Here is a 57,352-nt window from a genome sequence, read left to right on the forward strand (position 1 = left end):
GCGGGCCACCCTTGGTTGACGCCACACCGTCCTGCGGCACGGCCTTTGCAGGGCCCGCGGCGTCCAAGACCCGAGAGAACGGCCCCCGGGAGTCCGCCTTTTGCACCTCCTCACCCTGATCGCGACACGCCTCGTCAAAGCGGTGATCGTGCTCATTCTGATCGTGATCGCGAACTTCCTCCTGATCCACGCGGCCCCCGGCGACCCGGCGGCGGTGATGGCCGGCGAGGCGGGCGCGGCGGACGAGGTCTTCATCGCCCAGCTGCGCGAGCGGTTCGGCCTCGACCAGCCCTTCATCGTGCAATTGTGGACCTATCTTCAGGGCGTCCTGCAGCTCGATCTCGGCTATTCCTACCGCCAGCAGGCGCCGGTTCTCACGCTGATCCTCGACCGCCTGCCCGCGACGCTCCTCCTCACGATGACCGCCTTCGCCATCTCGCTGACGCTCGGTGTCGCGCTCGGCGTGATCGCAGCGGCGCGGCAGGGGACGTGGGCCGACAGCGCGGTCACCTCGCTCTCCCTCCTCTTCTACGCGACGCCCCTCTACTGGGTCGCGCTGATGGCGGTGCTGCTCTTCTCGGTCCAGCTCGGATGGCTGCCCGGATATGGCTACGAGACGGTCGGGGCGGGCTATACGGGCCTTGCCCACGTCCTCGACGTCGCCGCCCATCTCGTCCTTCCGGCGCTGACGCTCGGCCTCTTCTTCACCGCCGTCTACATGCGCATGACCCGCGCCTCGATGCTGGAGGTGGCGCAGATGGACTTCGTGAAGACGGCGCGCGCGAAGGGCCTGTCGGCCGGCCGCGTCCAGCGCCGCCACATCCTGCGCAACGCGCTCCTCCCGGTGGTGACGCTCGCGGGCCTCCAGGCCGGCCAGCTCGTCGGGGGCGCGGTGCTGACGGAGACGGTGTTCGCCTGGCCCGGCATCGGTCGGCTGATGTTCGAGGCCCTCGCCCAGCGCGACTACAACCTCCTCCTCGGCATCCTCCTCATCTCGGCGGCCGTGGTGATCGTCTTCAACATCATCACCGACGTGATCTACACCCTCATCGACCCCCGCATCGGAGGCGCGCGATGAGCCTTGCGGCCGACGCCCCCCGCGCGCGCCATCCGGCGTGGGATTTCTGGATCCGCTTCGCCCGCAATCGCGGCGCGGTGATCGGGCTCCTCATCCTCCTCCTGGTGATCGCCGTCGCGATCTTCGCCCCGGTCCTCTTCCCGCAAAGCCCGTGGAAGATGGTCCAGCGCCCGTTCCTGCCGCCCTTCCAGATGGAGGGGCTCTGGCTCGGCACCGACACGCTCGGCCGCAACGTCGCGGCGGGCCTTGCCTACGGGGCGCGCGTCTCGCTCATCGTCGGATTGATCTCCACCCTCTTCTCGCTCGCGATCGGCGTCCCCCTCGGCGCGGCGGCCGGCTATTATGGCGGCCTCGTCGACGACGTGCTGATGCGCATCACCGAGTTCTTCCAGACGATCCCGAGCTTCGCGCTCGCGATCGTCCTCGTCGCGATCTTCCAGCCCTCCCTCACCTCGATCGTCGCGGCGATCGCGGTCGTCTCGTGGCCGCCGGTCGCGCGCCTCGTGCGCGCGGAGGTGATGAGCCTCAAGAGCCGCGAGTTCGTGGAGGCGGCGCGCCTCTCCGGCCTCTCCCACTTCACGATCCTGACGCGGCAGATCCTGCCCAACGCCATGAGCCCCATCATCGTGATGGCCTCGCTGATGGTGGCGACCGCGATCCTCCTGGAGAGTTCGCTCTCCTTCCTCGGCCTCGGCGATCCCAACATCATGAGCTGGGGCTACATGATCGGCGCGGCGCGCACCGTGATCCGCACCGCCTGGTGGCTCTCCTTCTTCCCCGGCGTCGCGATCCTCGTCACCGTGCTCGCCCTCAACCTCATCGGCGAAGGCCTCAACGACGCCCTCAACCCGCGGCTGGCGCGCAAACGCGGATGAGCATCCTTTCCGTCGAAGACCTCTCCATCGCGCTGCCCAAGGGGGCGGACCGCGCCCTCGCGGTGAAGGGCGTCTCCTTCACCATCGAGGCGGGCGAGATCCTCTGCGTCGTCGGCGAATCGGGCTCCGGCAAGTCGATGGCGGCGAACGCCATCATGGGCCTCCTGCCCGACATGGTGCGCGTCACCGGCGGGCGCGCGGTGTTCGAGGGCGTCGACCTCCTCACGCTCCCGGAGGCCAAGCGCCAGGCGCTGCGGGGCGACCGCATCGCGATGATCTTCCAGGAGCCGATGACGGCGCTGAACCCCTTGATGCGGATCGGCGACCAGATCGCGGAGGTGTTCGACGCGCACGGCAAGCTCGGCCCCCGCGCCCGGCGCGAGCGTGCCGTGGCGCTCGCCACCGAGGTGGGGCTGCCGGACCCCGAAGCGATCGTGCGCGCCTACCCGTTCCAGCTCTCCGGCGGCCAGCGCCAGCGCGCGATGATCGCGATGGCGCTCGCCCTGGAGCCCACCCTCCTCATCGCCGACGAGCCGACCACCGCGCTCGACGTCACCACACAGGCGCAGATCCTCGACCTCGTCCGCGAGCTTCAGCGCCGCCACGGCATGGCGGTGATGTTCATCACCCACGATTTCGGCGTGGTGGCCGAGATCGCGACGCGCGTCGTCGTGATGCGCCATGGCGAGATCGTGGAGGCGGGTTCGGCGCGCGAGATCCTCGACCACCCGACGCACCCCTACACCAAGGAACTGCTCGCGGCAGTCCCGTCCGACGTGGTGCCCCCGCCGGGCGCGGCGCGTGCGAGCCCGCTCCTCGAGGTGAAGGGGCTCACGAAGACCTATGGCGGCGGCGGCTTCCTGAAGCGCAAGCGCGTGGTGAAGGCCGTCGACGACGTCTCCTTCAACATCGGCAAGGGCGAGATTCTCGGCCTCGTCGGCGAATCGGGGTCGGGCAAGTCGACCGTCGGCCGCGTGATCGTGCGCCTCGTCGAGCCGGACGGCGGCAGCGTCGCGATCGGCGGCGAGGAGATGACGAGCCTCGACGCGAACGGGCTGCGCCAGGCGCGGCGGCGCGCCCAGATGGTCTTCCAGGACCCCTACGCCTCGCTCAATCCGCGCACGCGGATCGGCATGGCGATCGCGCAGGGGCCCGTCGCGATGGGGACGCCGAAGAAGAAGGCGCTCGACGACGCGCGCCACCTCCTCCAGACGGTCGGCCTCGATCCCGGCGCGGTCGACCGCTACCCGCACGAATTCTCCGGCGGTCAGCGCCAGCGCATCGGCATCGCCCGCGCGCTCGCGATGCGACCCGAGCTCATCATCGCGGACGAGGCGGTGTCGGCGCTCGACGTCTCGATCCAGGCGCAGATCCTCGACCTCCTGCGCTCGCTGCGGGACGAGTTCGGCCTCTCGATGCTCTTCATCACCCATGATCTGCGCGTCGCGGCACAGCTTTGCGACCGGATCGCCGTGATGCAGGGCGGCGGGATCGTGGAGACCGGGCCGGTCGCCAAGGTCTTCCTCGACCCGCAGGACGACTACACCAAGCGCCTCCTTGCGGCGGTTCCGGGCGCGGCCTGGAGCGGCGCCGCCCCAGAGACAGCGGATCACGCATGAGACCCACGGACGATGCCATCCTCGCCGCCGTCGCGGCAGGCTTCGAGGACCAGGTGGGCTTCCTCCAGCGCCTCGTCGCGATCCCCTCCCAGCGCGGAGAGGAGGCCGGCGCGCAGGACCTCTTCGCCCGCGAATGCCGGCAGCGCGGCTACAACACCGAGATCTTCCCGATCGATCTCGACCTCATCCGCCACCATCCCGGCTTCTCGCCGACCACGATCCCCTACGACAACGTCTTCAACGTCGTCGCGACGCACCGTCCGCGCCGGGAAACCGGCCGCTCGCTGATCCTCAACGGCCACATGGACGTCGTGCCGACCGGCCCCGCCGCGATGTGGACCGGCTCACCCTATAGCGGGCGGCGCGAGGGGGACTGGGTCTATGGCCGCGGCGCGGGCGACATGAAGGCCGGGATCGGCGCGAACCTTGCCGCGCTCGACGCGCTGCGCCGGCTCGGCCTGCAGCCGGCGGCGACCGTCCACCTCCAATCGGTGAGCGAGGAGGAGTGCACCGGGAACGGCGCGCTCGCCTGCATGGCGCGCGGCTTCACCGCCGAGGCCGCCATCATCCCCGAGCCGGAGGACGACCGCCTCGTGCGCGCGAACACGGGCGTGCTGTGGTTCCGCGTCGAGTTGTCGGGCGTGCCGGTCCATGTGCGCGAGGCGGGCAGCGGCGCCAACGCGATCGAGGCGACCTACCGCATCATCGCCGCGCTGCGCCGCCTCGAGGCGGCGTGGAACGAGCGCAAGGACGACCACCCCTATTTCGACACGATCGACCACCCCATCAATCTGAATATCGGCAAGATCGAGGGGGGCGACTGGGCCTCGTCCGTCCCCGCCTGGTGCGCGATCGACTGCCGCATCGCGATCTTTCCGGGCGTCTCGGCCGCCGACGCCGCGGCCGAGATCGAGGCGACAATCGCCGCCGCCGCGCGCGAGGACCGCTTCCTCGCCAACGCGCCACCGACGGTCACCTGGAACGGCTTCTTCGCCGAAGGCTACGTCCTCGAAGAGGGGTCCGAGGCGGAGGCGACGCTCGCCCGCGCGCACCTTGCCGCCTACCGCAGCCCCCTCCAGTCCTTCGTCTCGCCCTCCTATCTCGACGGGCGCGTGTTCGTGATCTACCAGGGCATCCCGTGCCTCGTGTACGGGCCGCTCTCCGAGAACGTCCACGGGTTCGACGAGCGGGTCAGCCTCTCCTCGCTCCAGCGCGTCACCGGCGCCATCGCGCTCTTCATCGCGGACTGGTGCGGGGTCGAGCCGATCGAGGCCTGAGCGCGGCCGCCCGTCACGCTGCGCCGGACGCGGGCAAGGCCTATATTGCGCGCGGGAAGGAACCGAACCGCCATGCTCTCGCTCGCCCTGCGCCTTGCTGCCGTCGCCGCCATCATGGTGGCCGTCATCGTGTTTCTGGTGAAGCCGTGGGAGCTCGCGCCCGACGCGCCGGTCGCGACCATCATCACCGACGCGGACGGCAACCCGATCCCCGATGACGGGACCTTCCAGCCCGTCCCCGACTTCAACAACGCCGCCCCGCACGAGCTCGTGCGCTACGACATGCCCGCCGCCAAGGAGACGCCGCCGCTCCAGTCGGGCGCGGTCGAGATGTCGTGGCAGGATCTGTGGAAGTCCGGCGCCTTCTCGCTGAAGGACGAGAATGGCGAGCGCATCGGCACGCCCGACAAGTCGCTCTTTCCGGAGGGAAGCACCGCGGAAGACGTGACGCTCTTCTTCCTCGACATGCAGGACATGCGCTCCCTCCAGCCGCTCGAAGGGGCGATCCGGCCCGAGCTCGACGGCAAGCGCGTGCGCATCGCCGGCTACACCACCCCCGTCGGCTTCGAGGAGGAGGCGACCTCCTTCCTCCTCGTCCCCGTGCTCGGCGCGTGCATCCACGTCCCGCCGCCGCCGCCGAACCAGATCGTCTATGTCGACAAGGCCGCGACGACGCCGGAGATGTTCGCCCCCGTGTGGATCACCGGGACGCTGCGCGCCGATCCCGTGGCGACGATCCTCGCCGATGTCGGCTACCGCATGGAAGACGTGACGGCCGAGCCCTACCACTGAGGCTCATCGCGCCCGCGCCACTGCGGGCCGCACGCCCCGCAAGGCCCGCACCAGCACCTTGCCCTTCCTTCTGAACGCACGACCAGCGCGTGCCGCGACAGGAAGGGCCTGATGTTCATTGTCTCGAAGCTCCCCCTCTGGCTGAAGCTCGCCCTGCTGACGACGGGGTTCATGCTCGTCATGGGCGCGCTCCTCACCTACATGGCGCTGCGCGAGATCGATTCGGTCGTCGTCGGCGAGGTGCTGGGAGAGCAGAAGCAAAGCCTGCGAATCGCGGCCGAGATCCTGAGCGAACGGACCGACGGCGTCGCCATCGAGCGGGATGCCGAGGGTGACGTGCGCCGTGTGAGCGTCACAGAATGGCCGGCTTTCGCGGGAGCGGAAGGGGCGGACCACACCTTCATCGATCGCGTCGGCGACTTCACCCAGCAGACCGCGACGATCTTCGCCTACGACCCCGCCCGCAACGATTTCGTCCGCCGCACCACCAACATCATCAAGCCGGACGCCACGCGCGCCGTCGGCACGTTCCTCGGCGAGGCGAGCGCGGCCTATGGCCCGATCATGCGGGGCGAGGCCTTTCTCGGTACCGCGACCATCCTCGGCACGGCCTACCAGACGCTCTACATGCCGATCTTCTCGTCGAGCCCGGACGTGCCGCGCTCGGCCTCGGGCGTCGCCGGGATCCTCTATGTCGGCGTGAAGGGCGAGGCGCTGGTGGCGCAGACCCGCGCGCTCCGGTTCGAGCTGATCCTCGCCAATGCCGCCCTCCTCCTCGTCGCGACCATCGGCGGCGCGGCGCTCTGCTACGGGCTCCTGCGCCCGATGCGCCGCGCGGTGCAGCAGATCGAGACGCTGGCGCGCGGCGAGATCCCGGAGGTCCGCGTCACAAGGCGCGACGAGATCGGCACGATGCAGCGCGCGCTGAAGGCGCTCGCCGAATCGGCCGAGGCGGCGTTCAAGCAGGCCCAGACCCTCAAGCAGTCGGACCTCGCGGTGGTGACCGCGGACACCGGCAACGGGCTGCGCATCGACTATGCGAACGACGCCGCGGTGGCGATGATCGGGGGATTGCGGCGCTTCGAGCCGCGCCTGCCGGAGGCGCTGGAGGGCGCCCCCCTCGCCACCCTCCTCCCCGAGAGCGCCGCGTTCGCGCAGGCCGTCACCGACCCCGCGCGCCTGCCGGTCTCGCAGACCGTGCGCATCGGCGACGAGACGGTGATCTTCCGCGCGACCGCCCTCAAGAGCCTCGACGGCTCCTATGCCGGCCCGCGCGTCTCCATCGTCTCCGCCACGCAGCAGGAGCGGACCGCGACCCAGTTCGAGACCGACGTCTCCTCCCTCCTCCACATCGTGGAAGATTCGCTGAAGACGCTGAAGGAGCGCACCGGGATCCTGGAGGAAGCGGCCTCCACCGGCACGCTGAACAGCGGCGAGGCGGCGAGCGTCGCGATGGAGGCCTCCGAGGCGATCGAGACGGTCGCGGCGGCGGTGGAGGAGCTGAACGGCTCGTTCGCCGACGTCGCCGAGCGAATCGCCGCGAACGCCCGCGTCGCACGCGAGGCGACCTCCACCACGGAGGGCGCGTCGAGCTCGGCGAAGGCGCTTGAGGATGCGGGACACCGAATCTCCGAGGTGGTCGGCCTCATCGCCGACGTCGCGGAGCAGACGAATCTGTTGGCCCTTAACGCCACCATCGAGGCGAGCCGGGCGGGCGAGGCCGGGCGCGGCTTCGCGGTGGTGGCGAGCGAGGTGAAGAGCCTCGCCGAGCGCGCGGCGACCGCGACCTCCGAGATCTCGGCGGAGGTGACGCGGGTGAACTCGGCCGGCCTCGCCCTCGTCCAGGCGGTGGAGAAGGTCGGCACCGCGATCCGCAATGTCGACGAGATGAGCACGTCCGTCGCCGCCTCGATCAGCGAGCAGCAGCTCACCACCGGCGAGATCGCCCGCACGATCCACGGCGTCGCGAACCGCGCCGGTCGGGTGCGCGAGCTCTCCGAGAGCGTGAACGTGTCATCGGGCCGCACTGGCGAGGCGGCGAACGAGGTGAGCCGCGTGACCACCGACCTCGACGCGACCGCCCGTCAGCTCGGCGAGCGGGCGAAGAACTTCCTCGCCTTCATCCGCAAGGCCGCCTGACCCGCGCCCCGCCCCGCCCCGGTCGGCGCAAAAGAAAAAGGCCGCCCGCTCTCGCGGACGGCCTTTTTTACGTGGGGCTCCGCCCCCGTCAGATGACGTAGGACTGGAGCGGCGGGAAGCCGTTGAAGGCGACCGAGGCATAGGTCGTCGTGTAGGCGCCCGTGCCGGCGATCAGGATCTCGTCACCGATCTCGAGGTTGATCGGCAGCGGATACGGCTTCTTCTCGTACATCACGTCCACCGAGTCGCAGGTCGGGCCGGCGAGCACGCACGGCACTTCCACGCCCTGACGCGGGGTCATGACCGGGTAGCGGATCGCCTCGTCCATCGTCTCGGCGAGGCCGTTGAACTTGCCGACGTCGAGATAGACCCAGCGGATGTCACCCTCGGACTTCTGCGAAATCAGGATGACTTCCGACTTGATCACGCCCGCATTGCCGACCATGCCGCGGCCCGGCTCGATGATCGTCTCGGGGATCCGGTTGCCGAAATGGGCGCGGATGCACTCGTTGATCGCGTTGCCGTAGTCGCCCTCGCCCGGAATGTCCTCGAGGTAGCGGGTCGCGAAGCCACCGCCGAGGTTCACCATCTTCAGCTCGACGCCGCGGTCCGACATGATGCGGAAGATCTCGGCGGCCGACTGAAGGGCGCTGTCCCACGCCTGGGTGTTCTTCTGCTGCGAACCGACATGGAAGCTGACGCCGTAGGCGACGAGGCCCGAGCGATGGGCATGGTCGAGAACGTCGACCGCCATCGAAGGCTCGCAACCGAACTTGCGCGACAGTGCCCACTCGGCGCCCTCGCCGTCGCACAGGATGCGGCAGAACACGCGCGCACCCGGCGCCTGGCGGGCGACCTTGTCGACCTCGGCGATGCAGTCCACCGCGAAGAGGCGCACACCGCGCTCGAAGGCAGCGGCGACGTCGCGCTCCTTCTTGATGGTGTTGCCGAAGGAAATGCGGTCCGGCGTGGCGCCAGCGGCGCGCGCCATGTCGATCTCCTGCACCGAGGCGCAGTCGAAGTTTGAGCCGAGGCTGGCGAGCAGCGACAGGATCTCGGGCGCGGGATTGGCCTTAACCGCGTAGAAGATCCGGCTGTCCGGCATCGCCTTCTCGAAGCGAAGATAGTTGTCGCGCACGACGTCGAGGTCGACGACGAGGCAAGGGCCTTCCGGACGGGTACGTCGGAGGAAATCAAGGATGCGGTCAGTCATCGCGGTAACCCCAAGTTCCAAGTTACAGCGTCGGCGCGGCATTCGGCGGACTCGCGTTGGAGGCGAGCACCGTCGTCGTCCGAACCGAAGGCCCCCGCAACTCTCGGCGGGGACGCGTCGCGTCACACGTTCCGCGCGAACGGCAAAGACCGATCGGCGGGGCGATTGGACGAAGGTGGCGCGGGTATGGGTCCCGCGGTCTTCATCCCGTGATGCTAGCGCTTTGGATTGGGAGAGGCCCCGCACCGCACGCCTGGCAAAGATGTAGTCGCCTCTTCAGTGACCCCGGCCTTTGGACGGCCGGAAGAGACCAAGGAAGCCCTCTACGTCGTTGCTTCAAGTCGCGCTGCGTCAGGCCAACCAGCGGCTCCTCGCCGCCAACCACCTCACGCAGGGTCCGGTTCAATCCGGAAGACCGGTCATGCCCCGCATCGGTCGGCCCAGACGAAAACCTGGCACCACCCTTTGCGTGACCGGCACGCGACCACAGGCACGTGCGAAATTGGGCAAGGGGTATATGCTGGAATGATCCGCCCTTTGCAAGGGCATTGGGGCAATTCTCCGAGCGAATTTTCGTCCCACGCATGGACCCTGGCGGGACCGCGCTATTTGCGGCAAATCAGCATCATGTCGCTTCCGCTCGTGCTGATCGCCGTCGCCATTCTGTTCGTCTTCATCGCTCTGGTGGAGGCTGCGGTGTCGCGTCTGGCTCTGCCGCAATCCATCATGCTGGCGGGCCTCGGCATCCTCACCGGCACGTTCGCGCTGTTCGGCTCGGAAGGGGGCACGTTCGCCCCGCTCGCGATTCTCTTCCGCGACCTCCCCCTCTCGGCCGAGACGCTGACGCTCCTGCTCCTCCCCCCGCTCCTCTTCGACGCGGCCTTCCGCATCGACGCGCGGCGCATGCTCGACGACGCGGCCCCGATCTTCCTCCTCGCCGTCGTCGCCGTGTGCGTGTCGACCTTCGCGATCGGCTTCGCCCTCGCCCCGCTCGGGATGCAGCCGCTCGTCATCTGCCTGCTTCTGGGCGCGATCGTCTCCACCACCGACCCGCTCGCGGTCCTGTCGATCTTCCGCGATGTCGGCGCCCCGGCCCGCCTCGTGCGCATCGTCGAGGGGGAGAGCCTGTGGAACGACGCCGCCGCGATCGCCCTCTTCACGATCCTCCTCACCGCCGCCTCCACCGGCGCGGGTTCCTTCCAAGAAGGGCTCGTCGTCTTCTTCGTGTCGGGCGTCGGCGGGCTCGTCGTCGGCGCGGCGATGGGCTTCGGCGCGTCGAGCGTCATCGCCCTCACCCGCCATCACCCCGCGGCGCTGACGAGCGTCACGGTCGCCCTCGCCTACCTCTCTTATATCGTGTGCGAATCGCTCCTCGGCATCTCGGGCGCCATGGCCGTCGTCGCGGCCGGCCTCGTGACCGCCGGGCGCGCTCAATCGGGCCGCGGCCCCGCCGCCTGGCGCCATGTGAGCGGCATCTGGGACCAGCTCGCCTTCTGGTCCAACTCGCTCGTTTTCGTCTTCTCCGCCTTCATGGTGCCGACGCTCCTGTCGCGCTTCGATTCATCCGTCGGCATCGCGGTGGTGGTCCTCGTCATCGCCGCGTTCGGGGCGCGCGCCCTCGTCCTGTGGGGCTTCCTGCCGATCCTGCAGAAGGCGGCGCTCGCCCAGCACATCGGCCATCGCGCCAAGACGCTCCTGTGGTGGGGGGGCCTGCGCGGTGCGCTGACCCTCGTCCTCGCCCTCTCGGTGAAGGAGCACGCGAGCATCTCACCCTCCGCGCAGGAATTCGTCGCCGTCCTCGCGACCGCCTTCACCCTCTTCACCATCCTCGTGAACGGCCTCACGCTGCGCCCGCTGACGCGCCTCCTCGGCCTTCACCGCCTCAGCCCGTTCGACCGCAGCCTCGGCGTCGGCGCCCGCGCGCTCGCGACCAACACCGCGCGCAACATGCTGACCGAGACCGCGACGCGCTACGGCATCGCCGCCGAGGTCACCAACGCCGCCCTCACCGCCTATGACGAGAGCGCGCACGTCGACGGCGCGGTCCCCGTGTCGGCGCGCGCCCGGCTCGACCTCGCCCTCGTGGTGCTCGCCCAGGCCGAGCGCTCGATGCTGACGCGGCACGGCGAGAACGCGGTCATCAGCCCGCGAATCGCCGAGCTGCTGAACCGCGAGACCCAGCGCATCCGCGAGGCGGCGCGCGCGAGCGGGCGCGTCGGCTACAACCAGTCCGCGCTGCGCGTCGTGCGCTTCCCCTTCTCCTTCCGCATGGCCCTCCTCGCCCAGCGCTGGTTCGGCGTGCGCGGCCCCCTCTCATCCGCGCTCGCGGAGCGGTTCGAGAGGCTCCTCGTGCGCCGCATCGTCCTCAACGAGCTGCCTGAATTCTGCGACGAGCGCATCGCCCCCGTTCTCGGCGTGCGTGTCGCCTCGGTGTGCCGGCGCATCCTCACCCAGCGCGCCCGCGTGGTGAAGGCGGCGCTCGACGCGCTCGCACTCCAATATCCGCACTATGCCGCCGCCATCGAGCAGCGCTTCCTGGAGCGGATCGCCCTCCAGGAGGAGGAGCGCCAATACCGGATGCTGCGCGAGGAGGGCCTCATCGGCGCCGAGATCTCGAGCCAGCTGAACGAGGAGATCGCCGCCGCGAACCGCCGCTTCGCCGGCGCCCTCCGCCTCGACCTCAGCGTCGACAAGCGCGCCCTCGTCGCGAGCCAGCCCCTCTTCGCGACGCTCCCCGACGAGACGCTCCTCGACATCGCGCGCGTCCTGCGCACGCGCTTCGTGGTGCCGGGGGAGCGCATCATCACGCGCGGCGAGCGGGGCGACACGGTCTTCTTCATCGCGTCCGGCGCGGTGGAGGTGGACACGGGGACGGCGCGCATCCCGCTCGGGCGCGGCACGTGCGTCGGCGAGCTCGCCGCCTTCACCGGCGCGCCGCGGACCGCGCACGTGACGATGCTCGGCTTCGGCGAGCTCCTCGTCCTCCAGGGCCGCGCCTTCCGCACCCTCATCGACAAGAACGAGACGCTGCGCCGCCAGATCGAGGCGATCGCGGCGGAACGGCGCAAGACCTCGCGCGAGAACGCCGAGACCGCGCCCCCCGCCGGCGGCGAGGACACACGTGAGACCGCCCCGCCCCCCGCCGCATTCGGCTGAAGGCGGGCCGTTTTCGCGCCGCGACGGCGCTGAAGCGGGCCCGAAGCCGCCTCATCTTCGCCGCGACAATCCACAGCCCGCGCCGGGTCCGATTTGAGGCTTCCCATCGCGAAAAACCGCTGCTAAGAGAGTGGCCGTCGCGGCCGACGGCCCATGGCTTCGCCCGCACAAACCCGTTCGTGCCTTCGGCAGGGACGGTTTCGGCGAACGCCTCGGCGGTCGCCGGCAGGCCGCAAGGCCAGCGCCCAGGTAGCTCAGTTGGTAGAGCATGCGACTGAAAATCGCAGTGTCGGTGGTTCGATCCCGCCCCTGGGCACCATTCTTCCTGGAATGGCCCACTTTTCCTGATCGATAGGGTTTCCGCGGAGTTTTTGGGGACTACCTGCTACACACAGGTACCCACACATGCCCCTCCGCATGCCGTCACCCATGAAGCGACCGCAGTCCTCCGTCTTCCAGTTCCGCCGACGAATCCCTCGCGACATCGTCGAGAAGGCGCGTGGGCAGACGATCTCCGTTCTCGTAGGGGATCGGACGGTCCAGAAGGTCATCGGCGCCAAGGCAACCGAGATCGGCTTTTCCCTCGACACGCGTGACCCTAGGGAGGCGAAGGCCCGAGAAGCGGCCGCCCTCGCCCACCTCGACAAGACGTGGGAGGCGATGCGCCAAGGGCCGAAGCGCCTGACCAGACGCGAGGCCGTGGCACTCTCCGGCGAACTCTACCGCGAGTGGATGGACATCTCGGGTGATGACCCAGGAGACGCCGAGTTGTGGCAGCGGATCAGCGAGGTGAACGCAAGCGCGCGGGCGGGTGAGATCGGCGCGGCCGAGTTCATGATCGGCGAAGATACCAAGCGGCGCCGTTCCATGGAGGATCGCTTCGGAGAGTGGGCAGACCTTCTCCTCGCTCGCCACGGTCTCATAGTGGATGAAGCCTCGCGACAGCTCCTCATAGCCGACGTGGCGAAGGCCATGGAGCAATTCGGGGAACAGCTCCAGCGGCATGCCGAGGGCAACTTCAGGCCCGATCCTGACGCAGACCGCTTCCCCACCCTTCCAGCGAGACAGGAACCGCCAGAGAAGCGGCAAACCACGGCCGCGAACGCAACCTTCAGCGCGCTGGTGGACGGTCGGTGGATCGAAGCCAAAGCTGCAGGAGGATCTCTGAGCACCCTCAGCGCCTGGCAGACATCCTTCAAGCACCTCGCGTCCTTTCTTGGCCATGAGGACGCAACCAAGGTGACCCGAGCGGACGTGATCGCCTTCAAGGATCACCGGCTGGCGCAGGGGATCTCCGTCAAGACGGTACGCGACAACGACCTGGCCGCACTCAAGTCGGTGTTCGGCTGGGCCGTCTCCAACGACCGCCTTCCTACGAACCCTGCTGAGGGTATCTCCCTTCGAGGTGGGCGCGGCCTTCAGAAAGATCAGACCCGCAGCAAAGGCTTCACCGAGCCCGAGGTACGGGCGATCCTTTCCAACGCGGACGCGCACACGCCCTCAGGGACGGAGAAGCCCAAGACGACAGCCGCCCGACGTTGGGTCCCATGGCTGCTCGCCTTCACCGGCGCCCGCGTTGGGGAGGTTGCTCAGCTCCGCAAGGAGGACGTGTTCCAGCAATCCGGGAGGTGGGTCCTCCGGATCACCCCAGACGCAGGCGCGGTGAAGTCGGGACAGACCCGGCTCGTCCCCCTCCATCAGCAGATCGTCGATCGCGGCTTCATCGAGTTCGTGAACGCGGCCGGCGAAGGCCATCTCTTCACCACCCCAGACCCCTCGGACCCCCATGGCGCCCTCAAGGGCCTCACGAACCGCCTGAGACGGATCATGCGGGAGGTCGTACCGGACGAGAACGTCCAGCCGTTCCACGCCTGGCGCCATCGCTTCACGACGCTCGCACGCGAGCTTGGCTGTGATGATGCCATGGTTCGGGCAGTCGTCGGCCATGCAGGACGCGACGTTCACGACCGCTATGGCGACCACACCATCGCAGCAATGGCTCGGGTGATCGACGCTATGCCGCCAATCAAACTCAACTAGGCGGCTGCAGGATCGACAGCTCAATCGGTTGAAAAATCGATCCCGTACTCATCTCGGAGCCAGAGCATGCCTGGTTCCGACTGCTGCCGAATGTGGTCTTCAGTCTCCTTTGGGAAGCGGAAAACATCCCCCGGGATTTTGAAGAGATCCCGGCCGTCCACGTGAGGTTGGAAGCCTGGGTCCTCATTCTTCCGCGCGCTGATTGCGAGAGCAGCTTGCAGGGAAATGCCGTCGTTTCGCCGCTTGCGATTTAGGCCGATGCTACTCGCGTCCCTGCCCATGCAATGAAGAATATCGTCGACGACGTCACCCCTGAGAAGCGCGCCCTTCGAGAAGGGGCGGACTCGAATGCTCTCCCTGCCGAAGACGTGCGTCCACTTCTCCACAGCCTCCTTGTAGTCGTACAGAGGCGGATCGGCAGATAGACCAGCGTATGTCCCAATACCCCTCTTGATCATCTGCTGGCCGCGAGAAGTTGAGAGACTTACAGCCTCACGTACATACAGCAGAACTGTGACGTCGCTGAATGTGCCACCAAAAATATCGGGCAGATCGCGAATGCGCCGACGGGTAACGTAGTCAAACCGCTCGGTACTCAGGATAACTTCACCGACGCTCGTATTCTGGCGTATCGCGTCGATATGAGGCTGAAGCTCACCACGTCCCAGCGCCTGCGCAATGTAGTGGTGCCCGATCCGATGCCGAATCTTATAGTGTATATCCAGATAGTTCTCCGGATAGCTAAGGCCCAGATCGAGAAGCTCGCGACGCGATTTATCGAACGTGGCCTGTATGCTTGTTGTCCCGGTCTTGTGTGAGCCAACATGGAGCCAGAGATGCACCATGCCCCTACCGATCCCGCCTGTCGGAGTTCTCGGCTACAAGCCTACGCAGGGCGCGCAGGTCGCCCATCGTGATTTCGGTCATCGCCTGGCCTACGCCCTTCTCGACCTGAACCGAGATGATCGCCAGATCATCGGGAAGGGCCTGCGGAGGTCCATCGCTCCGAGGGACATGCACCACGACCTCTGTCTCGTAGTTGTCCAGTTCGCTTCCGAGCCAAGTACCGTTTTTTCCTTGACGTTCCAGCTGAGCGCAGAAGGTCGCGAACGGCCGGAGCGTTTCCAGCATTGGCTTCGTCAGCGTCATCGCACCGAAGCACCTGGGTGACCGACGAGAATGTCAGCCGCAATGCGCACCAAAGGCGCCACCTCGAACATTCGAAGATCCACTTAGAAATACATTAACATTGACCGATTGTGAGTTCGCCCGGAATCACTGGTCAAGCTCTTTCTAAGATCTATTCCAAACTAACCGTTGATCTAAGTTAACTTTCTGACACGATGCCGAAGATCATTTCTAGAAAATCGATTGCCGATAACTGATCGAAATCAATAGTAATACTCTGCACATAGACCGATACCGAAGACCATATTTTCGCCTTACATAGGGCGTTTCCGAGGTCAGAGATGGGGCCGTCTCTCATTCTGGTCCGTAGGCTCCCGCCAGGCTCCCAACGCCCCTCCAGCACTCCCCTCGACACCTTAGCGGCCCCTCAGGGGACTATCGGTGGTTTTGCGCCACGAATCTGAGTGGGTATCTAGATACCATTCGCACCTAAATTTCCCCCGTGGGGCCATCTACTTGAATATATCCACACATGCATTGCGATGCATCGGTGTATATTCTTGATAAGAAAACGACATTGCGTCTCTATACTTGAGTATCTAGATAGATCTCTCGTCACCATCAGCCTGACGAGGTCACCCATTATGCTTCTCACCATTGGCCGCGGACATCATCGAGTTGAGATCGAGCTTCAGCCGTACTCGCTCTTTCTCCGCATCCCTTTCGTGGGGGAGTTGGCCAGCAACTACATCGATCCCTGGTGCTTCGCCCCTTGGCGTGACGTGCCGCGTCGGGGAGCAAACGCTGCCATGCACCACCCCTCAGCGACCGATAGGGCATAGGCCAACGGTCGTTCAGCCAGACAGCACCAACGCGTCCGTGAGGGTCGATATCGCCCTTTCGGACGCCTCAGCACCCGGACATCACCTCTACGGACACCGCCATGACCAAGACGATCCTCTACGCCCGCGTCTCGACCACCGAGCAGACCTTGGAGCACCAACAGGCCCAAGCGGAGGCCTCAGGGTTCGCCTTCGACTACGTGATCGCCGACCATGGCCTCTCGGGCGTGTCGGTGCCCATCAAGGAGAGGCCGGAGGGTCGACGCCTGTTCGATCTCCTTCGCGAGGGCGACACGCTCGTCGTGCGCTGGCTCGATAGGCTCGGGCGCAACTATGTCGACGTCACCGCGACCGTGCGGGAGCTTCTGGATCGTGGGGTCACCATCAGGACCGTGATCAACGGCATGTCCTTCGATGGCTCGGCCAAGGACCCGATGTCGAAGGCTGTCCGTGACGCGCTCCTGGGGTTCATGGCCGCGATGGCGGAGGCCCAGGCCGAGACGATGAAGGAGGCCCAGGCGGCCGGTATCGCGCTGGCGAGGTCGAAGGGGGCGTATCGGGGTCGGAAGCCCAGCTTCAGCAGGGAGCAGCTCGACCAGGTCGTCGCACTCCTTGGGGAGGGCCGAGGACCCGCAGAGGTCGCGAGGGCGGCCAAAGTGTCGCGGCAGACCGTCTATCGGATCAAGGAGAACCCGGGGGCTGCAGGGCGGGCTTTGGCCGCTTGGGCGTGAGGGCGTTCGTGTGTGTCTCTCGCCCTTAGCGGTATCATGATACCGTTTCCATGATCGGCGCCCTCAAGCCTCGCTTTCTTGCCCTCGGACCCACGGGTCTCCCACGCACCCCACGGGTATCCTGAGGATTCGCCTGCCGGGGGGACGGGGTGCGCAATTGCCCTACCAAGGACAATACCACCAAGTCGTCGCCCCACCCCCGACATCACAGAGAAGAAAGGAGGCCAAGCCCATGCTTGCGCCTAAGCCATGCCGTGTGCGCGGTTGCCCCGGCTCCGCTCACGGCTACGGCGTCATGTGCGACCGGCACCGCCACGCCGACCGGAAGCACGGACATCCCCTGCAGACGCCCATCTTCAAGAAGGACCTCAAGCCCTACCTCGCCATCGTCGCCGCGAAGCACGCGAACACGCCGTCCAACGAAGCGTGGAACATCATGCGGCGCCGTTGGGCCGAGACCGTGGATCACGCGATGATCTGCGAGCGAAAGGCCCGGTCCCGCCCCTACAACCGATACGAACTCACGGCCGCCCAGGAGATCATCAAGCTCCACAGTGAGCAGCGCTGGGAGGACGTCATGTACACGGCCGCAGCCGTGGTCATCCTCCAGGAGTTCGACCCCAGGCGCTTTGCGTCGGATCGCGCCTTCACCTTCCAGCTCGCCCGCATGGTGCGGCAGCTGGGGGATGTCTCGGAAGGTCGCTACCACGCGGCTGACGGGACCTTCCAGCGCCGGTACCCCTACTTCGCACCGAAGGCCATGGCGGTCCTCGGCCAATGGCTCGCCGAGACGTTCGGCGTCCTTGGGATGCGCCTCGCCCAGCTTGAACTCAAGAAGCACGAGCTGGCGGAGGCCGAGAGTGCCGCTCTCGCGTCCGGCCTCGATCTCTTGCGATGACGCGCGAGCCCATCGAGCAGGAACCGCTGGTCCTGCGCGCCTTCCTCTCCGAGCGCATGCACGAGACAGGCAGGCCTATCCACATCACCGAGTGTTCGGGCGTTCGTGTGGAGGCGAGCCGCAACTCAATCTCCAAGCTTTGCCGTGAGCTGATCCGCACCGGCTATCCGCCTGAGACGCTGATCGAGTTCGTCCGCCAGGAAGGCGAGCGGACAGTGATCTGCTTCAACGCCGCTCCTCTCAACCGATGGGCCGAGCGGTCTCTCTCCGAGGGAGCGAAGGGCTTCAAGGTCGAGCGCTACCGACCTCGCCCCGACGCGGCCGAGTAGCCCCACCACACTTCTACATCCACGCGCGTGCGTGAGGCAGGTCCGCCAGACTCCTCACTACCGATGATAGGTGTACCTGACGAACGCGCCTGAAGAATCGTATTCGAAGGTCATCCCGCGGCCACAGTATGGACGATCATCCATCAAAACGTACATCTTCCCTCCGTCGACGTGCACAGGATACTGCCTAAGCGACACCAGAAATGAGATTAGAACGGAGCCGTCTGATCTCTTATCCGCAGTCAAATCATAACATTCACCGTTACTCCTCAGCTCGGCGAATCTCTTCTCGGCATCCCTAATCAATCTCCTCAGTCCGTGACTGATGAAGATGCTCTCATCATCATCATCATCATCATCATCATCTAAATGGATTACGGGAGCATCCTGGCCCTTCTCTGTCGCAATCGCGGGTACCCCGATCGAAACAGCGAGCAGGCTCCCCAAGAGAGCAATCGTCCTCAGATCATGCATCGGCGCACCTCCTCAAAAAGAGCGGGAGGATCTGCCCCCCCAAAGCCTCTCACCTGGCGGCGACATCCTGAACACACACCGCACCAGGCCGAGCCAACGGAATCTACAGCAGCCTTCCGCCGTCCGCCGCAGGAGACGCGTGAGCACCTCCCGGCACCCGAGGGCCCCAAAGTCCCCCAACGCCAATCCTACCCCGCTCTCGGCACCCTGCCGACGATCCATCGCGGGACCAGGATCGACCACCGCCAACAGCCAATCGGCAGGTGCTCCCACCGAGTGCTCGCGCGGTATCCCAATACCACCACATCCAACTTCAACAAGGAGGCCCATCTCAGATGGCCAAGACAACGACGGCGCGCGCCCAGCGCCAGGACACCGACACCAACGTCGAGAACGCCGAACCGACCGTGACGCTCCCCAGCATCAAGCTCGGGCTCGCCCAGGGCATCTGGGTCGGCATCCAGGAGGCCCCGGAGGAATTGAAGGGCACCGGCAAGGTCCCTGATCGGATCGCCCTGCGCCTCAACACCGACTGCCAACCGATCGCCCGCAAGAAGGCTGAGGAGCTGCTCGGCCCGTACCGCAGACAGTACCTCCAGGTCGCCGAAGGAACCCTGCGGAGCTTCAAGGGTCCCGATGAGTTCAACCAGGCGCCCACCCCGCTGCAGGAGGTGTGGCGTGCAGCCTTCCGAAGCAGCCAAATGCTCTCCGTCCCCGAGCTGATCCACAACTACCGGATCAGTCAGGAAGACGCCCTCAACATGATCCGCGTCTACAACATGCTCCTCGCCGTGGATCGTGACCCGCTATCCACGCGTCCCTCGTTCGACAGGAGCAAATGGACCGAGGCGGAGCGCTGGTACCTGAACTTCCAGGAGCAGATTGCTGCCCAAGGTCGCCTCAATGGGATGCGCGTTCGTGGGGTCACGCCGCCCGAGCCTGATGCATCGACGTCAGAGGGAGGCGCCCAATGAGCATGAGCCGTTCCGACGAAGAGATGCGCGCTGCTGCCAAGGCGGCGGAGAAGGACCGCGACCGCGAGGCGTTCTTCAGCCGCGTGGGCGGCCGAGAGGTCTGGACGAGCATGGATGCGTTCGCCAGGTCCAACTGGTCCGACGACAAGTTCGAGCGCTTCAACGCGGCGATGGCCTCCGGCGACCGCAACCAAGTCGACCAGGCCATGGACGAGCTGCGGACCGACTACTCCCGCACGATGTTCAGCAGCGAGGGGCAGAGATGACGCCCCAGCAGGCCCGCATGACGGAGGCCTGGCAGCGGATCACCCAAGATCATGGCTCCAGGCGAGAGGTCGCCCGGGTAACTGGCGTGAGCCTCGGTGGGATCACGACCATGCGAAGAACCAGAGGGTTCCTCGCGCGCGCCGGTATCGCTCCTGACACCATCGAGACCTGGGACAAGGCCAGGCGAACCGCTCAGCTCGTCCTGTCCCTCCAGCAGATCTTCAAGGATCGCTGGGTGGAAGCCGCGGCTGAGCTAGCCGCCCACATCAGATCCCGACGCGAGCACTCAACACCGACTCGCGAGCACCCATCGCAGACTTACCAGCATTCGGCGCCGCCTTTTGGAGAGATGGCCGCGCCGGCCTGAGGGGAGCCTACGCATCTCCCCTCAACAACCCCGAGCCCCGGACGAACAGAACCGGGGCCACCATCCTTCTATGCATCAACTAGGGCCGCGCTCGTCGCGGCTCTTTTTTTGCCCCCCATCACCCCCAACAGGACATGACACCATGACCCAGCTCATCGCGCCCCAGGCGCATGAGGCGGTGAACGCTTGGCCAACCGCCAGCGCCCCTTCACTCGCCTCCGAGACCCTACGCACCCTCCAGGACACCTTCGACGCCTACGGGCACTACCCGACACCCGATATGTGGCGAGCACTCGATGCCACCCTGACCACGCTCGCCGCGATGGCTGAGGAGCGGTGTGATCCGGAGATCTACGTCTCGAGCCTCGATCCCGGTGTGGGGAAGACGCAGACCGTCATCCACTTCCTCCGTGCGATGCTCGCCAGCCATGAGCACGCCAATGCCTCGGCCATCGTCTGCGTGAACCGGAAGGATCAGATCCGCGAGTTCATCAAGGCGGGGAAGTTCACCCAGGATGCCTTTGCCATCTTCACCGCTGACGATGAGCTGAATGCCCTGGGTCGGCAGGATCGGGACAACGCCCGCATCCTCCTCACGACACATCAGATGGTCATGTCGCGGTGTGACGGCAGCTCGTTCGAGGCTCGCCCGGAGTTCACCTTCTGGGGCCGAGCGCGTGACGTGCGGATCTGGGACGAAGCCATGATGCCCGGCGAGGCCCTTACGCTCCCTCGGGACAAGATTGCAGGGCTGATCGACCACCTGCGGGCCCCTTTCCCCAAGCTCGCGGACGACATCGAGACCCTCTACTTCGATCTGCGAGGCGTGGACGACGGCTCACAATTCCTCTTCCCGAACCTCGCAGAGAAGCACCGGGTGGAGGTCGAAGCCGTTCTCGACCGCATCAAAGGCAACGACACTGTGGCTCGCCAGTACGCCGACACCATGTGGCAGCTGATGGGTCGCACAGTCTCAGTGCGCCGGGATGGCGTGAACGCTGGGACGATCCTCGACTACGTGGAGACGCTCCCACCCGACATCGGCCCCGTGCTCATCCTCGATGCCTCGGCCCGGGTGAGGGAGACCTATTCTCTCTGGGAGAAGGATCGCGGCGGGCTGCAGCCATTGCCGACCGCCCCCAAGCGCTATGACCGGCTGACCGTTCACGTGTGGGAGCATGCGAGCGGAAAGACGAGCATCGATCGCAACAAAGAGAAGATGACGAGCGCCATCGCCTCGACGATTGACAAGAAGCCCGATGAGGAATGGCTCGTCGTCCACCACAAGAAGGCCTTCCATGGTGAGTTCGTGAAGGAGATCCTCCGACACGTTCGCTGCCCGGAGAACGTCCGCTTCCTCCACTGGGGCGTCCATGATGCCGTGAACGACTTCGCGGACGTTCCCAACGTGATCCTCGCGGGAACCCTCTTCTACCGAGAGTCCGACTACGAGGCCCTCGGTCGCCTGGCGTCAGCCTTCCCAGCCTCTAAAGGCGCCTTCTCGGATGACAAACGGGCCCGGATGAAGCTGGGGGAACACCAGCACCACATCCTGCAAGCGCTCTGCCGCGCTGCGGTTCGACGATGCGAGGGCGATGGAGGATGCCCGGCAACGGACGCCTACGTCATCGCCGGGAGGCAGACGGGGATCAAGGAAGCCTTGGCGACCGTCTTCCCCGGCGTTCACCTCCGAGGTTGGGTCCCGCATCTGCAGGCGTTGTCGGGAAAGCGGAAGCGAGCCCTGGCCTATGTCGCTCGGAGGCTCTTCGAGGAGAGCGCCGACGAAGTGACGTTCTCCGAGGCGATGGAGGTCCTAGGCATGACGAGCGCCTCAAATTTTAGGCGGGACGTTCGTCAACATAAGATCTTCCGCCTCCACCTGGAGGAGGTGGGTATTGTCGAGCACAAGGATGGCCAACGTTATCGATCGTTTCGACGGCTCGTGGATACCCTCGGATTCACTGATGAGACCTAGTGGTCGGTTTCCGTAACCGTCCCCTCTCTATACGAAACCTGACCACTACCCTCTCAAGATCCGGCGCTTAGGTCAGATCCTCGCGCCTGCGAGCCACCCTCGCCCCCTACTACACCGAAGACGGCAGTCTCGTGATCCCGGCGGACCTGATCATCCTCCTGGGCATCCCCTTGCTGACCTTCAACGCCTGAGGGGGACCCAACACACCCCCTGTAATCCCATCAGAAGGAGTATCCCCATGACCGCATCCGCACAGGTCATCGTCCTCAACGACGAGCAGATCATCCGAGCCGGTCAGCGTGCCTGGACGGAGGAGAAGCTCAACCAGCAGCGCGCTCTCCACCGCTGGCATGAGATCGGGAAGGCCCTTCTGGTGGGCCGAGGGTCCGGTGAGAGCCAGAAGAAGACGAAGGCCTTCGGCGTTTGGTGCAAGGAGCACGGCTTCGACGACATCAAGTCCACAGTCCGATCCGATGCCATCTGGCTCGCTGAGAACTGGGATGAAGTCCGCCGATTGTTACACGGCGTGCAACAAACGCACCCCACTCACATCCGGTCTGCATACCGCAAGGCCAAGGCCGGGCCCGCCATCGACACCTCGAAGCTCACGGACATCGAGGCGGACACGATCCGCAAGCTGGACCGCCTCGCCACCCACCCGGACACCCCGGCCGCTGAGGCTGCAATCGCTGCCGCCAAGCGGGACGAAATGCTCGACCGGTTCAACGTCGACATCGACGAGATGCGTGAGAGCGCCGAGGCCAACGAGGCCGAGGACAACGATAGGGCGGACATTCGGAACCGCCTGGAAAGCATTGCCATCCGCCTAGAGCAGAAGCCTGCCAAATGGCTGGTCGATCGCCTGCTCGCAGCCGCAGTCAAGGACTGGGACCTCTTGGTCTCCCTCCAGAAGGAACTCTGAACCATGACGAAGTATGACGCCAACATCTCCGCCCTCATCCAACAGGCCATGGCGAACCCCGAGAAGCGGGAAGCCATCAAGCGGGCTCTTCTTGAAGATTTCTCCGAGAGCCTGGGCCGCAAGATCCTCGCGATCTTCTCGGGCCGCCAGAAGGACATCATCCGTAAGAACCCGATAACCGGGAGGGACGCAGTCCCCTTCTTCGATGTCCTGGAAGCCCTCGGCTCCCCGGTGCCCTCTGGCCGCTGTAAGAACCACTGGTTCCACCTGCGCGACTTTGTCGAGCGCTCGCACCAGATGTTCCTGGTCTACGGCCTGAACCGGAACGGCAACTCCACGCCGTACATCGACCTCGACGCGATCGAGATGTTGACTGGGTGTTAGCTACCTGCGGGTGTGGACGAATCCAGTAGCCGCCCGATTTCTCGCCAAGGCGCGCCTCAGGGTCCGCCCAGGGCGTCCGAGGAAGGACCTCCCGGCCGACGAGCTGACGTGGCCCGCCTTCCTGGTTCGCTACTGCCCCATCGGTCGCCGCCGCGCTGACGAGATCATCATGATCGCGGATGGGCGGAAGACCGTGGAGGAAATGCGGGAGGAACAGCGCCAGAAGAACCACCGCTTCTATGACCGGCAGAAATCAGGCGTTTCAAACGCCGAGTTTCCCGAGGACCCTGAAGAGGACCCGAGGAGGACGAAGAGGACACCTCGGAGCCCGTCGAGCCCACGGAACCCAAGGCGATCACCCGCCAGTCCAATAAGGGTGACCATAAGGAAAAGAAGGCTACCAAGGATGCCCGGACGGAAGCAGAGAAGGAGCGGGCTCAGAAGCTCCGCCGCATCACCACCATCCTCAAGCAGCTCCCGGGTGAGGTCATCGACGAGTACCTCGCCAAGCTCGAAGCCGAACTCTAGTCCAACCTACCCGTGGCTCACCGGACGGGCTGGAGCTTATTGTCCTTGTTCGGTGAGGCGGGCCGCGAGTTCCTCGTCGAGCTCGGGAAGGAGGACGATCCCGTCCTGGTCGCTCCCGGACGAGTGGACCACGATCCAGGTGCATCGCCTGCCGCTCTCGTTGCGCGGGGCGTGCGGCACGCTGGCGGCGACAAAGCACTGCTCGCCCTCGCGGACGCGAACCATCTTCTCCAGATGATCGCCATAATAGACCGCGCACTCGCCCTCCAGCATGTACGCGATCGTCTCGATCCCCTCGTGGTAATGCGCCTTGGCGACGACCCCCGGCGGCATCGGCAGAATATTCATGCACACCTTCAGGGCACCGACCGTCTCCATCGACGCACCCGCGCCATAGGTGAAACCCTGCTTCCCGACATAGGTCTCTCCCGGCCTTATGACCGCGACCCCGTCATGCTCTTGCATGGCCATATCGGCTTCTCTCCCGACTCCTTGACCAAGGTGCCTCAGCTCGATCCGCTGATAGTCTTCCGACATAGGGGAGTTTTCAAGGATATCGCTGAGGACACCAGCTTACGCCAGCTAGCCGCTCGGGAGAGGTGGATGGTTCAGAGAGAGACTGAAATGACCAACACCACCAACAACACCTTCGAGTTCGCCTTCCGTGGCCTGCAGCTCCGCGCCTTCGACCTCAACGGTCAGGCGTGGTTCGTCGCCAAGGACGTGTGCGACATGCTCGGACTGGCAGACGCCTTCATGTCGCTGAAGTCGATGCCCGCCGACGAGAAAGCCAAATCCGATTTGGTTTTCCCCGGCAGCCGAGGCCGCAAGCCGCTGATCATCAACCGCGCGGGCTTCTTCCGTCTCGTCATGCGCTCGAACAAGCCCGAAGCGAAGGAGATCCAGAACTGGGTCGTCCGCGAGGTGCTCCCGGCGATCGAGAGCGACGGTATGTACGTGAACGGTGAGGAGAAGGTCCGCACGGGCGAGATGTCCGAGGACGAGCTGATCCTCAAGGCGATGACGGCCCTCCAGGGCAAGGTCTCCCGCCTGGAGCGGGAGAAGGCCGAGCAGGACGTCGTGATCGAGCGCCGCGTAAACTACTGGAGTGCCTATCACCAACGAGAGACGCAGATCCGCGCCAATCCAATCACATACAAGCCCTCGGAAGCACGTGCAATCCATCAAAATCGTCGGGAAGTGAAAAGCTCAAGGATGAAGCGGAGTTGTTTGCGTATCGGCTAGACCAATCCTCAAATTGAAACTCCTTACGTACCACCAACTCAGACAGTGAATCGGAGAATTCAAAGCGAAGATCGCCACTCACACCACCGTCAGGTCGCGGGGTAAATTTTTCTGATATCAGCTTCACGCTACTGCCATCCGCCAATGAGATATTGTCAAAAAGATTCCAACGCGCGTGCCCGTCGATGTCATATGCACCAGACCAGTCAATATGCGCCAGAAGTTGCATCTGATTCCGTCGACAGTATAGTTCGAGTTTAAACTTCCCCTCGCTTCGCTGGTAGATAATCTCAGTTACGGCGACACCGTTTCGATACCCCTTGAGAGACACTTCCAGGGCCGTGTAGTTATCCATCCGCGTGCTACGAAGCTCTTCCTCTGTCAGGTAATGAATACTCCTCGGATCAACACTGGTTGAAAGTTGAAGCAATTCAGCCGATACGCCCATCGCAGACAAAAATTCAAGAAGAGCTGATACAATCTTCTGATCGCCAATCCTGTCTTCTGTGGTAAAGATGGGCGCTGACGGATCGGAAAGGGAAACGGGATTATAGAACTGGTGCACACCGAGGCGGCCCACCCGCTGAAACCCGATTGCAGTCTTCGGCGTTGCTGTCGAGGCGAAACGGCTGACACCTCCGGCAAACGCAAAAACGCAGGCGGAACTACACTCGGCATTGGCGGTCGGAGTGTCCCCTGCCACCCGCCATCCATCGTCGTAGACGCGCTCCACAAATGTGCCAGACACTACAGTGTTTGCACGTTGCTCCCGTATGGCAAGTCCAAGCCGAACACCGCCAACAAGGCTGCCACCAGGTGAGTTCAGGTGGATGTTCAGCCCTCGCGCCGGAAGCAAGTCCTCAGTTTCCAGGAAGCGCAGAAGTTCCTCCGCCGAATCATCCTTGATAGCCCCCTCGGCCACGATCCAGTTGCAGGTCTCGCAATTCCCTCCACTTGTCGCTTTGAAGAAGGTCATTGGATCATCAAACCCAGCCGCAACTTGGGAAACTGTAGTTAAATATAGCAACGTCACGAGTGCTATAATAAAATGACGCACAGTCTAAGACCCCTCACACAGATGACAATCACAGCCGGGCCACGCACATACATCACCGAGCGATGCAAGTGCACCCGATTGCGAGCATAAGACATCATCGTCTCGAATCGCGATTGCCGCTGGTAGCGGCTCTCCGACAGCCCCCGACAGCCGGACACACCCCAAAAATTCACCAGCCTCAATGGAGCAAGCGCCCCAGCTTGATCGCTCGCCGCCCCTGAATCCTATCGGTAGTGCGATCCAATGTGCTAGAATCAAGCTTGGTTTAGACTGTAGTAAGACATGGCGATCAATCAACACCTTGAGGCTTTCCTGCACGCCACAGCCACCTTGGCTCCTGCCTACGCGGAAAGCGACGTCCGCTATGTAGCGGCGAGAGTAGACGGAGGCCTACGTTTACTCAAAGGTTTCCTGTATCTCCGGAATACTCCGCTTGATCTCCCGCCTCGGTTTGACTCGCATCGTTTTGTCGGCGGGGCATTCAAACTCGAGAAAGTCGGACTAGACCTGAAAGGTTTTGTGCAGCAGATAATGGAGGGAAGCCTGCCCACCCCCGAGGGGCAAATACTAATGCCGGCGAATGAACAGGGTCTCCGGCCCACCACCCTCACTCCGTTTCACGCCGCGGGACTTCACAATCAAAGTCGGCTTGCGCTCCTGTCAATCCAAGGCGGCACGTTACGAGAATTTGTTCGATATCCGGAGGCGGACTGGGACGTAATGGCCTCCGAGACCCCATTCTCCAGCTTTCAAGAGCTTCTCAGCTTTTACGAACTGGGGTATTTCATGGACGATAGATGCGTATTCGAGGTAGCAGCTCTCCAAGCGGTGGCAGTTGACAAACTCTCAGGCATCAACGGAACTGGCGCTGAGCTAGCAATCCTGATCGGAGACAAACTCGATACTGAGAAAGCGTCATTGGGTTACCGAATACTGAGTAATGGAGAAGTTGTAAATCGCGGAAGAGTTATTGGAAAAGAACTAAATTGGTCCGAATCTGAAATTCCTGGTGTTCTTCGTGGCAGATACCAGACAACCGTACCATCTGCTGCTGTAGTGCAATGCTTTGCAAACTACGCAGAAGAAACATAGCACTATTGGTGGCTTAACGACTCGGCAATGTGGCAAAATCCGCGGCGCGCAATATATGAGATTGCGGACGATGGCCTATTAACGCTGCAAAATTTTCTAAGTAAATCATCCGGAAAAGGCAATGCACGCGATCTTGAGTTTGGCGTTGCGTGGCTCCTATGGATGCTCGGCTTTAGCGTAGCTCACCTCGGTGGGACATCCTTGACGCAAGATGCGGTCGACATCGTTGCTGCGGCTCCGTCGGGGAATTTGGCAATCATCGAATGCACCACCGGACTACTGAAGGCCGAAAACAAATTAGCAAATCTCGTTGCTCGATGCACAAAATGCAAGGAACAGGTCGCAAGAACGGGCCAGAGCTTTCTGAGAGTGTTGCCCGTGATCGTGACATCTCGCACACAAGATGAAATTGTGGCGGATATCGAGTCGGCAGAACGACTTGGTGTTCTGGTGATATCGCAAGAGGATTTACTTGAAGCAGTCACACGGACGCTGCAGTTTCCTGACCCTGAACGCATCTTTTTAGAGGGTGAACGTCAAGTATCCGTTGCTCTAGAAAAATATAGAACAGCTGAATGAATCTCAGTTAACCAATACATAATTTACCCAACAGATTTTGGAAGTCCAAGACCGCTATAGAACCCTCTCGCCTCCCACGCTCGCTCCGTGCGACGCGCTTGGATCACCTGAGTAGAGCCCAACTTCGTGACTATCTCCGGTACCTTACCAGAGCCACCATGATGCCTTGATTTTACCCCGCTTGCTCGGCCTCTGCGTGATATAGCCTCTCCTACCGTCTGATCGCGGCCGTCCGGTCCTGCCACCCTCGAAGCGGCAAGTTGCGGCCCACTACTCCACATGCTCTAACCCAGGCATCGGCCCTGGCCATAGTACAGAGCAAACCATACCCATTCAGCCTCTCGCGCTAGGACCGCGCAATATATCGAAGGACTATTCCCTTGGAACGCATTGTTACATATCAAGCTCCGCACACAACCTCAGACAGAGATTACATCGTTTATCGAGGAGAAGACGACCTTCGGGGTGTTTTTCTGAAAGCGGGCCGAGATTTATTCGTTATGAATACATCCGCCGAAACGTTCATTTCCGGAGACGGTAACAACGACACCCTGTTCGGAGGAGCTGGGAATGATACCCTCTCTGGTGGCTACGCCGGCCGAGAAGGAAACGTCAACAACGACATCTTGAAGGGCCGTGGGGGTGATGACCTTCTCATGGCAGATGAGGGCCGAGACATACTGTTTGGCGGAGAGGGCAACGATATTTTTGAGGTGACCTTCTTTTCAAATCCTCGCACTGAGCGCCCAGCAACCGCGATCATCAGGGACTTCAACCCGTCTGAGGATACGTTGGCGATCAACACCGGCTACTCGGAAATCAGGTGGGAGATTCAGGATTTCGAGATTCGAGAGCACAGGGGCAGCACCTTCATCATTCTCGACGACGACAATGCAATCGTCCTGAAGGACTTCGTTGGCGACTTTGATATCAGTTTTGACATGTGGTGGCTTTGATCGCTGCGAACCTCATGTTTCGGCTCTGATCAGGTGGGGCATGTCGAACGGCCCTGCCCCTCAGGAACAGCCCCGCGTTGCGTCCAAAGAGCTTCTGAGACGATTGCGCGATCTCCACACAACTGCTACACACACCCCTGTCCCGAACCCTCAGAACCCCGCAGAAACCCTAGAGATTCCGCGAAATCCCAGCTAGCCCGCCCCTGGGCACCATTCTTCCCGGAAAGCCGAACAGCCCGCGCCGCCCCCAGGCTACGCCGCTGAATCCGCCCAGCGCCGGAAGAGACACTCCCCTCCCCACCGCCCCTCAAAGCCCGTCCTTGTAGACCACGCCCCCCTTCATGATCAGGTCGAAGTTCGCGCCGGGGTCGGCGACGAGGTCGATGTCGGCGAGCGGGTTGCCGTCGACCAGGATGAGGTCGGCGTAGGCCCCTGCCGCGATCACGCCGAGGGGGCCCGCCTGGTAGGGGTGGCGCGGGCCGGCGAGCATCAGGAGCTCGGCGTTGGTCGAGGTCGCCATCTTCAGGATCTCGTAGGGCGTGTACCAGCGCTTCAGCTTGGCGAGGAAGGCGCCCTGCCGCTCGGCAAGCGCGGGGTCGAACAGGATGTCGGTGCCGAAGGCGACCTTGACGCCGACCTCCTTCGCCAGGTTGTAGGTGGCGTCGGTCCCGTTCGTCACCTCGATCCATTTGCGCTGGCTGCCGGGGTCGTCGAAGTGGAAGCCGTCCTCGTCGTCGAGGAGCGGCTGGACCGACAGCCACACGCCGTTGTCGCGCATCAGCTCCATCGTCTCGCGGCTGAGCAGGAAGCCGTGCTCGATGGTCTTCACCCCGGCCTCGACGGCGATCCGGGCGGCCTCGTCGGTGAAGATGTGGGAGGCGACGTAGGTGTTGTAGGTGTCGGCGACCTCCACGAATGCCCGCACCTCGTCCATCGTGTATTGGCGCACGTCGAGCGGGTCGTAGACCGAGGAGACGCCGCCGCCGCCCGAGATCTTGAGCTGAGAGGCCCCCATCCGCATCACCTCGCGCGCCCGCTTGGTGACCTCCGGCACGCCGTCCGCCATCGCCATCAGCCCGACGCTGTACCAGTACCATTGCGAGTCCGCCGGGTTGGTCGGGACGGCCTGGTAGGGGCGGTAGTCGAAATGGCCGCCGGTCTGGCCGATCGGCGGGCCTGAGGGGAGGATGCGCGGGCCGAGGATCTCGCCGGCGTCGATCATCCGCTTCGTCGCGAACGGATTGCCGCCGACATCGCGCACGGTGGTGAAGCCGCGCAGCAGCGTGCGTTCGGACCCGAGCGCGCCGCGGATGGCGATCTCGAGAATGTCGCCGGTGACGACGGTGCTCTGCGCCGCGCAGCAATAGGACGTGTGCCAATGCACGTCGATGAGGCCGGGGATCATGGTGCGGCCGGCGGCATCGATGATCCGCGCGCCCTCGGGTGCGTCGAGCCCTTCGCCGATCGCGGCGATCATCCCGTCCTCGACCAGCACATCCTGCCCGACGATGAGGTCGGGGCTGACCCCGTCGAAGATCGCCGCGCCGGTGATGAGGGTTGCGTCCGCGGCCGCGGCGCTCCCGGCAAGGCCGAAGACACAGATGGCGGTTGCCACGATCCGCATCACATCACCTCCGAAGTCCGTCGCCGTCTGGACGCTCTCCCGCCGACCGTCTGAGGGCCGGCGAGCCCCGTCGCGCCCCTCAGTCGCCCCGCTCGTCGCCGTCGAACCCTTCGTCGTTGCGCGCAAAGCCCTTCGACTGGCCGGACATCTCCATCTCCGGTCGCGCAAGCGGCGCGCTGGCGGCTGCCGCCGGCTCGGCGGGACGACGCAGATGCACGTCCTGTTGCGGGTACGGGATCGAGATGTCGGCGGCGTCGAACTGTTCCTTGATCTGCTGCGTGAGGTCCCAATAGACGGTCCAGTAGTCGGACGTGCGGGTCCAGGGGCGGCACACGAAATTGACCGAGCTGTCGGCGAGCTCGTGGACGCGGATCACGGGCTCGGGCTCGGGCAGCACCAGCGGATGGGCCTTCACCGTCGTCTCGATCACGTGCATCGCCTTGCGCAGGTCGTCCTCGTAGCTGACCCCGAAGATGAGATCGACGCGGCGCGTGGTGCTCGCCGTCACGTTCGTGATCACGTTGCCCCAGACATTCTTGTTCGGGATCACGATGATCTGGTTGTCCGGCGTCACGACCGTGGTCGACACGATCGTCACCGTGCGCACCGTCCCCGCGACCCCGCCGACATCGACATAGTCGCCCTCGTCGAACGGCCGGTTGACCATGATCATCAGGCCGCTCGCGAGGTTGCCGAGCGTGTCCTGCAGCGCGAAGGCGATGATGAAGGAGGCGCCGCCGATGAGGGCGAAGACGGGCGAGATGTCGATCCCGAGCCCGGACAGGACGACCATCAGCCCGATCGCGAGCACGAACCAGTAGATGAGGCCGACGAGGAAGATCTGCAGCAGCTTCGACAGATGCGGCACGTGACCGATCCACCGCCTTGCGAGGCGCCGCACCACCCGCGCCGCGAGGACGAGGCCGGCGAGCGAGGCGACGATGATGCCGATATCGATCGCGAGCTGGACGCCCCCGTCGCGCGCCGTCAGCCACGCCATCATCTGGGCGAGCAGCGTCTTGAAGTCGGCGGTGCGCGTCTCCTCGATGATGATGGAGGAGCGGTAGGCGCGCAGCTCCGCGATCGCCGCCGCGTCGCCGCCCTTCTTCTCCCAGGACGAGATGACCTTGGAATATTTGTCGAACAGGCCTTTGCGCTCGGCGACGAGCTCGGTGAGGTTTTCGCGCGCGGCGTCCGCGACCGCGCCTTCGGTCCGCATGATCGCCACCTGCGCGGCCATCACCTCCTCGGTCTTCTTGCGCACGATCTCGAGCCAGACCTGCGCGAGCTTCTCGAGCTCGGCCTTGGTGAGCGGCACGAGGCGCAGCTCGAGCTCGTCGGTGGAGATCTTCGGATCGAGCACCTCGACGGCGAGGCCCGTCGCGGAGTCGCGCGCATTCTCGTCGACGGCCGCCTCGGCGACCGCCTCCGCGGCATTCTCGACCGCCGCCTGCGACTGCCCTTCGGACGCCCCGTCGGCGTTCGCCGCGCCCGCCTCGGCCGCACCCGCCGCCCGGACGGCCTGGTCGAGCTGATCGGCGCTTTGCTCGGCCTGCCTGGCAGTCTCCTCCGACACCGTGCCGGGCGCCGCTTCGCCGTCGGCCGCGGGCGCCTCGGCGGCGGCCGGCGCCGGCGCTGGCGAAGACCCCGCCGCCCCGTCCTGCGCGTTTGCTCCGGCAGCGAAGCAAAGCGTTGCGAAGAGCAACGAAAGAACCAGCCAGACCGAGACCGGGAGATTGCGCATCTGCAAGATCATTTCATTTTTCTTTGCATTAAGGATCACGAATGCTGACGAAGTTTACAGATAATTTCTGCTGCGGCCAGCCAGACGCGCCTCTTGCGTGTCCGGCGCCCGAGCCCGGCCATACGGCGACGGATCGATTTGCTCGACGGCGCATGACGAACGGGTTGCCGAAAGCCTTCCCGGCCGCGTGAAACCCGGTTGGCGCGCCGCGACGACTTCGGCCGCTTGATCGGTGCGCTTGCCGTCTTCCGAGCGCGTCCGGAGACCGGCATTTGGCCCTGTCCTCCGCGGATACCGGACCGTCTGAATTTCGTGCGGGTATGCTTGAGGGGCTCAAGCAGTCGCTGTAGTCTTGCAACCGAACTTATAAAAAGAACCGCGACAAGCGGGCGTCACGCTGGCTTTTCGGCTACAGCGAATCGAGTGCGCAAGGGAGGCGGACTGAACCTAGACACCGTCCGGACAGCGGACCCGCGTGACGCCGCCGCGTCCCTGCCTCTCCCCGCACCAGAAAAACAAAAATGCGCGCCAACGTGCGCGTACCAAGGAGGAAACACGATGAACCAACCGTCCGCGAAGACCGCAGCCTCGCTGCTGCGCAAGTTGAGCCTCGGCACGCTGCTCGTCGCCGGGGTCGCCTCATTCGCAGCCCTGACCGCCGCCGCCCCCGCCTCGGCGCAGGACGTGAAGAAGCTCGCCTTCGTCGTCAACGTCCCCGCCGACTTCTGGAAGTTCGCGCGCGTCGGCACCGAGACCGCCGATGCGGAGCTCCCCGGCTACGAGGTCGAGTTCTACATCCCCGGCGAGATGTCGGCCGCCGCCCAGAAGAAGATCCTCGAGGATCTCCTCGCCAAGGGCATCGACGGCGTCGCCATCAGCCCGGTGAACCCCGACGATTCCACCGCGATCCTCAACGAAGTCGCCTCCAAGGCCGTGCTCTTCACGCACGACGCCGACGCGCCCGAGTCGAACCGCGTCATGTATATCGGCACCGACAATGTCGCCGCCGGTCGTCAGGCGGGCGAGTTGATGAAGAAGGCGCTGCCGGACGGCGGCACGGCGATGCTCTTCGTCGGCACGATGGACGCGGCCAACGCGCGCGAGCGCAGCCAGGGCATCAAGGAAGCGATCGAAGGCGCCGGCATCGAGATCATCGACATCCGCACCGACGGCGGCGACCAGACGAAGGCGAAGGCCAACGCCGAGGACACGCTCTCCAAATATCCGGACATCGACCTGCTCGTCGGCCTGTGGGCCTACAACACGCCGCAGATCTACAATGCGGTGAAGGCGGCCGGTAAGCAGGGCCAGGTCAAGATCGTCGGCTTCGACGAGGACCAGCAGACGCTGCGCGGCATCGTCGCCGGTGACATCCTCGGCACCGTCGTCCAGCAGCCCTATGAGTTCGGCTACCAGTCCATCATCAAGATGGCGAAGTATATCGATGGCGATAAGTCGGTCGTGCCCGAGAACAAGCTCGACATCGTTCCGACCCAGATCATCGACGCGTCCAACGTGGCCGAGTTCATCAAGAAGGTGCAGGCCACCCTCGGCCAGTGATCCCGCCTCTCGCGACATGATGTGAGACCTCGCCGGGACCCGTGCGGTCCCGGCGAGACTTGCGAAGGATCGGATATGCCCGAACCCCTGCTCGAGCTGCGCTCGGTGACCAAGACCTATCCCGGCGTCACCGCTCTCGACGATGTCAGCCTGTCCCTCAACAAGGGGGAGGTGCTGGGCCTCATCGGCGAGAACGGTGCCGGCAAGTCGACGCTGATGAAGATTTTGGGCGGCATCGTCGCCCCCACCGCCGGGACGATCGAACTCGACGGCGTGTCGCACGACCGCCTCACGGTGCCGGCCGCCACCGCCGCCGGCATCGCCTTCGTCCACCAGGAACTGAACCTCTTCGACAATCTGAGCGTCGGCGCCAACGTCTATATCGGCCGCGAGCCGCGCTATGGCGGCCCGCTGAACCTCATCGACACGCGCGCCCTCAACGCGAAGGTCGCGCCCCTTCTCGATCGGCTGGGCCTCGATATCAGCCCGTCGACGCCGCTCGCCGAGCTTTCGCTCGCCCAGTGCCAGCTCGTCGAGATCGCGAAGGCGCTGTCGCTCGACGCGCGCGTCATCATCATGGACGAGCCGACCTCGAGCCTCACCCTGAAGGAGACCGACCGGCTCCTCGAGGTGATCGCGGACCTTCGCGCCGACGGCGTCAGCATCATCTACATTTCCCACCGGCTCGACGAGGTGAAGAGCTGCGCCGACCGCGTGGTGGCGCTGCGCGACGGGCGCCGCGTCGGCGAACTCGTCGGCGAGCAGATCACGCACGACGCGATGATCCGCCTGATGATCGGCCGCGCCCTCAAGGCCGTCTACCTCCCGCCCAAGGTGGCGCCGAAGGACAGCGGCGTCGTGATCGACCGTCTCGTCACCCGCGCGCGGCCGGACAAGGAAGTCTCCTTCGCCTTCCGCCGCGGCGAGATCGTGGGGCTCGCGGGCCTCATCGGGTCGGGCCGGACGGAGCTTGCCCACGCGATCTTCGGCATCGACCCGCCGCTCTCGGGCCGCGTCCTCCTCGACGGCGAGCCGGTCGTGGCGCGCGTTGCGAGCGACGCCATCGCGAAGGGCATCTATCTCGCCCCGGAGGACCGCAAGCGCGCCGGCCTCCTCCTCGACCTTCCGGTCGACCAGAACATCACCCTCGCCGACCTTGCGAGCTACGCCCGGCATGGCCTGCCCGACCGCGCAGCCGAGGCGCGCGCGGCGCGCCAGCAATGCGAGTCGCTGTCGATCAAGACGCCCTCCACCGCCACCCATGCGGTGAACCTCTCGGGCGGCAACCAGCAGAAGGTGGTGCTCGGCAAGTGGCTCTCGATGCGCCCCAACGCCGTCATCTTCGACGAGCCGACCCGCGGCATCGATGTCGGCGCGAAGAGCGAGATCTACGCCATCATGCGCGCGCTCGCCGATGCCGGTGTCGCGATCCTGATGATCTCCAGCGACATGGAGGAGGTGATCGGCGTCTCAGATCGCATCGCGGTCATGCACGAGGGCCGCATCAGCGGCATGCTCGAACGGCCCGACTTCTCCGAACACAATGTGATGCTCCTGGCCGTCGGTGCCACGACCGAGGAAAGAACACGCGAGAATGCTTAGAAAAGAACTGGGTCTGTTCGTCCTCATCCTGATTACCGGCACCGTCACCGCCCTCATCAACCCGCAATTCATCTCCACCATCAACCTCATCAACCTGTCGAACCAGATCGGCCTCTTCGGCCTTCTGGCGCTGGGGCTCGGGGTCGTGATCGTCACCGGCGGCATCGACCTGTCGGTCGGCTCGATGCTCGCCCTGCTCGGCGTGATCTTCCTCGACCTCCTGGTGAATTTCGGCCTCTCCTGGCCGGTCGTCTTCGTCATCGTGGTGTTCGCCGGGATGGTGCTCGGCTCGATCCACGGCGTGCTGATCTCGCGGCTGAACCTCCAACCCTTCGTCGTCACGCTGTGCGGCCTTCTCATCTATCGCGGCATCGCGCGCTACTACACGGCCGACGCGACGGAAGGCTTCGGCTATGCCGGCGGCTACGAGACGCTGGAGTGGCTGACCTCGGGCCGCACCTACAGCATCCCGCACACCTTCATCTTCTTCATCCTCGTCGCCATCGTGATGGGCGTCCTGCTGCACAAATCCGTGCTCGGCCGCTACATCTACGCGGTCGGCAAGAACGAGGAGGCGGCGCGCTTCTCCGGCATCCCGACGAAGGCCGTGATCGTCGCCGCCTACGCGATCAGCGGCCTCCTCGCGGGCATCTCGACGGTGTTCTTCGTGTTCTACACGCAGTCCGTCTCCCCCTCCGCGCACGGCAATTTCTACGAGCTCTACGCCATCGCCGCCGCCGTCCTCGGCGGCTGCTCGCTGCGCGGCGGCGAGGGCTCGGTGATCGGCATCGTGCTCGGCGTGGTGCTCCTCCAGGTGCTGCAGAATCTCGTCAACATGCTCGGCATCCCGAGCTCGCTGAACTTCGCGGTGATGGGGGCGGTCATCCTCGTCGGCGTGATCGTCGACGGCCAGCTCCAGAAGCAATCGCGCGCACGCTGAGCGTCCCGGAGAGATCCATGCCACAGAATTCCATCCATCCGAGCCTCAAGGACAAGCTGGTCCTCATCACCGGCGGCGGGTCGGGCATCGGCGCGTCCCACGTCGCCGCCTTCTGCGCCCAGGGCGCGCGCGTCGCCTTCTTCGACATCGCGCGCGAGGCGTCCGAGGCGGTGGTCGCGAAGAACGCCGACGCGCCGGGCGGCGCGCCGCTGTTCCTGGAGGTCGACCTTACCGACATCCCGGCCCTGCGCGCCGGCATCGAGGCGGTGCGCGACCGGCTCGGCGAGATCGAAGTGCTCGTCAACAACGCCGCCGACGACACGCGCCACACGCTCGACGATGTCGACGAGGCCTATTTCGAGGACCGCATCGCGGTGAACCTGCGCCACATGGTGTTCGCGGCGCAGGCCGTGGCGCCGGGGATGCGGGCGCGCGGCTCGGGCGTCATCATCAACACCGGCTCGATCACCTGGCACGCGGCCTTCGGCGGCCTCCCCCTCTACGCGATGGCGAAGGCGGGCGTCGAAGGGCTGTCCCGCTCGCTCGCCCGCGAGCTTGGGCCCGACAATATCCGCGTCAACTGCATCATCCCCGGCTGGGTGATGACCGAGCGGCAGCTGACGCTCTGGGTCGACGACGCCGCCCGCGCGAAGATCAAGCAGATGCAGTGCCTGCCCGGCCTCGTCCAGCCGGAGGACATCGCCAACATGGCGACCTGGCTCGCCTCCGACGACAGCCGCATGTGCACGAGCCAGATCTTCGTCGTGGACGGCGGTTGGATCTGAGGCCGCCGCACCGACGGGAGACCGCGCGGCGCTTTTCGCGCGTGCGCTGACATTTTCGGCCGCGCCTGCGTGAGGCCGGCCGCGACGCCACCCTGCCGAACCCGGATCACCGCCCCGCCATGGGCGAGGCCGTGCTATCAGGCAGGACCATGCCGCCGGCCCCATGCCGGCGGCCAAGAATGAGAACAGATGCGACCCGGGCGACGCTGGAACGCCTCCCGTCTTCGCAGGGGAGAATGCGCGTGGGCGCCACCGGCATCCTCGACAGCCGCTATTCCTGGGGCCGTCTCGTCCTCACGCTCGGCGTGGCGACGATCGGCAATGTGGGGATGTGGGCGGTCGTCATCGTCATCCCGTCGCTCCAGGCCGAGTTCGCGATCGACCGCGCCGGGGCCTCGCTCCCCTACACGGCGACGATGGTCGGCTTCGCGCTCGGCAACGTCCTCACCGGCCGCATCGTCGACCGGGTGGGGGTGTCGACCGCCGTCCTCCTCGCCGCGCTGATCCTCGGCGTCGGCTACGCGGCGACGGCGATGGCGGAGAACGTCACCCTCGTCATCGCCCTCCACGTCCTCATCGGGCTCGGCACCGGGGCCTGCTTCGGGCCGCTGATGGCGGACATCTCGCACTGGTTCTCGAAATGGCGCGGCACGGCGGTCGCGCTCGTGGCAAGCGGCAACTATATCGCCGGCGCCTTCTGGCCGATGGTGCTCGGCGGGATGCTCGAGACCGGAAGCTGGCGCGGCATCTACTGGACGCTCGCGATCATCATGGTCGTCGCCCTCGTGCCGCTGGCGCTGACGCTGCGGCGCCGCGTGCCCCAGGCGGCGATGGTCCAGTCGGAGGCGGAGCGGCGCTCGATCGACCTGCCCCTCGGGACGCTGAAATGGCTCCTCGCGCTCGCCGGGTTCGGCTGCTGCATGGCGATGGCGATGCCGCAGGTCCACATGGTCTCGCTCGCCGTCGATCTCGGCTGCGCGCCCGTCGTCGGGGCGCAGATCCTGGCGGTCATGCTCTTCGGCGGGGTGATCTCGCGCATCGTGTTCGGCGCGGTCGCCGACCGGCTCGGCGGGGTGAAGACGCTCCTCATCGGGGCGACGCTGCAATGCTTCGCGCTGTCGCTCTATTTGCCGTTCGACGGGATGGTCTCGGGGCTCTTCATCGTCAGCCTGATCTTCGGCCTGTCGCAGGGCGGGATCGTGCCGTCCTACGCCGTCATCGTGCGGGAATATTTCCCCGCCCGGCAGGCGGGCACGCTGATCGGCCTCGTCCTTATGGCGACGATCATCGGCATGGCCGTGGGCGGGTGGGTCTCCGGCTATATCCGCGACGTCACCGGCTCCTACGAGATGGCCTTCCTCAACGGCATCGCGTTCAACATCCTCAACATGGCGGTGATGGTGCTGATCCTCGGCAAGACGCGCACGCCCCGGCCGCGCCCGGCGATCGCCTGAGCCGCGACGACCGCCCGGCGGTTCCGGCACACGCGGAGGTCGCGTAGACTGCGGCGGACCGGCATCACATGCCGCCCGCCGCAGGAGCCGCCGATGTTCACCACCGACGCGACGCGACGGGACTTCACCACCGGCGACGGGGTCCGCCTCAGCTACCTGGAGGCGGGCGCGGGCCAGCCCCTCGTCATGGTGCCCGGCTGGTCGCAGACCGCGCTCCAATGGTCCGGCCAGATCGAGGCCTTCGCGCCGACCCACCGGGTGATCGCCGTCGACATGCGCGGCCACGGCGCGTCGGACAAGCCCGGCCATGGCTACAAGGTCTCCCGTCTCGCCCAGGACCTTCATGAGCTGATCTCCGGGCTCGGCCTCGGCGACGTCGCCCTGATGGGCCACTCGATGGGCTGCTCGGTGATCTGGGCCCTCATCGACCTCTACGGCACCGGCGGGCTCGACCGCCTCGTCTTCGTCGACCAGTCAGCCTTCCTCGCCGACACCCCCCTCCTCACGCCCGAGGAGAAGGCCGAGGCCGGCGCGATCTTTCCGCCCGACGCCCTCTTCGCCGCGATCGCCCGCCTCACCGGGGGCGACCCGGCCACGGCGACGGCCGAGTTCCTGCGCGCCCTCTTCTCGCCGGGCGTGCCGGCGGAGATGCTCGACGCGGTGGTGGCGCTCAACATCATGCTGCCGCGCCGCCACGCGGGGGCGTTGATCCTCAACCACGTTTTCAGCGACTGGCGCGACGTGATCCGCCGCATCGACCGCCCGTCCCTGTGCATCGGCGCGGAGGGCAGCTCGGTCCCGGTGAGCGCAATGCTGTGGCAGGCCGCGACCATCCCCGGCGCCCGCGCGGCGATCCTCTCCCGCGAGGAGGGCGGCAGCCACTTCATGTTCCTGGAGAATCCGGGGTGGTTCAACGGGGTGGTGGGGGCGTTCTTGCGGGAAGAAGAAGCCGGCCGCTAAACCGGCCGTCCTCGACCATCCCAAGCCTGCGGGCGCGCTCCCTCAAATCGGCCGTTCCATGAAATAGACGTGGGCCGGTGTTCCGGGCGGGGACGGGATTTCGGCGAAGCCCATCCGCTCGTAGAGGCGGCGGGCGGCGGTGAGGAAGCGGGCCGAGCTGAAGCGGCAGGTCCCGTAGCCGTCCGCGCGCATCGAGGCCAGCATCCCGGTGAGGAGCGCCTCGCCGACGCCGTGCCCCCGTCCCTCCTCCCTCACGAAGAGCCGCTTCACCTCCACAACGCCGGGCTCCATCTCCTGATACATCACGCAGCCGACCGTCCGCGCGCCGAAATCGGCGAGTAGGATCGCCCCCTTCGGCCGGGCATGGATCGCCGGGAGCGCCGCCAGCGTGCGGGCATACGCGACGGGCTCGAAGGTGGTGAGGATGGTGGCGCGCAGGTCCGGAAACGTCCTCAGCTGCCAGTCAAGCCACGCCCGGCAGAGGTCGCGCGCGGCTTCGAAGTCCCCCTCCGTCGCCGCCATCCGGACGGACACCGCATCCTCGCGCGCCATAGATCCTCGCCGCTCGGGCCGACCGCCTTCCCGCATCATCATCTCAGACCGGGACAGGCCGGTCAGCGTCCAATCCTCGGCCGCCCCCCGGTCCGAGGACTTGTCCCTGGCACCTCCAGATCGAGGCGAGGCCGCCTCCTTGCGCGAGGCGCGTTCCACAGACTGGCGTCAGGCTCAAGAGAAGCGAAATCGATTGTCATTAGAATCGTTCTATAAAACTTGCTAAGCCTCCTCCCGTGGGCCGGCTCGATTGCCGGTCGCCATATCGGAAAGGTCTTGGCATGGCGCATCGTCCCGCTGACGGGTTCACGCCCCTTCAGAAAATCCTCCACTGGGCCGTCGTTCTCCTCCTGATCGCGCAATATCTCGTCCTCGAAGACGGCATGGGTCCGGCCTTCCGGGAGACCGTCGAGACCGGCACCCCCGTCCTCACGACCTACCCGTTCGCGCATATGGTGGTCGGCATCGCGGTGCTCGTCTTCGCCCTCGCGCGGCTTGGCCTGCGCGCGGCGGTCGGCGCGCCGTTGCCGCCGGCCGAGGAGCCGCCGCTCGCGAAGATGACCTCGCACATCGTGCATTTCGGCCTCTATGCGCTGATCGTTCTCCTGCCGCTCGTCGGGCTCGGCGCCTATTTCATCCCCTCGCCCGTCCTCGGCGAGGCGCACGAGGTCGGCAGCAACCTCCTCCTCGCCTTCGCCGGCCTCCATGTGGTCGGCGTCGTCATCCATCAGTTCTGGTGGAAGACCGGCATCCTCGGCCGCATGACCTGACCCGGTCCGGCCCGGCGGGGCCGCAAGGCGCGTCCCAAATCGGGCGCATGGCTCGCCGCCGAAGTCAGCCCGACCCGATCGGCGAGCGCGCTAGACCAGGAAATCGTCGGCGTCGAGCGGGCGCGCATAGTCCGCGAGCACCATCACGTCCCCGCCCCCGAACTTCAGGATCGTGTCGCCCCCCGCCACATTGGCGCGGGCGAGGATGCGGCCGAGCGGGATGTCGATGCCGGTGAGGTCGATGCGGTCCCCCTCGCCGGGGTTGAAGTCGGCGACGATGTCGACGTCACCGCCGCGCTCGGCGACGAAGAGATCCGCGCCCGGCCCGCCGGTGAGCCGGTCACGGCCGACGCCGCCCGAGAGCGTGTCGTCGCCCGTCTCGCCGAAGAGCTTGTCGCGGCCCGCCCCGCCGATCAGCACGTCCGCGTCGTTGCCGCCCTTCAGGATGTCGTTTCCGCCGCCGCCGAGGAGGCGGTCGTCGCCGTGCCGCGCGAGAAAGACATCGTCCGCGCGCCCGCCGATCAGCGTGTCGTCGCCGATGCCGGAATCGACCTGGGTCGCGGTCCCGATCCTGTGCGCATCGTAGAGATTGTCGCCTTTCTGGAGATCGACCTCACCGAGCGCGCCGAAATTGTGCACGACATCGTCGCCATGCCCGGTGTTCAGCCGCTCGATCGCGCCATCGTCGTAGATCACCACGGTGTCAGCCCCGTCGCCCATCGAGACGCGCTCCACCGTACCGTAGAGCTTGGCGGTGTCGTCGGTCTCGCCGAACGTGAGGGTGCCGTCGAACGTCGCGCCGGGGGCGTTGATGAAGGTGTCGTTTCCGGACGAACCAGCGAACCTCACGTCGCCATAGATCCGGCCGTGATTGACGACCGTTTCCGCGCTTCCCCCAAGATAGAGGGCGACGCCGTTGAAGTAGGTGTAGGTCCCGAAGAAATTGTCGAACGTCCACGGGCCGTAGAGCGAACCGCGATTGACGATGAGACCGTCGAGATCACCGCTGGTGCTGACCGCGGTGGTGGCGCGGGACGAACCCAAGTCGAAATTAGGGTCCTCGTAGGTTTCGCTCGTGCCGTCGATGTCGCCGGTATTTCGGATCACGTAGCGACCATCGCCTTGGATCAGGATCCCGACATCGCCCACGATCCAACCGGCGTTGTTGATGACCACGTCGGACGTGTCGGCGGGCCGGATTCCGGGCCCGACGCCCTCCGTCCAGATCCGCCCTCCCTCCAGAATGTCGATGTGGGAATCGGTCAGCGTCTCTTCGACGGTCGTCGTGATTTCGGTGGCCATGGGAGGGGACTCGACTGGAACGCGGAGGGCGTGCGGCCACCCTAGCAGCCGCCAACTCCAGTGGTCAGCCCCGCCGGACGCCCGCCGCGAGGATGCGGCGGGCGGGGTCGTTCAGCGGCCTCCACTGACGGCGCGGCGCGCATCGGTTGCCGGAGGCAGATCCTCGGCCTGACCGGGCGGCTCCGGCGGCGCGCCGTCCGCCGGCCCCGCCGCCCCGGCACCATCCGGCGCGACGAGGCGCGGCTTTGCCGGGCCACCGGTGCCCGAGGCGCGGAGATCGCGCCGCACCTCGTCGAGGCCGGCCTGACGCTCGGCCTCCTTCAGCACGTCGTTGAAGGCCGTCTGGAAGTCGCGCGTCGTGCGGCGGACCTGGCCGAGCGTGCGCGCGACAGTCCGCAGGAGGGACGGGATCTCCTTCGGCCCCACGACGAGGAGCGCGACCACAACGATGACGAAGAGCTCCGTCCCCGACACGTTGAACATCGGCGCGGCTCAGGCCGAGGCGCGCGGGCTCGTCGCGGCGTCCGTGGCCTCCAGCGCGGCCGGGGCGTGCGCGATGGCGCGCGGCTCGTGCGCGTGCGCCTCCTCCTCCTCGGCGAGGCCCTTCTTGAAGCTCTTCACCCCCTTCGCGACGTCCCCCATGATCTCGGAGATCTTGCCGCGGCCGAAGAGGATCATGATCACGACGAGCACGATCACCCAGTGCCCGATCGAAAAGCTACCCATTGTCGTCTCCAGAAAATGCGCCGGGTTCTCCCCAAGGCGCGTGCGTTGGTGCGCCGGCGGGGCCATTCCCGCCGGCGGTCGTCAGTGCGTTCGGCCGGGCGGCGGGCCGAGGATCGTGAGGAGCCGCGCGGCGAGGGAGGCGTCGACCGCCTCGCACTCCGAGACGAGGAGGACGCGCCACCCCGCCCGCTCCAGCGCGGCACGCCCTTCCGGAGCGGCCCCGCCAGCCCCCGCCCGCGCGCCGGAACAGCGGCGGCAGACGGAGCAGCCCGGCACCTCGGCGCATCCGCGCACGAGGATGACGCTGCGCCGTCCGGGCAGGACGATGTCCGGCACGCCCGGAAGGTCGCGGGCGCGCGTGCGGAAGCGATAGCCGGCGGCGTGGAGGAGGAGGCGGACCCGACGGACCGCCTCCCCGCGCCCCGATGTGACGGGCACCATCGCCTCCCGTCAGGCCGCGACGGCGGGTTCGGCCGCCGCGGCGGGAGCGCGCTCGGCCGCGCGCTTGCGCCGCCAGTCGCCGAGGAAGAGCAGGATCGGCGCCGCGATGAACACCGAGGACGAGGCGGCGACGAGGATGCCGAACACCATCGGCACCGCGAAGCTCTCCACCGCGCTGCCGCCCCAGATCGCCATCGGCAGTATGGCGAGGAAGGCGGTGACGGAGGTGTAGAGGCTGCGCGCGAGCGTCTCGTTGATCGACAGGTCGATGAGATCGCGCAGCGGCATCGCCTTGTAGCGCCGCATGTTCTCGCGCATCCGGTCGTAGACGACGACCTTGTCGTTCACCGAATAGCCGATCAGCGTCAGCAGCGCGGCGATCGCGGTGAGGTTGAAGTCGAGCCCGGTGAGGGCGAAGAAGCCCACCGTCTTCGTGACGTCGAGCACCAGCGTCACGATCGCGCCGACGGCGAAGGGCCACTCGAAGCGGACCCAGATGTAGACGAGCATCGCAAGGCTCGCGAGGACGACGGCGAGGACGCCCGCGATCGCGAGCTCGCCCGACACCTTGGGGCCGACCACCTCGGTCCGCGCGACGCTCGCGGAGGGGTCGACCTCCTCGATCGCGGCGTGGATGCGGGCCGTCGCGGCGGTCTGCGCCTCCTCCCCGCCCGGCTGCCGCTCCACGCGGACGAGCATGTGGCTCGCATCGCCAAACTCCTGGAGCGCGACGTCGCCGAGGCCGAGCCCGTCTAGCGTCTGTCGGAAGGCGGCGAGGTCGGCGGGCCCGTCGGTCACCACCTCCATCTGGATGCCGCCGCGGAAGTCGACGCCATAGTTGAGGCCGGGCGAGATGAAGAGGCCGATCGAGGCGAGCGAGAGCACCGCCGACAGGCCGATGCCGAAGAAACGCGCCCGCATGAAGCGGATGCGCGTGCCGTCCGGCACGAGGCGGACCGGCAGGAGCGGCTTGATGTCGAGCCGCTTCAGCTTCAGGCGCCGCACGATGGCCACCATCGCGACGCGCACGATGGAGACGGCGGTGAACATCGAGATCGCGATGCCGAGCCCCATCGTCACCGCGAAGCCGCGCACGGGGCCGGTGCCGAACCAGAAGAGGAGCACGGTCGCGATCAGCGCCGTCACGTTGCTGTCGACGATGGTGGCATAGGCGCGGCTGAAGCCGGCATCGAGGGCCGCGAGCGCGCTCCGTCCCTTCCTCGTCTCCTCCCGGATGCGCTCGTTGATGAGGACGTTGGCGTCGACCGCGAGGCCGATGCCGAGCACGATGCCCGCGATCCCCGGCAGGGTGAGCGTCGCGCCAAGGAGGGTGAGCCCGGCGAAGGTGAGCGCCACATTGAGGCCGAGGGCGAGGTTCGCCAGAAGCCCCCACGGACCGTAGAGCAGCACCATGAAGCCGACGACGAGGGCGAAGCCGATGAGCCCCGTCATCACCCCCATCCGGATCGCGTCGGAGCCGAGATCGGCGCCGACGGTGCGCTCCTCGATCACCGTGAGCTTTGCCGGCAGCGCGCCCGCGCGCAGGAGGGCGGCGAGGTCGGTCGCGCTCTCCACCGTGAAGCTGCCCGAGATCTGGCCCGAGCCGCCGGTGATCGGCTCGCGGATGACCGGCGCCGACAGGACCTCCCCGTCGAGCACGATCGCGAAGGGGTGGCCGACATTGGTGCGCGTGATGTCGGCGAAGCGGTTCGAGCCGGCGGTGTCGAAGCGGAAGGTGACGATCGGCTCGTTGGTGCGCTGGTCGAACCCGGCGCGCGTGTCGCGCAGCCGGTCGCCGGCGAGTTCGACCCGGTCGACGACAGGATAAGTCACGCCCTCCGCGTCATCGAGGAGGCTGACCCCGGCCGGCAGCGCGGTCCCCGGCAGGGTGTTCGCGAGGAGGTGGAAGGAGAGCTTCGCGGTGGAGCCCAGCAACTCGCGGATGCGGGCGGGGTCCTGCACGCCCGGAAGCTGGACGAGGATCCGGTCCGGCCCGACGCGCTGGATGGTGGGCTCGGCGACGCCCACCTGGTCGATCCGCTGGCGGATGATCTCCATGCTCTGCTCGGCGGCGGCGCTGGTGCGCTCGGCGATGCCGGTCTCGGTCGGCGTCAGGCTGATCGTCGCGCCCTCCCCGCCGAAGGTGAGGTCGTCGGCGCCGGAGAGGCCGATCGTGCCGACGAGATCGGCGAGGGCGGCGAGCGCTGCGGTGCGCTGTCCGGCCTCGGCGAGGCGGACGGAGACGCCCTCGCCCGAAATCTGGATCGACGCGCCGCGAAGGCCGGCGCCGCGCAAGGCCGCGCGCGCGTCCTCCGACAGCGTCTCGAGGCGCTCCTTCACGAGCGCGTCGTGGTCGACCTCGAGGACGAGGTGGGAGCCGCCGCGCAGGTCAAGCCCGAGCGCGACCTTGGTCTGCGGCACCCAGGATGGCAGGCGGTCGAGGGTGGATTGGGGGATGATGTTCGGCAGTGCGATGAGCACGCCGAGGGCCACGATGACCACGTAGGTGGCCACGAGCCAGGGAGACGTTCGCATAGAATGTGTCCGTGCATGCACCGCCGCCGACCGCTCGAAACGAGCGGGGGCTGCGGCGCGCCATGATCAGAAGGCGGCGAAGATCAGGCTGTGACGGACGGAGGGGCGCGCGACTGTCGCGGCTCGCGGCGCGAAAGGGCGCGGGCGGGCGGCGCGCGGGGGGCATTGGCCTTGACGGCGCGGCGGACGGGCGGCGGCAGCTCGCCCGAGACGGGCTTCAGCCCCGCGGGGCCGGCAAGGAGGGGGACGCGCGGGTCGGCGCGTTCGGAGGCGACGGTGGCGCGCGCGTCGCCGCGATTGACGAAGAGGTAGCGGGTTTCGCTCTGGGCCTGCGCGGTCGCGGCGCCGTGCTCGCTTGCAAGGCGGGGCATCGGCGCGTTGAGCGCGACGCCGAGATAGAGGAGGACGAGCCCCAGCAGAGCCGCCGCCGCACGCACGCGCGACCGGCCGGCGAAGGGCCGGCGTTCGTGCGGTCCGCAGCGGACGATGTCCTCGCTCATGCCCGATCGGGTATCAGTTGCGGGTCGGCCTGTCATGTCCGGCGTCGGGATGGGAGACAAGGCGTCCCGCGTGCTCCATGTCGCGCCGCACGGCGGGCTCACTCGGCCGGGCGGACATCCCCAAGATGTCGGGATGGCGCGGGGGCGTTCAATGGCGTGCGGCAAATTATTCGGCGCACCCGGCATTTCCAGGCGCGTGGCGCCGCTCTTCGGCGCCTCGGGGGAATTTTTTCGCCAACCCATCTTGCTCCGGCGGCGCGACGCACCAAGTCCAAGTCAGCGGACCGGGCCCCTCTGGCGAGGCAGACCTCGCGATGTCGGATCGCATCGAGATTCCTCGATGTCATGCCTGGACTCGTGATCCCACCGATGACTCGAGCCTCGCCGCAATTGTGAGGTCCGCCCCGTGGATATTTTTTCAAGCCTCTTTCTCGGCCACGCGGTCTGGATGTGGCTCGCCTTCGTCTCCCTCGTCATTTCGCTTCTGGCGCTCGATCTCGGTGTCCTCAACCGCAAGGACCATGTGATCGGCGTCGCCGAGAGCCTCCGATTCTCCGCCTTCTACATCTCGCTCGGCGTCCTCTTCGCCGCCTTCGTCTGGTGGCAGATGGACGGCGACGCGGCGGCCCAATATCTCACCGCCTTCGTGGTGGAGAAGACGCTCGCGCTCGACAACATCTTCGTCATCGCGCTGATCTTCGGCTTCTTCATGGTGCCGGCGGCCTACCAGCACCGGGTGCTCTTCTGGGGCATCCTCGGCGTCATCGTGCTGCGCGGCGTGATGATCGGCCTCGGCGCGACGCTGGTGGAGCAATATCACTGGGTGCTCTACGTCTTCGCCGCCTTCCTGATCTTCACCGGTATCCGGATGCTGAAGCCGCACGAGGAGGCGCCGGACCTTTCCACCAACCCGGTGGTGCGCTTCCTGAAGCGCCACCTCCACGTCACCGACGAGATCCACGGCCACGCCTTCATCGTGAAGCGGCCCGAAGCCCGCACCGGCCGCATCGTGCGCCACGCGACGCCGCTCCTCCTCGCCCTCATCGTCATCGAGATCGCCGACATCGTGTTCGCGGTCGATTCGGTGCCGGCGGTCTTCACGATCACCACCGACCCCTACATCGTCTACACCTCGAACATCTTCGCGATCCTCGGGCTTCGGGCGCTCTATTTCGCGCTCGCCGCGATCCTGCGCCGCTTCGCCTATCTGAAATATGCGCTCTCGGTGCTCCTGGTGTTCATCGGCTCCAAGATCTTCATCGCCGACCTGATGGGGTGGGAGAAGTTCCCGCCTGTCTGGTCGCTCGGCATCACCTTCGCGATCCTCGGCGCCGGCATCGTCTACTCGCTCGCCCGCACGAGCGAGGCGCCCCGCGCCCACCGCGAGCCGGCCCGCGAGGACAAGCGGGCCGGCCCCGATCACGCCCGCCAAGTCTTCTAAGAGGCTCCCTTGCTTTTCGAGATCGCCATCGTCCTCGCGCTCACCCTGTTGAACGGCCTCCTCGCCATGTCGGAGCTCGCGATCGTCTCGTCCCGTCCGGCGCGCCTCCAGGTGATGGCCGACCAGGGGAGCCGCGGGGCGGCCAAGGCGCTGCATCTGTCTCAGGATCCGGGGCGCTTCCTCTCCTCGGTCCAGATCGGGATCACCCTCGTCGGCGTGCTCTCGGGCGCCTTCTCCGGCGCGACGCTCGGCACCCGCCTCGCGGTGCAGCTCGCAGAATGGGGGGTGCCGGCCTCGCTCGCCCAGTCGCTCGGCGTCGGCGGGGTGGTGGTGGTGATCACCTATCTGTCGCTCATCATCGGCGAGCTCGTGCCGAAGCAGATCGCGCTGCGCGCGCCGGAGGCGGTCGCGGCTCGCGTCGCCCCGCTGATGCAGGCGATCGCGACCGGCGCCGCGCCCCTCGTCTGGCTCCTCGACAAGTCGGGCAAGCTCGTCCTCGCCCTCCTCGGCCAGTCGGGCGACAAGGAGCCGGACATGAGCGACGAGGAAGTGCGCCACGTCCTCACCGAGGCGCGCCGGGCGGGCGTCATGAAGCACGCCGAGACGCAGATGATCGCGGGGGTGATGCGCGTCGCCGACCGCACCGCGCGCAGCCTCATGACGCCGCGCCATGACGTGGTGGTGCTCGACCTTGCCGATCCGCCCGAGGCGCTGGTGGACAAGGTGCGCGAGAGCCGCCACTCCCGCCTTCCGGTGCGCGACGGGACGGCGGAGGACATTGTCGGCGTCCTCTCCGCGCACGACCTGCTGGAACCGGGCGGGCCGCCGTCGGACCTGCGTGCCCACCTCCTCCCCGCCCCGGTCGTGCGCGACGGGATGCCGGCGCTCGACCTCATCGAGCGGCTGCGCACCTCGCCCGCCCACATGGTCCTCGTCTATGACGAGTATGGCGTGTTCGAAGGCATCGTGACGCCGATGAACATCCTGGAGGCGATCACCGGCGACTTCATCGACATTCACGACGACGAGGAGAAACTCGTCACGCGCGCCGACGGCTCGCTGCTCGTCGCGGGCGCGATGGCGGTGGACGAGTTCGCCGACCATCTCGGCACCACGCTCGACGCGGACCGCTCCTACGCGACGGTCGCCGGCCTCGTCCTCGACGAGCTCGGCCGCTTCCCCCATGTCGGCGACGAGCTCACCTGGAAGAACTGGCGCATCGAGGTCATCGACCTCGACGGCCGGCGGATCGACAAGCTGCTGGTGACGCGGGTCGCGGGGCAGTGACGGGACCGTCCGGGTCGGGCCCGCGATATACGAGCCGACTTCAACTCAGGCGACGGACCGTTTCGGGCAAAAGACGTCCGGGCTTCTTTTAAGGCGCGTTCTATGCGCGCGTCGTGCGTCCCTGCGGTCAGTTTTTTTGAGACTGCGCCATGGCGGCGGGGCGAGCCCCTCCTCGTTCCCCGCCTCTGACAACGCGACACCGTCGTCATGGATGATCTCGGTACCACGCGGGCACCGACGAAGGGCGGGCTCGTGAACCCGCCCAACGCTCACCGTATATTAGACAAAGATGTTGTTGGCTTCGAAGATCGGCCCGGCGCCATCGAAGTTCGTATCGTTTCCGGCAAACAAGCTCGCGTACACGCTCACTTCGCTCGACGTGGAGCCCTGCTCAATCGCATCGTCCTCTTGATCCAGGAATTCAGAGCGCCAGATCAGGCCATCGACATTTGCGGTCAATTCATCCAGATCGATACCGTCCCCGTTTCCGTCGAAGACCGAATTCCTCACGACAAAGCTTCCGCCGTCCACGCCGGCACCCTCGCCGAAAGAAATGCCGTCTTCTCCATTCCCACCGAAATAGCTTCGTGCAACTAGCAGGTAAAAATCGTCACCGCCATCATCTACACCAATATAACTAATACCAGTGCCGTCTATACTAGTGCTTTCAAATGATGATCCATAGATTCTAACGTCGGATCCAATGGATTCGTCGACAGTTACGCCATAAGGCATATTCTCGAACGTCGAGTTCCAGATGATGACGCTGGAGCCATCACCGTCCAACTCAATGCCATCGCTGTCATCAAGGTCCGGGTTGCCCACAAAAGTCGAACCCGTGATCTTCAGGTGAACATTTTCACCATTTGAATCAATACCATCGACGTCGTCGAAAGCGCCTTCAGTTAGATTGACGACCGACCTTCTGATGGTCAGGTCAGTATCGTCACCATCGACTTTGATGGCATCGTCGTCGCGCACCTTCAGACTAAGATTTACCAACGAGACACTGTTGTCTTCGCTCTGAATCCACACTGCATGCGGCATGGGATCAATAAGGATCAGATCTTTGATCACGACCCTTAGATCGTCTTCCCCGGAGATATTGAAGATGTTGTGCTCGCGAGCACCGTCGATCGTGATGCCGTTATCGCCGACAATACGCACCGAGCTCTCGATCGCAGGAAGATCGGACGACAGCACGATCGGCGTTCCGGCGAGCGAAGCATCGAACTTGATCAGATCAGATCCGGGCGTTGCGTTGGATGCTTCGATAGCTTCACGCAACGAGAATAATCCGTCATCATCAGTCGTGTCAGCGGATGTATCGACGACGAAAATAGCCATAATTCTGCCTCGTTTGACTTGCGCCTACGGAACTAGCGCTGGCTATTTACTGGCACACTATCCCAATTTGACACAAGTCAAATTTGAAAATACGTGAATTCTAGACTGAGATGCTTTGGATTTACGATGCCACCGAAGGCTTTTGTGCGGAGCACAATGGGTGTCGCCTAGTCCTTCACCCCGCGGCGATCCCCATGACACCAACGCCGCACGAGCCCCACCGTTCCAGACGTTGGAACCAAGCGGCGAAGTGGAGGCCCGAGCGACTTAAGGGGGCGAGATCGCCTGAATGACCTCGGATTGCGACGTCGAGAACGCGACATCCGTCGAGGCTTGCTGAACGAGGACGCCGAACGAGTCGGCGCCTCGAACTGCGCTACCGGCAGGCAGGATATTTGTACCGGTCGGCTTCAGTGACATCGACCGGGCAGGTCTGCGCCTCGTTCACGACCAGCTCGGTGATGTGGCGTCCGGCGGGACCGAAATTGCACTGGAAGGTGACGACCGGGTTCGTCTCCGCGTCGCCATTCACGGCATGGGTGCCATCCGTGCGCTGGCCCTCATATTTCACGTTTACAATGCCTGCATCAACGTGAAGACGGTGCGCCGCATGCTCGCGGCACTTATCGATCATGTAATCCGGGTCCGCATTCGCCGCGGCTGCCGACGAAACCTGAGACACTGAAAGCAACCCAAGTGAAAGAACCATCGCCGAAGCTTTGATCAAACCACGCATCGTGTGTCTTACGCTCCCTTATCCCGCAAAGTGCGGCCGCTTCTACCGAAGATCGCCCACCAAGGTTGACTGTGAATATCAACCGCCTGGCACGAACTTCTGGAATCGCTTTAAGGAGACGTAGGCCGACGGATCCGTTTGGGTCTATCCAATTTCCGAAGGTGCGAAGAAATTTTCGCCTCGCCTCGGCACGAGGTCGACACATTTCGATACAATGATCATCCGCAGAGAAAGCGCGAGAGACGCCCGTCCTGGGCCGCGACATCCGGGCCGATCGCCCTATTTTCCGATCTTCTGCAAGAACGCGACACCAAGACATGGGCCACTTCAATCGCATCCTGATGATCGAAGCAGGCCATCGGCCGCATCGGCAGAGCAGGCTGTTCACCGTCCCGAGCGACGTCACACCTTTGAGGAATTCTAAAGCGCAGATTGACGTCGGCCGCTTCTTCGTCGGGACGATCGCGGTTGGCCAGGTCCTCTCCTCCGGACACGACACAGCCGTGACCGAGCCGATGGGCTCCACGCTCATCGTGCCACGCCGCGGCCGCATCTTGTCGGGCGAACAGAACGGCGCGACTCACACGGCGGGCACCGGTGAGGCACTCCTCTTCTCGGCGAACCGTCGACAGACCCGCGTCGAGCCCGCCGACACGGGGCGCTTCATCGGCGTCCCCATCGTCATCCCGACGTCTGAATTGCTCGAGACAGCCGACCGCCTCGCGACCCGCACTCGCGACCTCGCAGGCCTCGAGACATTCGCATTGAGCCTTTCCGGCTCGCGCTCGCCTCACGCCGAGAACCTCATATCCATCGCCAACGCACTCTATGAGCGCGTCTCGGTGGGCGACCCTCGCCTCTTACGGCGAGATGCTCAGGCCTCCTGGGCGACGCTTCTGATGGACGCGATGATTGCGTCCCTCGATGCGGTGGGGGTGGTGCGGCTCCCCCCCGCAACCGATCGCGGAGCCGCCCGGAGGCACGTCCGCAACGCGCTCGACTATATGCACGGCGCATATGCCGACATCGCAACCATCGCCGATGTGGCGCTCGCCTGCGGCACTAGCACGCGCACGCTGGAAGCCTCGTTTCGTGACGTCTGGACGCAAACGCCGCATCAGGTGCTGACGGAGATTCGGTTTCAGAAGGCCCGCCGCCTTCTGGTCGACATGGCCGAGATCGGCACGGTCACCGACGCGGCCTACCGTGTTGGCTTCTCCCATCTCGGCCGCTTCTCCGCAGAGTATCGGCGGCGCTACGATGAGAGCCCTTCCCGCACGATTGGCCGCACCAGGATCGGCTGATCCGCGGCGCTTAGAGCGCCTTACCCGCCGAAGATGATGGCGTCGACGATCTCGTAGGTCTCGTCTCCGACCGTGACGATGCTGATGTCCTCTTCGCGCACGACGGAGAACGCGCCGCCGTCCGCCTCGGACGCATCGGCGCCGACCGCCTCACCATCCTCGAAGAAGATCACGCGCATGGCCCCGTTCGGCTGCGTGATGTGGACGTCGCCGTCGCCGTTCTTCGCGCCGCGCGTCACGCCGAAGGCGCAGTCCTGCTCAGTGGAGCCGCCGACGGTGCACTTCACGGTGCCGGTCGCGTGGTATTCGGTTCCGGGCACCAGCGCGTCGCCCTCTCTCGCCGCGGGCGCCGCCGGGGAGCTCGCGGCGCCGTCGACGACCGCGATCTTCAGCCGGAAGGGGACGGTGCGGCCCTCGTCGCGGTCGCCGCCCATGAGATAGGTGCGGATGATCCAGTCGCCGCCCTCGTCGAGCGTCTCCTCGAACGCATCCCCGTCACGGCTGCCGATGAAGACGGCGGCGCCGTCGACGCCCGGCGGCAGGATGTTGAAGTAGCCGACGCCGGCCGCGTCCATCGAGACCGCGAGCACCTGCCCCGCCTTCGCGTTCACGACATAGTCGATGCCGCCATGGCCGGAGATCTTGCCCTCGATCGACGTGCCCGTGGTGCCGGCGTCGAACGCGACGCGCTGGCGGCTCGTCCCCTCCGCCCCTTGCGCGCTCGGCGCCTGCGCCTGCACGGCGGGTGCTGTGGCCTGAGGCGCGGGCGCGGTCGTCCTATGCGCTGGTGCCGTCGCCTGGGGCGCGGCGGTCCGGGCAGCCGGCGCGGCCGCCTGCTGGTGGCGCACGGGCGGCGCGGCGCCTTCGGCGAGATAGGCCCCGGCGACCCATGCCTCCCCCGCGGCGGCGCCCCCCGCCCTGTCGGCGACGAGGCACCAGCGATCGGGCCCCACCATACGGCAGCCCCGATTGGCGAGCGTCGCGTCCGGCCCAACCCGGTGGATGATCGCCGAATCGACGGACGGCCGGGCGTGCAGGTTGAGATGATGGCCGGCCTGCACGCCGACGACGTGCCACACGTCGGGCCCACCGGCGAGCCCGTCGGCGAAGTCGTTCGTGATCACACCCTGCGCGACCGGCCCAGGAGCCGGGCCGCCCGCGGCGAGCTCCAGCCCTTCGACCGCATGGGCGAGGTTCGCCTCCATCCCGCCGTCCGGCGCAAGTATGAGGGTGGTGTTCGGACCGCGCATCAGCACGCGCTGCGGATCGGCCCCGCCGACGCGAACCTCGTGACTGGTGAACGCGCCCGCGAGCACGCCGGGCGGATGGGCGCGCGTCGCGTCGAGCACGCGCCACGCCATCCCGCCGCGGCCGGTGTGGCCGTGCCTGTCGTTGACGAACTCCTGGACGGACACCCTGTAAAGCTCGGCACCGCCGTCAAGTTTAGTATATCGACAATCGAGAGACGAAACCGGCAGATAAAATGCTTCGTGCCCATCGGCCGTGCATTGCAGCGTCCCCGCGTGGTACATCTCAGCCGCGATGGCCGATGAACCCAACAACACGGCGCCGACCGCCGCCCCCATGATGGATCGGATCACAGGACGCCCTCCATTGCTTGAACATTATTGTCGTTCGATGTCTTGGTATCTCTGAGAATGATCATAGGGGCGGCAATAGAGCCAAGCAAATCGATTGCACCCGCCAAGTGGGCCGGGCGACGCAACCCGATCAGCCGAAAGCGCGGCACCGATGCGCGCGAACTGGCCTGCCGCCGAAGCAGGCAAGCGCCGGGGGCTCGAAAATATCCTGGTGATGGGGCGCGCCGGAGGGTCGGGCGATGGCTGGGGCGGCTGGACCCGACCGCAGATGAAAAATCGCCACGGCTTAGGCGGATTTCTTGCGCCTGCTATGAAAACTGCTAATGAATCCTGCTAACGAAAATGGGCTAACTGGATTCCCAGCCATGGCGAACGACGGGCTTTTGACCAGGCGCGGCAGCGACAAGCTCTATGTGATTGCTGCCGTGCCGACCGACCTTGTCCCCGTCCTGAAGCGCTCTCAGATCTGGCGTTCCACCAAGACGGCCGACCGCGCCGAAGCTCGGCGGCGGGCCATCATCATTCGCGCCGAGATCGAAGGGGAGTTCGCCCGCGCCCGCATGACCAAGGATGCGAGGCGGCACGTCCGGCAGATCTCGGACGAGCACCTAGAAGGACTGGCACGGGAGCTGTTCGACTACACGCTGGCTGAAGACGACAAGATGCGGCGCTATTCGACGGAAACCGGCAATGCCGATCTCACCGCCGGAGTGCGACCGTCCTACCTCGCCGCGATGCAAAGCGACCTATCGAAGGGACACTTCCATCACATCAGCTGGTGGGTCGAGCACGTCGCGACGCGCGACGCGCTCGCAATCGTAAAGGACAGCGAGGACTACCGGTATCTCGCTTACCTCTGCCAGCGAGCGCAGATTGACGCCGTCAAGATCTTGATCGCGAGGGACAACGGCAACTTTACGCTGTCTGCGATGGACCCCATGGTTCTGCGCAAGCCGGAACCGCCGGCAAAATCGCGGATGTCCGCGTTGTTCGAGACCTACGCCGAGACCAACCCCGGCGGCGTGAAGCCGGACAAGATCAACACCGACCGTTACGCGATTGGACTGTTCGTAGAGTATGCCGGCGATCTCGATCCAGCGGCAGTCACGAGGGATCACATTCGTGAGTGGCGCAAACTGCTCGTGTGCTACCCCGTCCGGGCCGCTCAGATGTCTAGTTTCAAGGACATGCCGATTCGGGCCGTCATTGAGGCGAATGGCACGCTCAGGAAGCCCGTTCTCTCGCGCCGCACTGTGAACAAGCAGCTGTCCGCGGTCTCGGTATTTCTCGACTGGTGCATCGCCGAGGGCTTTCGGGACAGCTCCAACCCATGCACGGGGCTTCCGCGCTTGAAGGAGAACATGCGGAAGGTGCGGAGCTTCGACGCCGCCGAATTAGTCGCCTTGTTCGCCGACCCGTGGTTTGCCGCCGAGCGCGGCCATCGCTTCTGGTTACCGATCCTGTCGCTCTACAGCGGCGCGCGGCTAGGAGAACTCGCTCAATTGAACACGATAGACGTGCGAGCATTCCACGGTCACATTTGTTTCCACTTCACAGATCTCGGAGATGGCGAAAAGTCACTTAAGAACGCGAATTCGGCAAGAATCGTCCCCGTTCATCGCGCGCTGATCGATATCGGTTTTATAGACTACGTAGGAAGGCAAAAGGCTGGTCGCGTCTTTCCAGACGTTGCTCGAAATCAGCGAGGTCAATGGGCAGCTGATGTCTCTCGTGACTTTGGACGCCTGCTCAGGCGACTTGGGCTCAAGGGTCAGGACGAAGCGCCCAAATTGGACTTTCACAGCCTGCGTCACACATTCGCGGATGGGATGCGGACTGCAGGATACGCAGACAACGAGTTCGACGTCCTCCTTGGCCACAAGGCGAGCATGACAGGGCGATATGGGAACGACAAAGCTCATGTTGTCGAAAGGAAGGCGGCAATGATCGAGGCTCTAACATATGACTTCGATCTTCTCTCAATCTTCAAAGTCGAAGCTACGGTCCCACGGTAGGACGGCTTCGCCTCCTGCCGGGGACACCAGTTTTGAAAAGATCGATAAAAACAACGTATTACATCTGATACCGTAGCGGATTTCGTAGCAAACTTCGTAGCGGTTCTGGCGATACCCCTGAAACTCATTGGGGCCAAAGTCCTAGAAGATCTGCGGGTGTCGCGCGGTCATCGTTCCAGTTTTGGGCTCCACATTTTTGGGGGCCCCACAATCCCGCGTGGAAAGGGCATTTGGTCCAACTGAGTGATCGCCGGCCGCCGCTTCAATGGTCGTCCTCGTCGCCTCAGCCCTCGCCATACCCCATCTTGCTCCCTACGGTTCGCATTGGATCAAACCGTTTTGGTTGGTCCTGGAGTGAGCTAGGAGGCCAGTTTCATGGCACGCGTAAAAGGGACCTTCGATGCGCCCTTGTTCTTCAATGAGGATGTCATCGTCCCAAAGGACCAGATCCTTTCTATCGAGAGTGACCGATTTGCCGAGTTATATAGCCTTGTAGTCGGCGAGGAAGAGACCTCCGAACGCCATAAATTCATCGTCGGCGGAACCGTTGATCTCAATGATTCCTACTACGGGATTAGTGTGTTTGGTGATGTTTTTATAAAAGTTACAAAGTTCGGTCGCATCGACATGAACAATGACTTCATCGGGATGTCCGTCAGTTCCATCGAGGGCGCTACACTTCGGAATGATGGATACGTCACCGGTTCCATCGAGCTCGGCGACGGCAAATATGTCGGCTCCGGCCACATCGAAGGCGATCTCTATATGGGGCGTGGCGATGATCTCACCGTGTTGATGGTCAACGATAAGTCCCTGGCCCGCGATCCCGAGGACGTCTTCATGGATTACTCCGTGGCCACTGGGGACGAAGACTGGGTAACCGTCGCGACAAGGCTCGCCGCCCCTCTGGGACGAAGTGAACCGTGAGCGTCGCTTTGCATTAAAACAGAACACACAATTGCCACGATCCGATAACCTTGTTAGCCTCAGTTTGGTGGCTTCACCGGGTGAGCAAGATCACACCAGTATAACTTAGGAATTTTGAATAATGGCGGATTACGTTCGTAAGGGTCGCTGGTTTGTATTTGGTCGTGACAGCGATAACATCGGAGGAACGGCTCGCGGTGACTGGATAAACGCGGGCGGTGGCGACGACACGGTCTACGGTCGCGAAGGTAATGATCGGCTA

Annotated in this window: 52 protein-coding genes and 1 tRNA gene (1 of these 53 running past the window's edge); 35 read left to right on the forward strand and 18 right to left on the reverse strand. The window is 65.2% G+C overall.

The genetic code is table 11. The annotated features are described in order from the left end of the window. Window positions 1-100 precede the first annotated feature (100 nt). From DBV35_RS23870 to DBV35_RS23895, 6 genes are all read left to right on the forward strand, one after another. A complete protein-coding gene (locus tag DBV35_RS23870) occupies window positions 101-1,078 on the forward strand; it encodes an ABC transporter permease (RefSeq protein ID WP_108662908.1) in 978 nt (325 codons plus the stop codon). Further along, a complete protein-coding gene (locus tag DBV35_RS23875; protein ID WP_108662909.1) occupies window positions 1,075-1,953 on the forward strand; it encodes an ABC transporter permease in 879 nt (292 codons plus the stop codon). The genes DBV35_RS23870 and DBV35_RS23875 overlap by 4 nt, the downstream gene beginning before the upstream one ends. After that, on the forward strand, window positions 1,950-3,572 hold the full coding sequence (locus tag DBV35_RS23880) for an ABC transporter ATP-binding protein (RefSeq protein WP_108662910.1): 1,623 nt from the start codon (window positions 1,950-1,952) through the stop codon (window positions 3,570-3,572). The genes DBV35_RS23875 and DBV35_RS23880 overlap by 4 nt, the downstream gene beginning before the upstream one ends. Then, entirely contained in the window at window positions 3,569-4,849 is a 1,281-nt protein-coding gene (locus tag DBV35_RS23885; RefSeq protein WP_108662911.1) for an ArgE/DapE family deacylase, read from the forward strand. The genes DBV35_RS23880 and DBV35_RS23885 overlap by 4 nt, the downstream gene beginning before the upstream one ends. Window positions 4,850-4,921: 72 nt before the next feature. After that, window positions 4,922-5,641 (forward strand): DUF3299 domain-containing protein, encoded by a 720-nt coding sequence (locus DBV35_RS23890; protein WP_205648845.1) that lies wholly within the window; start codon window positions 4,922-4,924, stop codon window positions 5,639-5,641. A gap of 111 nt (window positions 5,642-5,752) precedes the next feature. Continuing rightward, window positions 5,753-7,780, forward strand: coding sequence for a methyl-accepting chemotaxis protein (locus tag DBV35_RS23895; RefSeq protein WP_108662912.1), 2,028 nt, complete (start codon window positions 5,753-5,755; stop codon window positions 7,778-7,780). An 88-nt stretch (window positions 7,781-7,868) separates the two neighbouring features. On the opposite strand, the gene DBV35_RS23900 is transcribed toward DBV35_RS23895, so the two are convergent. Further along, window positions 7,869-8,993 (reverse strand): type III PLP-dependent enzyme, encoded by a 1,125-nt coding sequence (locus DBV35_RS23900; RefSeq protein WP_108662913.1) that lies wholly within the window; start codon window positions 8,991-8,993, stop codon window positions 7,869-7,871. Between the two features lie 627 nt (window positions 8,994-9,620). Here DBV35_RS23900 and DBV35_RS23905 point away from each other — a divergent pair. The 3 genes from DBV35_RS23905 to DBV35_RS23915 all read left to right on the forward strand — a co-directional run bounded on the left by DBV35_RS23905 (window position 9,621) and on the right by DBV35_RS23915 (window position 14,189). Continuing rightward, complete coding sequence (locus tag DBV35_RS23905; RefSeq protein WP_170135026.1) at window positions 9,621-12,149, forward strand: cation:proton antiporter; 2,529 nt, start codon at window positions 9,621-9,623, stop codon at window positions 12,147-12,149. A 243-nt stretch (window positions 12,150-12,392) separates the two neighbouring features. Continuing rightward, a tRNA-Phe gene (locus DBV35_RS23910) sits at window positions 12,393-12,468 on the forward strand. Window positions 12,469-12,578: 110 nt separating this feature from the next. Continuing rightward, a complete protein-coding gene (locus tag DBV35_RS23915) occupies window positions 12,579-14,189 on the forward strand; it encodes a tyrosine-type recombinase/integrase (protein ID WP_170135027.1) in 1,611 nt (536 codons plus the stop codon). Window positions 14,190-14,209: 20 nt separating this feature from the next. On the opposite strand, the gene DBV35_RS23920 is transcribed toward DBV35_RS23915, so the two are convergent. Continuing rightward, a complete protein-coding gene (locus DBV35_RS23920) occupies window positions 14,210-15,034 on the reverse strand; it encodes a hypothetical protein (RefSeq protein WP_108662916.1) in 825 nt (274 codons plus the stop codon). A gap of 4 nt (window positions 15,035-15,038) precedes the next feature. Then, window positions 15,039-15,338, reverse strand: a complete 300-nt coding sequence (locus DBV35_RS23925) for a hypothetical protein (protein WP_157961938.1) — start codon at window positions 15,336-15,338, stop codon at window positions 15,039-15,041. A 922-nt stretch (window positions 15,339-16,260) separates the two neighbouring features. Here DBV35_RS23925 and DBV35_RS23930 point away from each other — a divergent pair. The 3 genes from DBV35_RS23930 (at window position 16,261) to DBV35_RS23940 (ending at window position 18,117) form a co-directional block, all read left to right on the forward strand. Further along, window positions 16,261-16,890, forward strand: a complete 630-nt coding sequence (locus tag DBV35_RS23930; RefSeq protein WP_108662918.1) for a recombinase family protein — start codon at window positions 16,261-16,263, stop codon at window positions 16,888-16,890. A gap of 232 nt (window positions 16,891-17,122) precedes the next feature. Beyond that, window positions 17,123-17,788 carry a hypothetical protein gene (locus DBV35_RS23935; RefSeq protein WP_157961939.1) on the forward strand — a complete coding sequence of 222 codons (666 nt, stop codon included), beginning with the start codon at window positions 17,123-17,125 and terminating at the stop codon, window positions 17,786-17,788. Continuing rightward, a complete protein-coding gene (locus DBV35_RS23940) occupies window positions 17,785-18,117 on the forward strand; it encodes a hypothetical protein (protein ID WP_108662920.1) in 333 nt (110 codons plus the stop codon). Before DBV35_RS23935 ends, DBV35_RS23940 begins: the two co-directional genes overlap by 4 nt. A gap of 57 nt (window positions 18,118-18,174) precedes the next feature. On the opposite strand, the gene DBV35_RS23945 is transcribed toward DBV35_RS23940, so the two are convergent. Further along, window positions 18,175-18,591, reverse strand: a complete 417-nt coding sequence (locus tag DBV35_RS23945; RefSeq protein ID WP_108662921.1) for a hypothetical protein — start codon at window positions 18,589-18,591, stop codon at window positions 18,175-18,177. Window positions 18,592-18,926: 335 nt separating this feature from the next. On the opposite strand from DBV35_RS23945, the gene DBV35_RS23950 reads away from it, so the two are divergent. The 6 genes from DBV35_RS23950 (at window position 18,927) to DBV35_RS23975 (ending at window position 23,480) form a co-directional block, all read left to right on the forward strand. Next, window positions 18,927-19,565, forward strand: coding sequence for a hypothetical protein (locus DBV35_RS23950; protein ID WP_108662922.1), 639 nt, complete (start codon window positions 18,927-18,929; stop codon window positions 19,563-19,565). Then, window positions 19,562-19,831, forward strand: a complete 270-nt coding sequence (locus tag DBV35_RS23955; RefSeq protein ID WP_157961940.1) for a hypothetical protein — start codon at window positions 19,562-19,564, stop codon at window positions 19,829-19,831. The genes DBV35_RS23950 and DBV35_RS23955 overlap by 4 nt, the downstream gene beginning before the upstream one ends. After that, complete coding sequence (locus DBV35_RS23960; protein WP_108662924.1) at window positions 19,828-20,199, forward strand: hypothetical protein; 372 nt, start codon at window positions 19,828-19,830, stop codon at window positions 20,197-20,199. Before DBV35_RS23955 ends, DBV35_RS23960 begins: the two co-directional genes overlap by 4 nt. A gap of 142 nt (window positions 20,200-20,341) precedes the next feature. Further along, window positions 20,342-22,174: a hypothetical protein gene (locus DBV35_RS23965; protein WP_108662925.1), complete on the forward strand. Its 1,833-nt coding sequence runs from the start codon at window positions 20,342-20,344 to the stop codon at window positions 22,172-22,174. A gap of 238 nt (window positions 22,175-22,412) precedes the next feature. Then, complete coding sequence (locus tag DBV35_RS23970; protein WP_108662926.1) at window positions 22,413-23,096, forward strand: DUF2786 domain-containing protein; 684 nt, start codon at window positions 22,413-22,415, stop codon at window positions 23,094-23,096. 3 nt (window positions 23,097-23,099) lie between these two features. Then, the gene (locus tag DBV35_RS23975) at window positions 23,100-23,480 is read left to right on the forward strand and encodes a hypothetical protein (RefSeq protein WP_108662927.1); all 381 of its coding nucleotides are present in this window, start codon (window positions 23,100-23,102) and stop codon (window positions 23,478-23,480) included. A gap of 564 nt (window positions 23,481-24,044) precedes the next feature. Here the strand turns inward: DBV35_RS23975 and DBV35_RS23980 are convergent. After that, window positions 24,045-24,479, reverse strand: coding sequence for a cupin domain-containing protein (locus tag DBV35_RS23980; protein ID WP_205648846.1), 435 nt, complete (start codon window positions 24,477-24,479; stop codon window positions 24,045-24,047). Between the two features lie 153 nt (window positions 24,480-24,632). Here DBV35_RS23980 and DBV35_RS23985 point away from each other — a divergent pair, with 153 nt between their 5' ends. Next, window positions 24,633-25,253 carry a BRO-N domain-containing protein gene (locus tag DBV35_RS23985; protein ID WP_157961941.1) on the forward strand — a complete coding sequence of 207 codons (621 nt, stop codon included), beginning with the start codon at window positions 24,633-24,635 and terminating at the stop codon, window positions 25,251-25,253. On the opposite strand, the gene DBV35_RS30350 is transcribed toward DBV35_RS23985, so the two are convergent. Continuing rightward, on the reverse strand, window positions 25,159-26,229 hold the full coding sequence (locus DBV35_RS30350; protein ID WP_157961942.1) for a COG3904 family protein: 1,071 nt from the start codon (window positions 26,227-26,229) through the stop codon (window positions 25,159-25,161). The two genes, DBV35_RS23985 and DBV35_RS30350, sit on opposite strands and share 95 nt — an antisense overlap. A gap of 363 nt (window positions 26,230-26,592) precedes the next feature. Here DBV35_RS30350 and DBV35_RS30355 point away from each other — a divergent pair, with 363 nt between their 5' ends. From DBV35_RS30355 to DBV35_RS23990, 3 genes are all read left to right on the forward strand, one after another. Then, the gene (locus DBV35_RS30355) at window positions 26,593-27,402 is read left to right on the forward strand and encodes a hypothetical protein (protein WP_157961943.1); all 810 of its coding nucleotides are present in this window, start codon (window positions 26,593-26,595) and stop codon (window positions 27,400-27,402) included. A 27-nt stretch (window positions 27,403-27,429) separates the two neighbouring features. Further along, window positions 27,430-27,981, forward strand: coding sequence for a hypothetical protein (locus tag DBV35_RS30360; RefSeq protein ID WP_157961944.1), 552 nt, complete (start codon window positions 27,430-27,432; stop codon window positions 27,979-27,981). 380 nt (window positions 27,982-28,361) lie between these two features. Then, window positions 28,362-28,937 (forward strand): calcium-binding protein, encoded by a 576-nt coding sequence (locus tag DBV35_RS23990; protein WP_205648847.1) that lies wholly within the window; start codon window positions 28,362-28,364, stop codon window positions 28,935-28,937. A 307-nt stretch (window positions 28,938-29,244) separates the two neighbouring features. On the opposite strand, the gene DBV35_RS23995 is transcribed toward DBV35_RS23990, so the two are convergent. Further along, a complete protein-coding gene (locus DBV35_RS23995; protein ID WP_108662931.1) occupies window positions 29,245-30,561 on the reverse strand; it encodes a metal-dependent hydrolase family protein in 1,317 nt (438 codons plus the stop codon). A gap of 79 nt (window positions 30,562-30,640) precedes the next feature. Then, window positions 30,641-32,317 (reverse strand): mechanosensitive ion channel family protein, encoded by a 1,677-nt coding sequence (locus tag DBV35_RS24000; RefSeq protein ID WP_211100042.1) that lies wholly within the window; start codon window positions 32,315-32,317, stop codon window positions 30,641-30,643. A gap of 546 nt (window positions 32,318-32,863) precedes the next feature. On the opposite strand from DBV35_RS24000, the gene DBV35_RS24005 reads away from it, so the two are divergent. The 6 genes from DBV35_RS24005 (at window position 32,864) to DBV35_RS24030 (ending at window position 39,606) form a co-directional block, all read left to right on the forward strand. Then, a complete protein-coding gene (locus DBV35_RS24005) occupies window positions 32,864-33,865 on the forward strand; it encodes a sugar-binding protein (protein WP_108662932.1) in 1,002 nt (333 codons plus the stop codon). Between the two features lie 75 nt (window positions 33,866-33,940). Next, window positions 33,941-35,467 carry a sugar ABC transporter ATP-binding protein gene (locus DBV35_RS24010; RefSeq protein WP_108662933.1) on the forward strand — a complete coding sequence of 509 codons (1,527 nt, stop codon included), beginning with the start codon at window positions 33,941-33,943 and terminating at the stop codon, window positions 35,465-35,467. After that, complete coding sequence (locus DBV35_RS24015) at window positions 35,460-36,407, forward strand: ABC transporter permease (RefSeq protein WP_108662934.1); 948 nt, start codon at window positions 35,460-35,462, stop codon at window positions 36,405-36,407. The genes DBV35_RS24010 and DBV35_RS24015 overlap by 8 nt, the downstream gene beginning before the upstream one ends. Before the next feature lie 17 nt (window positions 36,408-36,424). Then, entirely contained in the window at window positions 36,425-37,192 is a 768-nt protein-coding gene (locus DBV35_RS24020; protein ID WP_108662935.1) for an SDR family NAD(P)-dependent oxidoreductase, read from the forward strand. 242 nt (window positions 37,193-37,434) lie between these two features. Then, a complete protein-coding gene (locus DBV35_RS24025) occupies window positions 37,435-38,646 on the forward strand; it encodes an MFS transporter (protein ID WP_108663447.1) in 1,212 nt (403 codons plus the stop codon). Window positions 38,647-38,739: 93 nt separating this feature from the next. Next, complete coding sequence (locus DBV35_RS24030; RefSeq protein ID WP_108662936.1) at window positions 38,740-39,606, forward strand: alpha/beta fold hydrolase; 867 nt, start codon at window positions 38,740-38,742, stop codon at window positions 39,604-39,606. Between the two features lie 42 nt (window positions 39,607-39,648). Here DBV35_RS24030 and DBV35_RS24035 read toward each other — a convergent pair whose 3' ends face one another. Next, a complete protein-coding gene (locus tag DBV35_RS24035) occupies window positions 39,649-40,158 on the reverse strand; it encodes a GNAT family N-acetyltransferase (RefSeq protein ID WP_157961945.1) in 510 nt (169 codons plus the stop codon). A 281-nt stretch (window positions 40,159-40,439) separates the two neighbouring features. Here DBV35_RS24035 and DBV35_RS24040 point away from each other — a divergent pair, with 281 nt between their 5' ends. After that, window positions 40,440-40,928 (forward strand): cytochrome b, encoded by a 489-nt coding sequence (locus DBV35_RS24040; protein WP_108662938.1) that lies wholly within the window; start codon window positions 40,440-40,442, stop codon window positions 40,926-40,928. Between the two features lie 90 nt (window positions 40,929-41,018). Here the strand turns inward: DBV35_RS24040 and DBV35_RS24045 are convergent, their stop codons facing one another. The 6 genes from DBV35_RS24045 to DBV35_RS24070 all read right to left on the reverse strand — a co-directional run bounded on the left by DBV35_RS24045 (window position 41,019) and on the right by DBV35_RS24070 (window position 46,432). Continuing rightward, complete coding sequence (locus DBV35_RS24045; RefSeq protein WP_108662939.1) at window positions 41,019-42,230, reverse strand: calcium-binding protein; 1,212 nt, start codon at window positions 42,228-42,230, stop codon at window positions 41,019-41,021. A gap of 111 nt (window positions 42,231-42,341) precedes the next feature. Continuing rightward, window positions 42,342-42,713 carry a Sec-independent protein translocase protein TatB gene (gene tatB / locus DBV35_RS24050; RefSeq protein ID WP_108662940.1) on the reverse strand — a complete coding sequence of 124 codons (372 nt, stop codon included), beginning with the start codon at window positions 42,711-42,713 and terminating at the stop codon, window positions 42,342-42,344. Between the two features lie 9 nt (window positions 42,714-42,722). Then, entirely contained in the window at window positions 42,723-42,956 is a 234-nt protein-coding gene (locus DBV35_RS24055; RefSeq protein ID WP_108662941.1) for a twin-arginine translocase TatA/TatE family subunit, read from the reverse strand. A gap of 81 nt (window positions 42,957-43,037) precedes the next feature. Beyond that, entirely contained in the window at window positions 43,038-43,394 is a 357-nt protein-coding gene (locus DBV35_RS24060; RefSeq protein WP_245944070.1) for a very short patch repair endonuclease, read from the reverse strand. A gap of 12 nt (window positions 43,395-43,406) precedes the next feature. Continuing rightward, window positions 43,407-45,932: a protein translocase subunit SecD gene (secD, locus tag DBV35_RS24065; protein ID WP_108662943.1), complete on the reverse strand. Its 2,526-nt coding sequence runs from the start codon at window positions 45,930-45,932 to the stop codon at window positions 43,407-43,409. A gap of 83 nt (window positions 45,933-46,015) precedes the next feature. Further along, window positions 46,016-46,432 carry a hypothetical protein gene (locus DBV35_RS24070; protein ID WP_108662944.1) on the reverse strand — a complete coding sequence of 139 codons (417 nt, stop codon included), beginning with the start codon at window positions 46,430-46,432 and terminating at the stop codon, window positions 46,016-46,018. Between the two features lie 406 nt (window positions 46,433-46,838). Here DBV35_RS24070 and DBV35_RS24075 point away from each other — a divergent pair, with 406 nt between their 5' ends. Together DBV35_RS24075 and DBV35_RS24080 are read left to right on the forward strand one after the other, a co-directional pair. Then, window positions 46,839-47,873 carry a TerC family protein gene (locus DBV35_RS24075; RefSeq protein ID WP_108662945.1) on the forward strand — a complete coding sequence of 345 codons (1,035 nt, stop codon included), beginning with the start codon at window positions 46,839-46,841 and terminating at the stop codon, window positions 47,871-47,873. Window positions 47,874-47,882: 9 nt separating this feature from the next. Then, window positions 47,883-49,160: a hemolysin family protein gene (locus tag DBV35_RS24080; protein ID WP_108662946.1), complete on the forward strand. Its 1,278-nt coding sequence runs from the start codon at window positions 47,883-47,885 to the stop codon at window positions 49,158-49,160. Window positions 49,161-49,439: 279 nt separating this feature from the next. On the opposite strand, the gene DBV35_RS24085 is transcribed toward DBV35_RS24080, so the two are convergent. Then, entirely contained in the window at window positions 49,440-50,507 is a 1,068-nt protein-coding gene (locus tag DBV35_RS24085) for a right-handed parallel beta-helix repeat-containing protein (RefSeq protein ID WP_108662947.1), read from the reverse strand. A 376-nt stretch (window positions 50,508-50,883) separates the two neighbouring features. After that, entirely contained in the window at window positions 50,884-51,243 is a 360-nt protein-coding gene (locus tag DBV35_RS30365) for a hypothetical protein (protein ID WP_157961946.1), read from the reverse strand. A gap of 317 nt (window positions 51,244-51,560) precedes the next feature. On the opposite strand from DBV35_RS30365, the gene DBV35_RS24095 reads away from it, so the two are divergent. After that, window positions 51,561-52,547, forward strand: coding sequence for a helix-turn-helix transcriptional regulator (locus DBV35_RS24095; protein WP_108662949.1), 987 nt, complete (start codon window positions 51,561-51,563; stop codon window positions 52,545-52,547). Between the two features lie 20 nt (window positions 52,548-52,567). Here the strand turns inward: DBV35_RS24095 and DBV35_RS24100 are convergent, their stop codons facing one another. Next, window positions 52,568-54,133 carry a DUF992 domain-containing protein gene (locus tag DBV35_RS24100; protein ID WP_108662950.1) on the reverse strand — a complete coding sequence of 522 codons (1,566 nt, stop codon included), beginning with the start codon at window positions 54,131-54,133 and terminating at the stop codon, window positions 52,568-52,570. Between the two features lie 380 nt (window positions 54,134-54,513). Here DBV35_RS24100 and DBV35_RS24105 point away from each other — a divergent pair, with 380 nt between their 5' ends. The 3 genes from DBV35_RS24105 to DBV35_RS24115 form a co-directional block, all read left to right on the forward strand. Beyond that, entirely contained in the window at window positions 54,514-56,163 is a 1,650-nt protein-coding gene (locus DBV35_RS24105; RefSeq protein ID WP_157961948.1) for a site-specific integrase, read from the forward strand. Window positions 56,164-56,538: 375 nt separating this feature from the next. Next, window positions 56,539-57,090, forward strand: a complete 552-nt coding sequence (locus tag DBV35_RS24110) for a hypothetical protein (RefSeq protein WP_108662952.1) — start codon at window positions 56,539-56,541, stop codon at window positions 57,088-57,090. Window positions 57,091-57,211: 121 nt separating this feature from the next. Beyond that, window positions 57,212-57,352: the beginning of a calcium-binding protein gene (locus tag DBV35_RS24115; protein ID WP_108662953.1), read on the forward strand. Its footprint extends 984 nt past the window's final position; the window shows 141 of its 1,125 coding nt (coding positions 1-141); its start codon is at window positions 57,212-57,214; the stop codon falls past the right edge of the window.

This window comes from Acuticoccus kandeliae (genome assembly GCF_003073115.1).

Coding starts and splice junctions, on each gene's coding strand:
- DBV35_RS23920 (WP_108662916.1), bottom strand. CDS start 15,034: ATGGTGCATCTCTGGCTCCATGTTGGCTCACACAAGACCGGGACAACA.
- DBV35_RS23900 (WP_108662913.1), bottom strand. CDS start 8,993: ATGACTGACCGCATCCTTGATTTCCTCCGACGTACCCGTCCGGAAGGC.
- DBV35_RS23955 (WP_157961940.1), top strand. CDS start 19,562: ATGAGCATGAGCCGTTCCGACGAAGAGATGCGCGCTGCTGCCAAGGCG.
- DBV35_RS24030 (WP_108662936.1), top strand. CDS start 38,740: ATGTTCACCACCGACGCGACGCGACGGGACTTCACCACCGGCGACGGG.
- DBV35_RS23885 (WP_108662911.1), top strand. CDS start 3,569: ATGAGACCCACGGACGATGCCATCCTCGCCGCCGTCGCGGCAGGCTTC.
- DBV35_RS24020 (WP_108662935.1), top strand. CDS start 36,425: ATGCCACAGAATTCCATCCATCCGAGCCTCAAGGACAAGCTGGTCCTC.
- DBV35_RS30350 (WP_157961942.1), bottom strand. CDS start 26,229: ATGACCTTCTTCAAAGCGACAAGTGGAGGGAATTGCGAGACCTGCAAC.
- DBV35_RS23925 (WP_157961938.1), bottom strand. CDS start 15,338: ATGACGCTGACGAAGCCAATGCTGGAAACGCTCCGGCCGTTCGCGACC.
- DBV35_RS23945 (WP_108662921.1), bottom strand. CDS start 18,591: ATGCATGATCTGAGGACGATTGCTCTCTTGGGGAGCCTGCTCGCTGTT.
- DBV35_RS23880 (WP_108662910.1), top strand. CDS start 1,950: ATGAGCATCCTTTCCGTCGAAGACCTCTCCATCGCGCTGCCCAAGGGG.
- DBV35_RS23930 (WP_108662918.1), top strand. CDS start 16,261: ATGACCAAGACGATCCTCTACGCCCGCGTCTCGACCACCGAGCAGACC.
- DBV35_RS23950 (WP_108662922.1), top strand. CDS start 18,927: ATGGCCAAGACAACGACGGCGCGCGCCCAGCGCCAGGACACCGACACC.
- DBV35_RS24085 (WP_108662947.1), bottom strand. CDS start 50,507: ATGGCTATTTTCGTCGTCGATACATCCGCTGACACGACTGATGATGAC.
- DBV35_RS23875 (WP_108662909.1), top strand. CDS start 1,075: ATGAGCCTTGCGGCCGACGCCCCCCGCGCGCGCCATCCGGCGTGGGAT.
- DBV35_RS23985 (WP_157961941.1), top strand. CDS start 24,633: ATGACCAACACCACCAACAACACCTTCGAGTTCGCCTTCCGTGGCCTG.
- DBV35_RS24055 (WP_108662941.1), bottom strand. CDS start 42,956: ATGGGTAGCTTTTCGATCGGGCACTGGGTGATCGTGCTCGTCGTGATC.
- DBV35_RS24045 (WP_108662939.1), bottom strand. CDS start 42,230: ATGGCCACCGAAATCACGACGACCGTCGAAGAGACGCTGACCGATTCC.
- DBV35_RS23965 (WP_108662925.1), top strand. CDS start 20,342: ATGACCCAGCTCATCGCGCCCCAGGCGCATGAGGCGGTGAACGCTTGG.
- DBV35_RS23895 (WP_108662912.1), top strand. CDS start 5,753: ATGTTCATTGTCTCGAAGCTCCCCCTCTGGCTGAAGCTCGCCCTGCTG.
- DBV35_RS23935 (WP_157961939.1), top strand. CDS start 17,123: ATGCTTGCGCCTAAGCCATGCCGTGTGCGCGGTTGCCCCGGCTCCGCT.
- DBV35_RS24040 (WP_108662938.1), top strand. CDS start 40,440: ATGGCGCATCGTCCCGCTGACGGGTTCACGCCCCTTCAGAAAATCCTC.
- DBV35_RS24110 (WP_108662952.1), top strand. CDS start 56,539: ATGGCACGCGTAAAAGGGACCTTCGATGCGCCCTTGTTCTTCAATGAG.
- DBV35_RS23890 (WP_205648845.1), top strand. CDS start 4,922: ATGCTCTCGCTCGCCCTGCGCCTTGCTGCCGTCGCCGCCATCATGGTG.
- DBV35_RS30355 (WP_157961943.1), top strand. CDS start 26,593: ATGGCGATCAATCAACACCTTGAGGCTTTCCTGCACGCCACAGCCACC.
- DBV35_RS24070 (WP_108662944.1), bottom strand. CDS start 46,432: ATGAGCGAGGACATCGTCCGCTGCGGACCGCACGAACGCCGGCCCTTC.
- DBV35_RS23995 (WP_108662931.1), bottom strand. CDS start 30,561: ATGCGGATCGTGGCAACCGCCATCTGTGTCTTCGGCCTTGCCGGGAGC.
- DBV35_RS24035 (WP_157961945.1), bottom strand. CDS start 40,158: ATGGCGCGCGAGGATGCGGTGTCCGTCCGGATGGCGGCGACGGAGGGG.
- DBV35_RS23970 (WP_108662926.1), top strand. CDS start 22,413: ATGACCGCATCCGCACAGGTCATCGTCCTCAACGACGAGCAGATCATC.
- DBV35_RS24010 (WP_108662933.1), top strand. CDS start 33,941: ATGCCCGAACCCCTGCTCGAGCTGCGCTCGGTGACCAAGACCTATCCC.
- DBV35_RS24100 (WP_108662950.1), bottom strand. CDS start 54,133: ATGGGGGCGGCGGTCGGCGCCGTGTTGTTGGGTTCATCGGCCATCGCG.
- DBV35_RS30365 (WP_157961946.1), bottom strand. CDS start 51,243: ATGCGTGGTTTGATCAAAGCTTCGGCGATGGTTCTTTCACTTGGGTTG.
- DBV35_RS23905 (WP_170135026.1), top strand. CDS start 9,621: ATGTCGCTTCCGCTCGTGCTGATCGCCGTCGCCATTCTGTTCGTCTTC.
- tatB (WP_108662940.1), bottom strand. CDS start 42,713: ATGTTCAACGTGTCGGGGACGGAGCTCTTCGTCATCGTTGTGGTCGCG.
- DBV35_RS24000 (WP_211100042.1), bottom strand. CDS start 32,317: ATGATCTTGCAGATGCGCAATCTCCCGGTCTCGGTCTGGCTGGTTCTT.
- DBV35_RS24005 (WP_108662932.1), top strand. CDS start 32,864: ATGAACCAACCGTCCGCGAAGACCGCAGCCTCGCTGCTGCGCAAGTTG.
- DBV35_RS23915 (WP_170135027.1), top strand. CDS start 12,579: ATGAAGCGACCGCAGTCCTCCGTCTTCCAGTTCCGCCGACGAATCCCT.
- DBV35_RS23975 (WP_108662927.1), top strand. CDS start 23,100: ATGACGAAGTATGACGCCAACATCTCCGCCCTCATCCAACAGGCCATG.
- DBV35_RS24095 (WP_108662949.1), top strand. CDS start 51,561: ATGGGCCACTTCAATCGCATCCTGATGATCGAAGCAGGCCATCGGCCG.
- DBV35_RS23980 (WP_205648846.1), bottom strand. CDS start 24,479: ATGGCCATGCAAGAGCATGACGGGGTCGCGGTCATAAGGCCGGGAGAG.
- DBV35_RS23940 (WP_108662920.1), top strand. CDS start 17,785: ATGACGCGCGAGCCCATCGAGCAGGAACCGCTGGTCCTGCGCGCCTTC.
- DBV35_RS23960 (WP_108662924.1), top strand. CDS start 19,828: ATGACGCCCCAGCAGGCCCGCATGACGGAGGCCTGGCAGCGGATCACC.
- DBV35_RS24105 (WP_157961948.1), top strand. CDS start 54,514: ATGGCGAACGACGGGCTTTTGACCAGGCGCGGCAGCGACAAGCTCTAT.
- DBV35_RS30360 (WP_157961944.1), top strand. CDS start 27,430: ATGTGGCAAAATCCGCGGCGCGCAATATATGAGATTGCGGACGATGGC.
- secD (WP_108662943.1), bottom strand. CDS start 45,932: ATGCGAACGTCTCCCTGGCTCGTGGCCACCTACGTGGTCATCGTGGCC.
- DBV35_RS24015 (WP_108662934.1), top strand. CDS start 35,460: ATGCTTAGAAAAGAACTGGGTCTGTTCGTCCTCATCCTGATTACCGGC.